At 62.3% G+C, this 55,716-nt stretch carries 55 protein-coding genes and 1 tRNA gene (1 of these 56 only partly in view); 15 read left to right on the forward strand and 41 right to left on the reverse strand.

All coding sequences use genetic code 11. The features are described from left to right. Positions 1 to 631 precede the first annotated feature (631 nt). From AKG11_RS26800 to AKG11_RS26825, 6 genes are all read right to left on the reverse strand, one after another. Positions 632 to 1,195, reverse strand: a complete 564-nt coding sequence (locus AKG11_RS26800; RefSeq protein WP_050746172.1) for a recombinase family protein — start codon at positions 1,193 to 1,195, stop codon at positions 632 to 634. A gap of 479 nt (positions 1,196 to 1,674) precedes the next feature. Further along, positions 1,675 to 3,135 carry a PIN-like domain-containing protein gene (locus AKG11_RS26805; RefSeq protein WP_156334141.1) on the reverse strand — a complete coding sequence of 487 codons (1,461 nt, stop codon included), beginning with the start codon at positions 3,133 to 3,135 and terminating at the stop codon, positions 1,675 to 1,677. Between the two features lie 680 nt (positions 3,136 to 3,815). Beyond that, on the reverse strand, positions 3,816 to 5,711 hold the full coding sequence (locus AKG11_RS26810) for a site-specific integrase (RefSeq protein ID WP_157255841.1): 1,896 nt from the start codon (positions 5,709 to 5,711) through the stop codon (positions 3,816 to 3,818). Positions 5,712 to 5,812: 101 nt separating this feature from the next. Next, positions 5,813 to 5,889, reverse strand: a tRNA-Met gene (locus AKG11_RS26815). A 132-nt stretch (positions 5,890 to 6,021) separates the two neighbouring features. Beyond that, the gene (gene mnmA, locus AKG11_RS26820) at positions 6,022 to 7,218 is read right to left on the reverse strand and encodes a tRNA 2-thiouridine(34) synthase MnmA (RefSeq protein WP_023514316.1); all 1,197 of its coding nucleotides are present in this window, start codon (positions 7,216 to 7,218) and stop codon (positions 6,022 to 6,024) included. 225 nt (positions 7,219 to 7,443) lie between these two features. Continuing rightward, positions 7,444 to 8,193, reverse strand: a complete 750-nt coding sequence (locus tag AKG11_RS26825; RefSeq protein ID WP_050746129.1) for a helix-turn-helix transcriptional regulator — start codon at positions 8,191 to 8,193, stop codon at positions 7,444 to 7,446. A 434-nt stretch (positions 8,194 to 8,627) separates the two neighbouring features. Here AKG11_RS26825 and AKG11_RS26830 point away from each other — a divergent pair, with 434 nt between their 5' ends. Beyond that, positions 8,628 to 8,903, forward strand: coding sequence for a CtrA inhibitor SciP (locus AKG11_RS26830; protein WP_050746130.1), 276 nt, complete (start codon positions 8,628 to 8,630; stop codon positions 8,901 to 8,903). Positions 8,904 to 8,968: 65 nt separating this feature from the next. Here AKG11_RS26830 and AKG11_RS26835 read toward each other — a convergent pair whose 3' ends face one another. After that, positions 8,969 to 9,463 (reverse strand): paraquat-inducible protein A, encoded by a 495-nt coding sequence (locus tag AKG11_RS26835; RefSeq protein WP_050746131.1) that lies wholly within the window; start codon positions 9,461 to 9,463, stop codon positions 8,969 to 8,971. A gap of 107 nt (positions 9,464 to 9,570) precedes the next feature. Between AKG11_RS26835 and AKG11_RS26840 the strand changes: the two genes are divergently transcribed. Further along, positions 9,571 to 9,852 (forward strand): GNAT family N-acetyltransferase, encoded by a 282-nt coding sequence (locus tag AKG11_RS26840; protein ID WP_050746132.1) that lies wholly within the window; start codon positions 9,571 to 9,573, stop codon positions 9,850 to 9,852. A gap of 78 nt (positions 9,853 to 9,930) precedes the next feature. Here the strand turns inward: AKG11_RS26840 and AKG11_RS26845 are convergent, their stop codons facing one another. Beyond that, positions 9,931 to 10,281 (reverse strand): hypothetical protein, encoded by a 351-nt coding sequence (locus AKG11_RS26845; protein ID WP_024270823.1) that lies wholly within the window; start codon positions 10,279 to 10,281, stop codon positions 9,931 to 9,933. Positions 10,282 to 10,808: 527 nt separating this feature from the next. On the opposite strand from AKG11_RS26845, the gene ctrA reads away from it, so the two are divergent. Beyond that, positions 10,809 to 11,507 carry a response regulator transcription factor CtrA gene (gene ctrA, locus AKG11_RS26850; RefSeq protein WP_024270822.1) on the forward strand — a complete coding sequence of 233 codons (699 nt, stop codon included), beginning with the start codon at positions 10,809 to 10,811 and terminating at the stop codon, positions 11,505 to 11,507. 156 nt (positions 11,508 to 11,663) lie between these two features. Here ctrA and AKG11_RS26855 read toward each other — a convergent pair whose 3' ends face one another. Together AKG11_RS26855 and chpT are read right to left on the reverse strand one after the other, a co-directional pair. Beyond that, positions 11,664 to 12,026 (reverse strand): response regulator, encoded by a 363-nt coding sequence (locus tag AKG11_RS26855; RefSeq protein WP_024270821.1) that lies wholly within the window; start codon positions 12,024 to 12,026, stop codon positions 11,664 to 11,666. Positions 12,027 to 12,141: 115 nt separating this feature from the next. Further along, positions 12,142 to 12,795 (reverse strand): histidine phosphotransferase ChpT, encoded by a 654-nt coding sequence (chpT, locus tag AKG11_RS26860; RefSeq protein ID WP_023514488.1) that lies wholly within the window; start codon positions 12,793 to 12,795, stop codon positions 12,142 to 12,144. A gap of 243 nt (positions 12,796 to 13,038) precedes the next feature. On the opposite strand from chpT, the gene AKG11_RS26865 reads away from it, so the two are divergent. From AKG11_RS26865 to AKG11_RS26875, 3 genes are all read left to right on the forward strand, one after another. Then, on the forward strand, positions 13,039 to 13,593 hold the full coding sequence (locus AKG11_RS26865) for a DUF1134 domain-containing protein (RefSeq protein ID WP_245290242.1): 555 nt from the start codon (positions 13,039 to 13,041) through the stop codon (positions 13,591 to 13,593). A 137-nt stretch (positions 13,594 to 13,730) separates the two neighbouring features. Continuing rightward, on the forward strand, positions 13,731 to 14,879 hold the full coding sequence (locus tag AKG11_RS26870) for a coiled-coil domain-containing protein (protein ID WP_050746133.1): 1,149 nt from the start codon (positions 13,731 to 13,733) through the stop codon (positions 14,877 to 14,879). A 25-nt stretch (positions 14,880 to 14,904) separates the two neighbouring features. Next, entirely contained in the window at positions 14,905 to 15,288 is a 384-nt protein-coding gene (locus AKG11_RS26875; protein WP_050746134.1) for a hypothetical protein, read from the forward strand. A 37-nt stretch (positions 15,289 to 15,325) separates the two neighbouring features. Here the strand turns inward: AKG11_RS26875 and AKG11_RS26880 are convergent, their stop codons facing one another. Both AKG11_RS26880 and AKG11_RS26885 read right to left on the reverse strand, forming a co-directional pair. Further along, complete coding sequence (locus tag AKG11_RS26880; protein ID WP_050746135.1) at positions 15,326 to 16,156, reverse strand: TrmH family RNA methyltransferase; 831 nt, start codon at positions 16,154 to 16,156, stop codon at positions 15,326 to 15,328. Positions 16,157 to 16,162: 6 nt separating this feature from the next. Beyond that, positions 16,163 to 16,555 (reverse strand): hypothetical protein, encoded by a 393-nt coding sequence (locus tag AKG11_RS26885; protein WP_023514493.1) that lies wholly within the window; start codon positions 16,553 to 16,555, stop codon positions 16,163 to 16,165. 35 nt (positions 16,556 to 16,590) lie between these two features. On the opposite strand from AKG11_RS26885, the gene AKG11_RS26890 reads away from it, so the two are divergent. Beyond that, entirely contained in the window at positions 16,591 to 17,616 is a 1,026-nt protein-coding gene (locus AKG11_RS26890; RefSeq protein WP_050746136.1) for an RluA family pseudouridine synthase, read from the forward strand. Between the two features lie 256 nt (positions 17,617 to 17,872). Then, entirely contained in the window at positions 17,873 to 18,778 is a 906-nt protein-coding gene (gene rpoH, locus AKG11_RS26895; protein ID WP_024270820.1) for an RNA polymerase sigma factor RpoH, read from the forward strand. Between the two features lie 94 nt (positions 18,779 to 18,872). On the opposite strand, the gene AKG11_RS26900 is transcribed toward rpoH, so the two are convergent. The 3 genes from AKG11_RS26900 to AKG11_RS26910 all read right to left on the reverse strand — a co-directional run bounded on the left by AKG11_RS26900 (position 18,873) and on the right by AKG11_RS26910 (position 23,230). After that, positions 18,873 to 19,487, reverse strand: coding sequence for a LysE family translocator (locus tag AKG11_RS26900; protein ID WP_050746137.1), 615 nt, complete (start codon positions 19,485 to 19,487; stop codon positions 18,873 to 18,875). A 191-nt stretch (positions 19,488 to 19,678) separates the two neighbouring features. Further along, positions 19,679 to 21,865, reverse strand: coding sequence for a hypothetical protein (locus AKG11_RS26905; protein ID WP_050746138.1), 2,187 nt, complete (start codon positions 21,863 to 21,865; stop codon positions 19,679 to 19,681). A 69-nt stretch (positions 21,866 to 21,934) separates the two neighbouring features. Further along, entirely contained in the window at positions 21,935 to 23,230 is a 1,296-nt protein-coding gene (locus AKG11_RS26910; RefSeq protein WP_023517014.1) for an adenylosuccinate synthase, read from the reverse strand. Positions 23,231 to 23,453: 223 nt separating this feature from the next. Here AKG11_RS26910 and AKG11_RS26915 point away from each other — a divergent pair, with 223 nt between their 5' ends. After that, positions 23,454 to 24,347 (forward strand): DMT family transporter, encoded by an 894-nt coding sequence (locus AKG11_RS26915; protein WP_050746139.1) that lies wholly within the window; start codon positions 23,454 to 23,456, stop codon positions 24,345 to 24,347. Positions 24,348 to 24,482: 135 nt separating this feature from the next. After that, entirely contained in the window at positions 24,483 to 26,294 is a 1,812-nt protein-coding gene (locus AKG11_RS26920; RefSeq protein ID WP_050746140.1) for a methyl-accepting chemotaxis protein, read from the forward strand. A gap of 78 nt (positions 26,295 to 26,372) precedes the next feature. On the opposite strand, the gene serA is transcribed toward AKG11_RS26920, so the two are convergent. The 20 genes from serA to ruvC form a co-directional block, all read right to left on the reverse strand. Next, positions 26,373 to 27,968 (reverse strand): phosphoglycerate dehydrogenase, encoded by a 1,596-nt coding sequence (serA, locus tag AKG11_RS26925; protein WP_050746141.1) that lies wholly within the window; start codon positions 27,966 to 27,968, stop codon positions 26,373 to 26,375. 80 nt (positions 27,969 to 28,048) lie between these two features. Beyond that, positions 28,049 to 29,230 carry a phosphoserine transaminase gene (locus tag AKG11_RS26930; RefSeq protein WP_050746142.1) on the reverse strand — a complete coding sequence of 394 codons (1,182 nt, stop codon included), beginning with the start codon at positions 29,228 to 29,230 and terminating at the stop codon, positions 28,049 to 28,051. 177 nt (positions 29,231 to 29,407) lie between these two features. Beyond that, positions 29,408 to 30,241 (reverse strand): outer membrane protein, encoded by an 834-nt coding sequence (locus AKG11_RS26935; protein ID WP_050746143.1) that lies wholly within the window; start codon positions 30,239 to 30,241, stop codon positions 29,408 to 29,410. Between the two features lie 206 nt (positions 30,242 to 30,447). Beyond that, positions 30,448 to 31,281, reverse strand: a complete 834-nt coding sequence (locus tag AKG11_RS26940; RefSeq protein ID WP_023513693.1) for an outer membrane protein — start codon at positions 31,279 to 31,281, stop codon at positions 30,448 to 30,450. 262 nt (positions 31,282 to 31,543) lie between these two features. After that, positions 31,544 to 32,896 (reverse strand): phosphoglucosamine mutase, encoded by a 1,353-nt coding sequence (gene glmM / locus AKG11_RS26945; RefSeq protein ID WP_023517025.1) that lies wholly within the window; start codon positions 32,894 to 32,896, stop codon positions 31,544 to 31,546. 340 nt (positions 32,897 to 33,236) lie between these two features. Further along, entirely contained in the window at positions 33,237 to 35,159 is a 1,923-nt protein-coding gene (ftsH, locus tag AKG11_RS26950; RefSeq protein ID WP_023516766.1) for an ATP-dependent zinc metalloprotease FtsH, read from the reverse strand. A gap of 200 nt (positions 35,160 to 35,359) precedes the next feature. Next, positions 35,360 to 36,646 (reverse strand): tRNA lysidine(34) synthetase TilS, encoded by a 1,287-nt coding sequence (tilS, locus tag AKG11_RS26955; protein WP_050746144.1) that lies wholly within the window; start codon positions 36,644 to 36,646, stop codon positions 35,360 to 35,362. A 20-nt stretch (positions 36,647 to 36,666) separates the two neighbouring features. Next, positions 36,667 to 37,680 carry a tol-pal system protein YbgF gene (gene ybgF, locus AKG11_RS26960; protein ID WP_050746145.1) on the reverse strand — a complete coding sequence of 338 codons (1,014 nt, stop codon included), beginning with the start codon at positions 37,678 to 37,680 and terminating at the stop codon, positions 36,667 to 36,669. Between the two features lie 151 nt (positions 37,681 to 37,831). Continuing rightward, the gene (pal, locus tag AKG11_RS26965; RefSeq protein ID WP_023515469.1) at positions 37,832 to 38,368 is read right to left on the reverse strand and encodes a peptidoglycan-associated lipoprotein Pal; all 537 of its coding nucleotides are present in this window, start codon (positions 38,366 to 38,368) and stop codon (positions 37,832 to 37,834) included. A 239-nt stretch (positions 38,369 to 38,607) separates the two neighbouring features. Then, positions 38,608 to 39,912, reverse strand: coding sequence for a Tol-Pal system beta propeller repeat protein TolB (gene tolB / locus AKG11_RS26970; RefSeq protein WP_023514590.1), 1,305 nt, complete (start codon positions 39,910 to 39,912; stop codon positions 38,608 to 38,610). 21 nt (positions 39,913 to 39,933) lie between these two features. Next, positions 39,934 to 41,046: a cell envelope integrity TolA family protein gene (locus AKG11_RS26975; RefSeq protein WP_023514591.1), complete on the reverse strand. Its 1,113-nt coding sequence runs from the start codon at positions 41,044 to 41,046 to the stop codon at positions 39,934 to 39,936. 9 nt (positions 41,047 to 41,055) lie between these two features. After that, a complete protein-coding gene (tolR, locus tag AKG11_RS26980; protein ID WP_023514592.1) occupies positions 41,056 to 41,508 on the reverse strand; it encodes a protein TolR in 453 nt (150 codons plus the stop codon). A gap of 29 nt (positions 41,509 to 41,537) precedes the next feature. After that, on the reverse strand, positions 41,538 to 42,254 hold the full coding sequence (gene tolQ, locus AKG11_RS26985) for a protein TolQ (protein WP_023514593.1): 717 nt from the start codon (positions 42,252 to 42,254) through the stop codon (positions 41,538 to 41,540). A gap of 310 nt (positions 42,255 to 42,564) precedes the next feature. Further along, a complete protein-coding gene (ybgC, locus tag AKG11_RS26990; RefSeq protein WP_023512180.1) occupies positions 42,565 to 43,041 on the reverse strand; it encodes a tol-pal system-associated acyl-CoA thioesterase in 477 nt (158 codons plus the stop codon). A 46-nt stretch (positions 43,042 to 43,087) separates the two neighbouring features. Then, complete coding sequence (locus tag AKG11_RS26995; RefSeq protein WP_050746146.1) at positions 43,088 to 43,990, reverse strand: metallophosphoesterase; 903 nt, start codon at positions 43,988 to 43,990, stop codon at positions 43,088 to 43,090. Continuing rightward, positions 43,991 to 45,031 carry a Holliday junction branch migration DNA helicase RuvB gene (gene ruvB, locus AKG11_RS27000; RefSeq protein ID WP_023512182.1) on the reverse strand — a complete coding sequence of 347 codons (1,041 nt, stop codon included), beginning with the start codon at positions 45,029 to 45,031 and terminating at the stop codon, positions 43,991 to 43,993. A 40-nt stretch (positions 45,032 to 45,071) separates the two neighbouring features. Next, positions 45,072 to 45,689, reverse strand: a complete 618-nt coding sequence (gene ruvA / locus AKG11_RS27005) for a Holliday junction branch migration protein RuvA (RefSeq protein ID WP_050746147.1) — start codon at positions 45,687 to 45,689, stop codon at positions 45,072 to 45,074. Between the two features lie 11 nt (positions 45,690 to 45,700). Beyond that, positions 45,701 to 46,117: a type II toxin-antitoxin system VapC family toxin gene (locus AKG11_RS27010; protein ID WP_050746148.1), complete on the reverse strand. Its 417-nt coding sequence runs from the start codon at positions 46,115 to 46,117 to the stop codon at positions 45,701 to 45,703. After that, on the reverse strand, positions 46,098 to 46,358 hold the full coding sequence (locus AKG11_RS27015; protein WP_023512185.1) for an AbrB/MazE/SpoVT family DNA-binding domain-containing protein: 261 nt from the start codon (positions 46,356 to 46,358) through the stop codon (positions 46,098 to 46,100). Before AKG11_RS27015 ends, AKG11_RS27010 begins: the two co-directional genes overlap by 20 nt. A 55-nt stretch (positions 46,359 to 46,413) precedes the next feature. Then, positions 46,414 to 46,926: a crossover junction endodeoxyribonuclease RuvC gene (gene ruvC / locus AKG11_RS27020; protein WP_050746149.1), complete on the reverse strand. Its 513-nt coding sequence runs from the start codon at positions 46,924 to 46,926 to the stop codon at positions 46,414 to 46,416. A 171-nt stretch (positions 46,927 to 47,097) separates the two neighbouring features. Between ruvC and AKG11_RS27025 the strand changes: the two genes are divergently transcribed. After that, entirely contained in the window at positions 47,098 to 48,099 is a 1,002-nt protein-coding gene (locus AKG11_RS27025) for an LLM class flavin-dependent oxidoreductase (protein ID WP_023512187.1), read from the forward strand. A 178-nt stretch (positions 48,100 to 48,277) separates the two neighbouring features. Here the strand turns inward: AKG11_RS27025 and AKG11_RS27030 are convergent, their stop codons facing one another. From AKG11_RS27030 to AKG11_RS27040, 3 genes are all read right to left on the reverse strand, one after another. Then, entirely contained in the window at positions 48,278 to 49,024 is a 747-nt protein-coding gene (locus tag AKG11_RS27030; RefSeq protein ID WP_023512188.1) for a YebC/PmpR family DNA-binding transcriptional regulator, read from the reverse strand. Between the two features lie 169 nt (positions 49,025 to 49,193). Continuing rightward, positions 49,194 to 49,688 (reverse strand): hypothetical protein, encoded by a 495-nt coding sequence (locus AKG11_RS27035; RefSeq protein ID WP_023512189.1) that lies wholly within the window; start codon positions 49,686 to 49,688, stop codon positions 49,194 to 49,196. A gap of 15 nt (positions 49,689 to 49,703) precedes the next feature. Further along, positions 49,704 to 50,540 (reverse strand): MBL fold metallo-hydrolase, encoded by an 837-nt coding sequence (locus AKG11_RS27040; protein ID WP_050746150.1) that lies wholly within the window; start codon positions 50,538 to 50,540, stop codon positions 49,704 to 49,706. Between the two features lie 165 nt (positions 50,541 to 50,705). Between AKG11_RS27040 and AKG11_RS27045 the strand changes: the two genes are divergently transcribed. Further along, on the forward strand, positions 50,706 to 51,242 hold the full coding sequence (locus AKG11_RS27045) for a pyridoxamine 5'-phosphate oxidase family protein (RefSeq protein ID WP_050746151.1): 537 nt from the start codon (positions 50,706 to 50,708) through the stop codon (positions 51,240 to 51,242). A 20-nt stretch (positions 51,243 to 51,262) separates the two neighbouring features. On the opposite strand, the gene AKG11_RS35175 is transcribed toward AKG11_RS27045, so the two are convergent. Both AKG11_RS35175 and AKG11_RS35180 read right to left on the reverse strand, forming a co-directional pair. After that, positions 51,263 to 52,087, reverse strand: a complete 825-nt coding sequence (locus tag AKG11_RS35175; RefSeq protein WP_050746152.1) for a TIGR00282 family metallophosphoesterase — start codon at positions 52,085 to 52,087, stop codon at positions 51,263 to 51,265. A gap of 9 nt (positions 52,088 to 52,096) precedes the next feature. Then, on the reverse strand, positions 52,097 to 52,681 hold the full coding sequence (locus tag AKG11_RS35180) for a 5-formyltetrahydrofolate cyclo-ligase (RefSeq protein WP_050746153.1): 585 nt from the start codon (positions 52,679 to 52,681) through the stop codon (positions 52,097 to 52,099). Positions 52,682 to 52,874: 193 nt separating this feature from the next. On the opposite strand from AKG11_RS35180, the gene AKG11_RS27060 reads away from it, so the two are divergent. After that, positions 52,875 to 53,096 carry a helix-turn-helix domain-containing protein gene (locus tag AKG11_RS27060; protein WP_023512194.1) on the forward strand — a complete coding sequence of 74 codons (222 nt, stop codon included), beginning with the start codon at positions 52,875 to 52,877 and terminating at the stop codon, positions 53,094 to 53,096. Positions 53,097 to 53,149: 53 nt separating this feature from the next. On the opposite strand, the gene AKG11_RS27065 is transcribed toward AKG11_RS27060, so the two are convergent. Beyond that, entirely contained in the window at positions 53,150 to 54,136 is a 987-nt protein-coding gene (locus AKG11_RS27065) for a sugar-binding transcriptional regulator (protein ID WP_023512195.1), read from the reverse strand. A 289-nt stretch (positions 54,137 to 54,425) separates the two neighbouring features. On the opposite strand from AKG11_RS27065, the gene tal reads away from it, so the two are divergent. After that, a complete protein-coding gene (gene tal / locus AKG11_RS27070) occupies positions 54,426 to 55,388 on the forward strand; it encodes a transaldolase (protein WP_023512196.1) in 963 nt (320 codons plus the stop codon). A 150-nt stretch (positions 55,389 to 55,538) separates the two neighbouring features. Continuing rightward, positions 55,539 to 55,716 carry the beginning of a hypothetical protein gene (locus AKG11_RS27075; protein WP_050746154.1) on the forward strand. 224 nt of this gene lie beyond the right edge of the window, so only the first 178 of its 402 coding nucleotides appear in the window; its start codon is at positions 55,539 to 55,541; its stop codon lies beyond the right edge, outside the window.

Here is a 55,716-nt window from a genome sequence, read left to right on the forward strand (position 1 = left end):
GTAAGCAACCAAATCCTACGTCATTTCAACGGCTTGAACCACATCCGCCAACCCCTCATGAATTATTCGGGCTAGGACCACGTTATCGCCCCCATCGAGCACAATTTCGTCAGCGGTACGGATCGCTGGCGAACGTCGCCTCAATTCATTCTCCGGATAGCTGGTGACGGAGGCGCCTGATCGGATCTCGGGATGAAGGCGTTGATGGTTTAGCGAGCGGCTTGGATTTAGGGCCATTTGGAAGAACAGTCGGTAGATTGACTGACCGTATTCATCCGAACGTGTGCGCATGCACCTTAGTAAGCCCCCGAAAAGAGGGCCTCCAGGTGCTAGCTGTGCTTGCCTTCTAAATGCTAGCTTGCAGTTGTAGGATGGCCCCTGCCGAGTGTTAAATAATCTCTGTCTTTCAGGACCAGATGAACCCAGGGGATATATTGCGTTAGCCAGGTCGAACAGCAGCAACGACAGATCGGCATCGTCACCCATAAAAACCCAATCACCTATCTCAAGCTTGATCCGGTCTTGCTTGGCTTCAGAAGCGGATACAACAAGCCCACGCTCAAAGTAGGGCAGAGTTCTATAACTCATGGTATTCCATGGTACAGGATAAACCCAATAAATCTAAAGAATGTTATTGTGAAGTTGCTGCGAGCACTCGATAGACTGATGCTCGACCGATACCAAGCTGCTTCGCAATCTCTGAAGGACCGATGCGCTGACTGTGAAGCGACAAGATCGCTTGCGCCTTCGCCATGACTGTTGGCTTCCGGCCTTTGTATTTACCCTCTTGCTTCGCCTTTGCAATCCCCTCTCGCTGCCGTTCCAACATCATTTCCCGCTCAAATTGCGCCATTGCCCCAAACATAGTCAACATTAGTCGTCCGGTCGGCGACTTTGTATCCACTGAAGCACCACCAAAATCGATTACACGTAAAGCAACGTTCTTACTTTCAAGGCACTCTAGGATTTTAAGAAGGTGTCCGGTCGAACGTGCAAGGCGGTCAAGCTTTGTAACGACCAACACATCGCCACTGCGGACAAATTTTAGCACCTCATCCAGTTTTGCTCTTTGCGCTACCGAAGAAACCTGCTCAGCGAAAAGTTCTTCAACTCCTGAAGCCTTCAGGTCCCTTTCTTGCGCCTCAAGTCCAGCAATCTGGTCAACCGTAGATGTGCGGGCATATCCAACCAACATAATCGAAATCCGTCTCATTGAACTCTAAGAGATATTACACTTCCCGTCTCAAAATACAAATCTAACCCTAATGAGACGCCCAACGTCTCAGACCTTCCGCCTCGCTAAGGCCCGCCCTATAGAGACACACTGCATGCCCATGGGTGTCTATACTCACACGACCTCCAACGGGCAGGGTGCCAGCCACGTTCACGCGTTTCGATTGGAGTTGACCGATGAAGCTAGCCTCTCCTTGCGCAACACCACATTTTCCTGAAAGCGACTGATCAACCCACATCCGAGTTGTTGCCCCGAAAAGCAAACGCCGACACTTCAGAGGCGACGCTCGTCAGCACATGACACATTGGAGGAAACCATCGGCTCAAACGTCAGCTTAACATCCGCTTCTATCGGTTCAGCGCCATGATAGCAGTCGGGTCGTGGGGACACAGGAGGCATCCGACATCTGGGGTCTAGATAAGTACAAGAAGCTAATGGCCTCAAGGAATAACCACCTGAGAGCCAGATGGGTTGATTGTATAGAAGAATCGAACCTCGTCGCGATCCGAGCCCCGGGTGTCGTCTTGAATACCTGAGATACGGCCAGCCAGAACTGCTCCCTCGTCATTCTCGACCAGAAAGCTTTCGTTTAATTGGATCGTGTAGTGGCTCGACGTGGTGTCGATCAAGTTCATATTCACGATCTGGCCGAGTTGGGCATTTTTGACCCTACCAATTCGTCGGGTAGCGCCGCGCTTTATCAGGTGTATGGACGTATCACTGCTCTTGGAGAACGCGACATCAAAAGCTTGCCCAGCGTGTTCGATGCGTACATTCCCGTCATGGGTTGAGTAATCGAAGACCTTCGCGCCTGCCGGAACGTCTGGCCCGCGACCATATAAACGAAGCTCGCTCGATCGCCGCGACGTGCGCATGGTATCAGCGAAAGGCTGGTTTACTGCCGCCGCTGCTTGGATTGCATTATTGGCGCTGGCCTCCGCGATCTCCACGTCATCCACAAGGGTTTCAGGGGCTTCCATGTCGCGCAGAAAGTCGTGGAGGCTCGATAACCTCAGTGATCGACCGGCAGAGGCGCGACGGTAGGCGTCAACCAACTCGGGCCTCGGATAGAGCGGCTGCTTGCCGGCTCTGACAAACCAATCGGCCTTCTGCTCTCCGGTAACGAAAACCAGATCCTTACCCAATGTCTTGCCGAGGTCGAGCAGGGACAGCCAGACAAGGACATCTCCTATGCCCTGATCGTCCTTCGAGGCGTCCTTGTAGCCCGGCGGCACCTGGTGGAGCAGGCCATAGTGCATTTCCTCGATGACCTTTTCATTCGCCATCCCGGGGCCAATCAGATGCTCTTTACCGAAGGTTGCGGCGTAGATGGCTGAAACAGGATCGTTTCCACGCCAGGCCTTCATCTGTTTCACCAGAGCCCGGAGCTGGCTAAGGTGCGCATTAGCGGCCTTCTCATGATCGGCGGCGGCCTTAGTCAGAGCTTCTCGATCCGCAAACCCTTCGAGCAGCAGTGGGCTAACATTGATGTCCCAGCCAGAGAACCGCGAAATGCGATCCTCGTAAGCTTGGACCATGTCAGCGAGCCTGCGATCCCGGTTCTTGATGAACTCCCTCGCAACCTGCTCGGGCAGGAAGAGGCGGCGTTCGTTGGCGAGTTTGGCATACACTGTCGCCAAACCATCGAGATTACTCTTGCCGAGCTGATAGGGCAGCAGCAGCGCATTAGTGTCCAGCGCAACAATGACGTCAGCGCAAGATGGATCGACCGTGGCAGTGGGCTTAAAGACGTCGTGAGGCTCTGGATATAGCCGGTCCAGAATGAAGTGATCAAAGTCCCTTGTCGGTGATTTGGCCAAGACCTTCTTTCGATCCTTTCCGTTTTCAGATGGATTGGGTGTCTCTGGTGGTGAAGGCGCTTCTGTCGAGTTCTTGTCCAAGGGCGGGCCCCATTTTATGAATCGTTTCTGTGCACGATAAGATCATTATTAGCCCCGCGCCAGCACCGCCGTTGCAGGGCCGATGGTTCCTTTGGCTAGAGCGAAAACGACGACGTTGGACACTATCGCGGCCAACGAAGGCCCGCTTAATCAAACGCGCCAAATGTCTGAGAATGACGCACTCTGATCTCTGACGCAGCAGCAGTCACTAAGTGACGAAAACAGCGCGTATCCAGGGGTGACGGGTTAAAACTGAAAATACTTGAAGCTTGGACGCGGTGCCGTTCAAGCCGGAGGCCGACCGAAAACGCGGCCAAAGGCTTCGTACTGAACACGAAGATCGTTTGCATTTGGCGATTGTTTTAGTGCCGACTGGAAATTCCTGTCTAAAGCGTCCCATGCGGCGTTGAGGGAACGATTGGTTCTGTTCCTTGGCTCTGCCGAACGAGGGTGGACTGTCCAATCGTCAACGCGCCATTTTTTTTCTCGAACAATATTGTGAACTGTCGTCGCACTCACGCCAAACTCCTTTGCGAGAACACGGCAGTTCGCGTTTCGGGAGTGATGGCGATAACGACGACGGATTTCATCAACCGCATCGAGTGTCAGTTTTTCCTCTCGCCTCAGCCCCGAAATTCGATGATCGGGATATGCTGGATTACTCGCCCGCCTCATCGGCCCTACCCTTCGATCCATGAGGTTAGGTGAGATAGATCAAGTCCGCCGTATTCTACCTTTGAGACTTCCTCATGTAAGCGTCGGAGCGTGTGGCCATCTCCGTAACGACTATCCATTCGCTTGTAATCGACCCAGCCCATAATCTGGTCGCGAAGATCACGCTCGACCCGTGCCTCTCTCAGAGCGTCGTTGAATGTGTTGCGGAAACTATGGAAGACCTTACGCCGAGCAACCGATATGCCTGTCGGCTTCATGAACGTCTTAAATTTTTTTGAGAAGCCATCCGATAGCTTGTCAGACCCGACAAACGCACTCTCAGGGAACAACCATTCGCGTTCAGAACGAGCAACAAATTGAAGGAAGCCGATCCTGACCAGTTCCGGGTGAATTGGCACTTGCCGAAGCGCATTTTTCGTTTTCAGGCGCTTGCTGTACTCACCCGCAACATAATCCGATCCAACAGCCTTGTCGTTGACGCTGATGTAATAGATACCATCCACCTCACGAACATCGCTGCGTTCGAGTTGCAGGATTTCCTGCATCCGCATGCCCGAGAAAAGCGAAATCAAAGGCAACCAGAAGCGGCTTCGACGCGGACGACTTGGCCCCTGCCGATTGATGCCGTGTTCGTCGTCGTTGCACCCCGTATATAGCGGGGTAGCAAATATGACTTTCAGTTCTGACACGGTGAAGGGCTCGTAACCCTCTTCCTGCTCCGAGTAGCTCGCCGGGCGCACCGGTTTGACGATCTTAACCCGCTGTACGGGGCTCCGATCAATCCATTCCTGATCAACGGCATAGTCGAAGATTTCCCGCAAGACCAACAAATGCTTATCCGCCTCGGAATGCCGTTGCGCGCGCATGCCGTGTTTGCTTTCGTATTCGTCCGCAGCCTTGCGCAGCGTCCGCCCTTTGTAGTGACGAGCAGCATATGCCGGGATATTGACGAACAGATCGGCGATAGACTGGCACTGCTTCCTCGTGACCCTGGAAACGGCGAGGCCCCGGCCAAACTCCTCCTGAAGCGCCCGCGTCGCTATCATCAACTGCTGATAGCGCGAAGGCCCCACTTCCTGCTTCCGCTTGGCAAGGTACTTGTCGATAAGCTCGCCAATCCTGACTTGCTTGCTCGGGATAATATCGGCGCCGGGTTGGAGGGCTGGCGCAAACAGCGGATTGTCCAGAACCGGGTGCCGGTTCTCGCTGTTTGCCTGAAGGCGTCGGCGCGCAATCTCAGCATTCGCCTGTGCAAGCTTATTAGCCAACCTTTGAAATTGCGGGCTACCGGTCACGTCATCCGTCAGCCGCAGACGAACAACCATTCGCCCTTTCTGCCGCCCCTCTCCCGGCACGATCTCCTCCACCTCTTGCCGGTCCACAAACTGATATTTGATTAGTTGCTCAATGGCAGTCCGGTAAGAAGCCGATGCGACGCTCTTGTCTGAATAACGAGCGGCCCGGCCTTCATCGCCCACAGCCAAGGCATCCGCTTCATCGTAGTCTTGGCCAAGGTCAACGAGAACTTCGCGTCTGTTTTCCTCGTTGACACCGTAACGGTATCCACCTGACCGCTGAATATCAGTCTCCAATTCGAAGAAGTAGGCAATCGCGATTTGATCGATCTCGTGATCCGTGAGGTCGAATTTGACCCCGGGTTCATCAGCATCGTGCTTCGCAAGCCCACGCGAAAGGTGCTCAATTATTCTCGATAGCCGCTTGATTTCGTCATCGGTTTTCACACCGAACCGATTGGCTCGTTCGCGAGCTTGCTGAAACGTCAATCCGGACAGGCGTTCCACCCATTGCGTTACGCCAGCGACCTTTTGAAGCCTATCAGGCACGCGCCGGCGCAACTTCCAGCCCTTGTTATCTCGGCTCAGATATTGCTGCTTAGGCATGTCTTGCATGCCTCGTGTGTACCACGGATGTGTACCACTTTTCAACAAAAAGCCATATAGAACAAAGGGCTTCCAGTGATATCAACCATTTATAGGGTGACTGGTAGCGGAGGAGGGATTCGAACCCCCGACACAAGGATTATGATTCCTCTGCTCTAACCTACTGAGCTACTCCGCCGCCCGAAAAGAGGAACAGAACGATGTCTGTTTCCGTCCGGTGCGCGGCTTATAAGGCGCTGTTCCCGCGGGTGTCAAGCGACGTTCGCACAAAAATCACTTTGTTCACGAAGGCCTTGGCAAATGCGGGGGTTCAGGCCGCGGCCGGGGTGGACAGAATGCGCCGGAGTGCGTCTTCGGCCGCCGGCTCCCGCTCGGAGCGCAGGATGAAACCGCCGCCGTGGATACGGGCATCCTCGCCTTCGCCGGAATAGAGCGCGCAGGCCTGGCCGGGCGCCACGCCCGGTTCCCCTTCGGCAAGCTCCACATAAAGGCCACCGGGGCCAGACAGAAGGCGGGCAGGACGCGGCGGGCGCGTCGAGCGCACCTTGGCATAACAATCGAAGCCGGCAGCCGCCACGGCTTCCACGTCGCTGTCGCCGATCCAGTTGATGTCGCGCAGATAAAGCCGGCGCGTTTCCAGCGCTTCCTTCGGCCCCACGATGACACGTCGCGAGCGCGCGTCGAGATAGACGACATAGAGCGGCTCGCCCGTTGCGATCCCGATGCCGCGCCGCTGGCCGATCGTATAGTGCAGGATGCCGTCATGACGGCCGAGCACGCGGCCGTCGATATGCACGATGTCGCCGGCAAGCGCCGCATTGGGCTTCAGCTTGTTGACGATGTCGGAATACTTGCCCTGCGGCACGAAACAGATGTCCTGACTGTCGGCCTTCTTGGCGACGACGAGGCCCATCTCCTCGGCAAGCGCCCGCGTTTCGGCCTTCGAGAGATGGCCAAGCGGAAAGCGCAGATAGTCGATCTGCTCCTGGGTCGTGGCAAACAGGAAGTAGCTCTGGTCGCGCTCGGCGTCGACCGGGCGGTAGAGCGCACGGCGCTGCGGCGCGTCAGGCGTCGGGTTCGGCCGGGAGCGGATGTAATGGCCGGTCGCGAGCGCATCGGCGCCAAGTTCCTTGGCGGTGATGAGGAGATCGGCGAACTTGACGGTCTGGTTGCAGGCGACGCAGGGGATCGGCGTTTCACCGGCAATATAGCTTTCAGCGAACGGATTGATCACCGTCTCGCGGAAGCGCTTTTCATAATCGAGCACATAGTGCGGAATGCCGAGCGTTTCGCAGACACGGCGCGCATCGTCGATGTCCTGACCCGCGCAGCAGGAGCCCGCGCGGTGCACGGCGGCACCGTGATCGTAGAGCTGCAGCGTGATGCCGAGCACGTCATAGCCTTCACGTTTCAGGATGCCGGCCACGACGGAGCTGTCCACGCCGCCCGACATGGCGACGACGACACGGGTATCTTCCGGCTTGCGATCGAAATCGAGACTGTTCACGCGGGGTCCGTTCCGGTACTGCAGCGCCAGGAGGCTTGCCGCAGGTCACCTTTCACTGGGGTTTGCTTGACGCAAGGGCGACGCCCCGCGACCGGCGCGGCGTCTTTCGGGCGACATATAGAAACTTGCCGCACCGAGGGCAAGAGAAGGCCGGAAACCTCGTCGTCCCGGCCGCACACCGGCCCTGCCTTTCCGGCCCGCCGGCAGGCGCGTGTGCGCAGGATATCAGATGAGGCGCAGGCGCAGGGCGATGGCGATCGCCTGCATGCGGTTGACCGCCTTGAGCTTGCGCGTCGCGCTCTTGAAGTAGCTGCTCACCGTATAGGCCGAGATGCCGAGGATGATCGCAATCTCGTCGCTGCTCTTGCCGGCGGCCGCCCAGCGCAGGCACTCGACCTCGCGGCTCGACAGCTTCTCCCGACTCGCCGTTGCCGCCACGAAGGTCTTTTCAAGGCATTCGAAAAGCTGGAGGGCGGCGAAATGCAGGTCCGTCAACGCCCGGCGGGCGAGCGGGACCTGCGTGCCCGAAAAGGCCATCAGATAGGGGTCGGATGTCGTGGAATGCAGGAGAAAGGCTGTCGAGGCGGCAAGACCATGGCTTTCGGCCAGCGCGATCGCCTCACCCACCTGGCCGTTCTCCCAGTCCGATGGGGCGAGCAGCGAGCTGTCGCCCTGCACGGGCAACTTCGTCATGCCCGTCTCGATCGCCAGCCGGCTCAGATGGAAGAGGTTCATCGCATCGTATTTGCGCACGAGATCGGCCGGCCAGTTGCTGACAAGCAGCCGTTCGGCAAAGCGCTGCTGCTCGTTGGCAGGAAAGCGCGACACCAGGAAATGACTGAAGCCGAAATGGTTGGCGCACTGGCGCATGAGGTGCAGCACCTCATATTCGGTCTGCACGGATTCGAGATTGGCCGTGGACAAGAATTCAGGCGACCAGTCCTGCTGCAGGAGCATGTTGTCTGGGTCTTTCATTTTCCGTTTCCAACAGCCGGCGCGAACGCCGGGAGCGTGTGCATTCTCGGTTCGGAAAACTTCAGGCGCACCCCTTCAGAAAAGCGGCGACGAAAAACGCCGCGGAAGCCATATCCCGGGGGGAACAGCTTGCGGAGGGAATTCATGATGATGCAGCCTAGGGCTTCCGGTGGCATCCATCGACGCCGCCCTTAAATTTGGGGGCGTATTAGCAGTGTTTGAATAAAAGGGAAATGAAATATTTGCATGGCTCCCATGCGGATGCCGCGCAGGCCCGGCTCGGTGAACGTAAGGGAAGTCAGTACTTACGGCCCGGAATACAACAGGCGAAGCCGCTCAAAAGATTAGAAAATTGTTAGCATGCGCTTAGGCAAATCTTAAATGTGGCGGGCTACAGTCCCGGCATATGGTCTTGAGTTTATGTAGAGAGTCCAATGACCGATCTGATACGACCCCGCGTTAAATACGTCATCGGCCCCGATGGCAGCCCCCTGACGATCGCCGATCTGCCGCCGGCCAACACGCGGCGCTGGGTGATTCGCCGGAAGGCAGAAGTCGTCGCCGCCGTACGTGGCGGGCTTTTGAGCCTCGAAGAAGCCTGTGAGCGCTATACGCTGACCGTCGAAGAGTTCCTTTCCTGGCAGTCCTCCATCAACGATCACGGCCTGGCCGGCCTGCGCACCCCGCGCATCCAGCAGTACCGCCACTAGACCGTTTCATTTTCGATCAAGACCCTCTACGGCTGCGCCCTGCGCGGCCGTAGTTTCGTTTCCGGTCAAGGCCGCGCTCCATGCGGCCGCAGCTTCATCTGCAGCAGGCCGGTCATGATCGCCGAGGCGGCGTAGAACCAGAGACCCGGCTGAGTGAAGGCCGAGGCCATGCCGCTCGTCTTCGCCGCGACGATGACCAGCGCGACCAGCATCACATCCATCATCGACCATTTGCCGAGGATCGGCAGCAGCCGGGTAAGCCAGCTCGCCTTGCCCGCGGGCGGCGCCGGCGCGGTCGCCTCCAGCGCGATCGCAAAAAGTTTGACCACCGGGAAGACAATGGAGAAAAGCGCGACGAGCACTGCAAGGCCTCCGCTCTCCTGCGCCCAGAGCGAGACGACGATATCGATCAGCGAGGGGGTCTCGTCAAAGAAGTAGAGCTTTTCAAAACGCACGAGCGGCAGGACGAGACCGAAGGCGAGGAACAGCGCAGAGAGCACGAGAAGGACGGGAACGACGAGGATCATGGCAGGCCAACGCTGGTTTCGATGCCCCTGCATAGCACCGCGGCGGCGCGGACGCAGCACGGTCTGTTCACATCCCGTGCGCTTGCGGGAGGGCGCCAGACAGGAAAGGATGGCACCAGACAACAAGAGCGAGGAGCACCATGGATATCAGGAACGCGGAAACCGGCTCGAAAGGCCGCTACTCGACCACCGTCGAGGGCCATGAGGCGGAGGTGACCTATTCACGCGCCTCGCCGCAGCTCGTCATCGTTGACCACACCGGCGTACCGGATGCGCTGCGCGGCAAGGGGGTCGGTCAGGCCCTGGCGGCCCTTGCCGTGGAAGAGGCGCGCAAGGGCGGTTGGAAGATCATGCCGCTCTGCCCCTTCTTCCGCGCCCAGGCCATGCGCCACAAGGAATGGCACGACGTCGTCAATCTGTGACGGAACCTTAAACAACGCGAAGAGCCCTCGTGAGCGGTCTTGCGGCCGCTCGCGAGGGTTCTTCAAAACCGGACCGGGTCAGGCGCGTAGCCGGACCGCGTTGTCGCGCTCTTCGAGCGCCGAAGCCTTGGCGAACTCCGCCTCCGCCTCTTCCAGCGCCAGTTCGGCCGCATCCTGCTGCACCTTCAGTTCCCGGATCGAGACCTGGAGGTTGTCGGAACGCTGGCGCGCCGCCTTGGCGAAGGTGGGGTAAGCGAAGTGGTTGGGATCGTTGATCCCGGATTTCTTTTCTTCGATGGCGATCTGGCTTTCCAGTTCCTTCGACATCCGTTCGAATTCGGACATCATCAACTGAAGCTGGGCCAGTTGCCGTCTCTTCTCTTTCACCTGAAATTCCTTCAGGCGAACTAGGCTCTCACGCGACTTCATACGCAATACTCCCGTGGATAGCGAGACCCCGGCATTGGAGCGAACGGCCGCCAAAACGCGACACCCGTTCACCCGGCATTCCAAATCAGTGCCCGAAGCACGGCTTTTAACCGCACGCCGGAGACCGGCACTCCGCCCGAAACCCGGAAAAACGCACCGGGTCTTAAAAAAAATTCAGCGATATTAATAAAACCCTACCGCTGGTAACCTTTCGTTTACGGGCATCGTTAATCATAGGTCCGATGATTTAAGGCTCAGTAAATGCGGTTCGCTAAAAAACGGGTTCGCCACATTGATGAGTCGAAAGAGTCGGTTAACCGTGGTTCTTAAAGAGACAGTTTAAGAGACACATTTCTGATTCATCCATGAAATCAGGGAGCTGCCTAAAATAATTAACAGATCGATACACCTTGCCAAAGGGAATCAGGATTTGTTAACCAATTCGTGGCAGCCTCCAAATCAGGCAACGACTGGATCCGTATCGCGTAGGGGGCCAGGTACCTTGAGCGGCGGAAAAGGGGACAGATATGCGGGTTCTACTCATTGAGGACGACAGCGCGACGGCGCAGAGCATCGAGCTGATGCTGAAGTCCGAAAGTTTTAATGTGTATACCACCGACCTCGGCGAGGAAGGTGTCGATCTGGGCAAGTTGTATGATTACGACATCATCCTGCTCGATCTGAACCTGCCCGACATGTCGGGTTACGAGGTTCTGCGCACGCTGCGCCTGTCCAAGGTCAAGACGCCGATCCTCATCCTCTCCGGCATGGCCGGCATCGAGGACAAGGTGCGCGGCCTCGGCTTCGGCGCCGACGACTACATGACGAAGCCGTTCCACAAGGACGAACTCGTCGCCCGTATCCACGCCATCGTGCGTCGTTCCAAGGGCCATGCCCAGTCGGTCATCTCGACCGGCGAGCTCATCGTCAATCTCGACGCCAAGACGGTCGAGGTCGGTGGCCAGCGCGTCCACCTGACGGGCAAGGAATACCAGATGCTCGAGCTGCTCTCGCTGCGCAAGGGCACGACGCTCACCAAGGAAATGTTCCTGAACCACCTCTATGGCGGCATGGACGAGCCGGAACTGAAGATCATCGACGTCTTCATCTGCAAGCTGCGCAAGAAGCTGGCCAACGCCGCCGGGGGCGCGAACTATATCGAGACGGTCTGGGGCCGCGGCTATGTGCTGCGCGAGCCCGATGGCGACTTCGCCGAAAGCGCCTGATCGGCTCTCCCCTCGCCGCTTGAGATTTCGACCCGCCGCTTGCCGGCGGGTTTTCCTTTTGTGCGAAAGTTTTTACCTTGCAAAGCTCAGACAAAAACGCGGCCGGCTCCTGGCGAGCGGCCGCGTCCACAAAAATCAACCAGATGGTGGGGCGTTTCAGGCGGCGGCCGACAGGCTGCCGAATACCTGCGTCAGGATCTTGCGGTCGAAAGGCTTGAGCAGGAAGTCGTCCGCACCGGCGCGCTTGCCCATCATCATCTTCTTGAGATCGGCCTCGACGACGCAGTAATAGATGCGCACCGACTTGCCCTGCGGCAGGTTGCGGATATTGCCGATGAGTTCGAGAGCCCCGTCCATCGTCGAATCGACAATGAGGATATTGGGCAGTTCCGCCTCGCAGCGCACGAGAGCTTCCAGCGAACTCGATGCTTCCAGAACGAGGAAATCGAAGCCGGAGAGAATACGCTTGCCGACCTTCCGGACGACGTCGGAACCATCGGCGATCATCAACCGCTGCATTCGCTGCTCCTAGGTCTCCCGCCCGTTGGACGGGAACAATACAGGATGCAACTCTACCGGCGACTGGCAAACAAAGCGTTAGCGGCCATGGTTAACGAACCATGGCCGCCATCGATTATTCCGAGGCCGGAACGACCCGTGCCGAAAAGACGATCTCTTCCGGGCTGACGGCGACGTCGAGCTCCATACCTGCCTCGTCGGCAAGCAGCACCGTGTAATAAGGCTGGATGGAATGGGCATCGACGGCCTCTTCCGGCGTGCCGGAGAGGATTTCCATGAACTTCGGCGGCACGCGCAGCATGCGGCCCCGGGCCGCGAGCTTGAAGGTCGCGTCGAATTCCGGATTGTCGAGCGTCACGTCGATCGAGCCGCCGCGCGGAATGGCACCGTAGGCCACGAGGAACAGATTGAGCAGCAGCTTGACCCGGTTCTTCGCAACGATGGCGCGCGGTCCGGTCCAGGTGATCTCGGTCTTCTTTTCGGCGGCAGCGAAATCACGCGCGGCCTTTTCCGCCTCGCCCGTGTCGATGGAGGCGCCGACCGAGCCGGAGGCGCCGAAAGCGAGCCGCGCGAACTTCAGCCGGACCGAGGCATTGAGCGCGCTGGTGCGGATGAGATCCATCGCATCGGCATCGGCGCCGCCCTCGTCGAGCAGTTCCAGCCCGTTGTTGATCGCGCCGACAGGCGAGATGACGTCATGGCAGACACGGCTGCACAGAAGCGCTGCCAGGTCGGGACCGGTCAGCGTAAGGTTCGGATTTTTCGCCATAAATTTCTCCCAGATCCACGCATCACTTCACGCGGACGGCCCTAGCATAGGCACATTCGCGGGCATCCTGCGCGACGCATAGCACGCCGGAATTGCGCGAGGCGTGCCCGATTTGAAGACAGCCATAATGACACCACATTTGGTAAACCGATTGTTAAGACGATCGGATCAAATTGCAGCATGGAACGGGGCCGGTACATGAAGAAAGGCGAACGGGACATGGGTGTTTCAAATCTGGTCAGGATGGCGTGCAGGATCGCAACAGCAACGGTCCTGGCGCTTCTCACGGTTCTGCCGGCGCAGGCGCAGCAGAACGGCCAATATTCCATGCAGGAAATCGTCGATGCCGGCCACGGCTTCTTCGGCTCGACCTCGGGCGGCCTTGCCAAGGTGGTCGAGCGCGCCTTCGAGGCTCACGGCCTGCCGAACGGCTATATCCTTGGGCAGGAAGGCTCCGGCGCCTTCGTCGCGGGCCTCACCTATGGAGAGGGCACGCTCAACACCAAGAATGCCGGCCAGCATCCGGTCTTCTGGCAGGGTCCCTCGCTCGGCCTCGACTGGGGCGGCCAGGGCAGCCGGACGATGATGCTCGTCTACAATCTGCCCGACGTTAACTCGCTCTACGAGCGCTACGGCGGCGTCTCCGGCTCGGCCTATGTGATCGCCGGCGTCGGCATGCAGGTCAATGTCAACCGAGACGTCGTGCTCGTGCCGATCCGCACCGGCGTCGGCGCCCGCCTCGGCATCAATGCCGGCTATCTCAAGCTAACCCGCGAGCCGACCTGGAATCCCTTCTGAGAATGAAACGGCCCCCTCGTCCGTCAGGTTAACCGAGAGTTGATTTCTGAGGGAAAGCCCCTCCCGCAAGGCCGAACGAGCCGCTATAGTGGGCTCGTTCGAACCCGTTTTGGGCCAGTTTTGAAACGAGTGGACCCGTGATCGAGTATGCCCTTCTCTTCGCGCTCGGCTTTCTCGCCGCCACGCTGACCGGCCTGCTCGTCGCGCCGGCCATCCAGAAGCGCATCGTCAAATTCACCGAGGACCGCATGCGCGCCACCATGCCGCTGAGCCCGCAGGAGGTGCGCGCGCAGAAGGACATGGCCCGCGCCGCCTATGCCGCGGAAAACGCCCGCCTGTCGGAAGAGGTGCGCCGCGAGCGCGAAAAGCACACTCTGGAAATGGTGCGCAACGAGAAGCTGCTGGCCCAGGCCGCGGCGATCGGTACGGAAAATGCCGAGCTGCATGCCCAGATCGCCGACATGAACATAGAGGCCGGGGACATGCGCTCGGCGCTGCGGCGCGAGGAAATGAAGACCGAACAGCTAAAGTCGGCGCTCGCGACGGCCGACCGCGAAATCCGCGGCAAGGTCGCCGACATCGAGACGCTGCACAGTCGCATCAACCATCTCGAAGCCGATCTCGACACGATGAAGATCGATCTTGCGACCCGCGATACGACGATGGAGAACCTGAAAAGCCGTATCGGCAATCTCAAGGACGAGCGCGACAAGCTGCGCGAGGATATCAAGACGGCGAGCCAGAGTGCCAAGGCACTAGAAGTGCGCCTGTCGCGCGAGGAAGGCCGCGTGCGCCAGCTCGAAACACGGCTGACGCGCGAGCTTGCCGGCAGCGCCGACAAGGACAATGCGATCGAACGGCGCATCGCGGAAATCAGCCGCCTGCGCGACAAGGTGAAGACGTTGACAACGGAAAACAAGGAAGCCGTGAAGGCCGTGCGTTCCACCGGGCTTGCCCGCACTATTGCCGCGAGCCGGCTCGCCCCGCGCCGCAGCGACAAGGTGGCCTCGCCACCGATCGACATTGCGGCACTGGAAGAGGACGTACGCAATCAGGGAACGGCTCTTTCCGAACGGCTGATGGCGGCGAAGACCGGCGAGAACGACGCGGCCCTGCGCGAGGAGATGGCCGACCTTGCCAGCAAGATGATCGTGCTGACGGCCACCCGGGAGGGGGCCGGCTCACCGGTGCACGATCTCATCGCCACGATCGACCCCGCTCTCGACGGCGATGAGCGCAGCCTCGCCCAGCGTGTGCGCGGGCAGATCAACCGCGACGAGGCATAGCGCCACTGCGGCGCGGGAGTGTGGAATGAAGATTGCCATCCTGGCCCTGATCATCGGCGTGACCGGCGCGACAGCTCCCTCGCCCAAGCAAGCAGCCGGTATCGACGGACGCTATTGTGGCCGGCTTTGGAGCAACGGTGTCCTCGTCGAGGCGGTCACGGTGCTGAAGCTTGCCGGCGACGGTCGGCTGAGCGGCACCTATGAATTCGCCGACGGCGACGGTCGAACCCCGGGAACGCTGGCCGAGAGCCCGCCCGGCAACGGCCTTGCCCGCACGCTCGACTGGCAGGACATGTACGGCAGCGGCAAGCTTTCCATCACCTTCCAGCCGGATTTCAGCAGCTTCACCGGCACCTGGCAGGACCAGACCGGCACGCCGAACGAACTGTGGGATGGCGTGCGCTGCTGATAGGTATCGTGCGGAACAAGGGCCGGACCAGGAGCGTCTAGGCGACACGTTCCATGGCAAGGGCGATCTGGTAGAGCGCAATGCCGCTCGCCGTCGCGACATTGAGGCTGTCGAGCCCCGGCCGCTGCGGAATGCGCGCCGTCCGGAAGGAAGAGAGAATGCTGTCAGGCAGCCCCTCGCCTTCCGTGCCGAGTACGAGCGCGATGCGTCGCGCCGCCGGGATGTCCGCCACAGGCACCGCACCACGTGGTGAAAGCCCCCAGATCTCGAACCCTGCTTGCGCAAGGCCGTCAAGCATGGCTTCGGCCCCGAGGTCACGGGAAAACGGCACGCTCAGCACCGAGCCGACGGAGACACGGATCGCCTTGCGGTAGAGCGGATCGCAGGACGTCTCATCAAGGAACACCGCATCCGCGCCGAAGGCCGCGGCATTGCGGAAGATCGAGCCGACATTGTCGTGGTTCGAGAGGCCGCATCCTGCGAGAACAAGGCTCGTTTCCGGCAGACGGCCCAGAAGCGTGGCCCCCTGTTCCACCGGCGGCTTGCTGCCGAGCGCCAGCACGCCGCGGTGCATGTTGAAGCCGGCGACCGCATCGAAGACCGCGGACGAGGCAATATAAACCGGCACCGTCTCCGGGAAGGAAGCCAGCACATCCGCAACACCCGCGAGGCGGTTTTCGAGCAGCAGGATAGCCTCGGCGGCAAAACCGTTCTCGCGGGCCGTGGGCGCTCCGAGCATGCGCAGCACCACCGTGCCTTCGGCGACGAACAGGCCGTCCCGGCCTGTCAGGTCACGCTCACGAATCGACACGAACCCCGCAATGCGCGGATCGGCAGGATCGTCGATCCGAACCGGTTGCGCCGCCATGCCGGATCAGTTGCCAGCGACCGCGACCTCGGCGACGATGCGCCCGGCCGCGATGTCGAACAGGAACGCCTTGCGCGCGCCGTCGGCCATCACGCCATAGAACAGAATCTGCCCGCCGGAATTGGAGACTGCAGAGACGGCGAAACCATCGGGCAGCGTCGCGGTCGCCTTGAGCGGCGCATCACTCGGCACGGCGAGGGCCTCACCGGACGAGGCCACAGCTTCCGGCTTGCCATCCCGCGTGTTGATCTTATAGACAATGGCCGCAAGCACCGCCATGAACATCAAGAGCATGATGCCGCCCGAGACCAGCTGCAGGCGCATCATCTTGCGACGAACGTTTTCCATGACAGGGTCGAGCGGCTTGTCTTCCTGATCGTTGTTTTCGATGTTGGACATGGCAGGCGCCCTTCCGGCAATGAGTGTAGTGAACGATGACCGACCCCTTTAAAGAAGCCGACGCCACAAGAAAAGTCCTGACGGTACCGGAAGAGGCCGAAGGGCGTATCGACGCCTGGCTCGCCGCAACGCTTGCCGGCGATTTCTCGCGCAGCCGCATCAAGGCGCTGATTGAGGAAGGCGCCGTGCTCGTCAACGGAGCGGCCATCGGGGAACCGAAGCGCAAGATCCATCCCGGCGATCGCGTCGAGATCGCTCTGCCGGAGCCGCGCGATCCCGAGCCGAAGGCCGAGGATATCCCGCTCGACGTGCTCTACGAGGACGACGACCTGATCGTCATCTGCAAACCGGCCGGCCTCGTAGTCCATCCTGGCGCCGGCAACTGGACCGGCACGCTGGTCAATGCGCTCATCCATCACTGTGGAGCGAGCCTTTCCGGCATCGGCGGCGTGCGGCGCCCTGGCATCGTGCACCGGCTCGACAAGGAGACCAGCGGGGTCATGGTCGCCGCCAAGAACGACGCCGCGCACCGCCACCTCTCCGACCAGTTCGCCGACCACGGCCGCACCGGTCCGCTGGAGCGCGCCTACCAGGCCGTCGTCTGGGGCCGCCCCCGCCAGCTCAAGGGCACGATCGACGCCCCGCTCGGCCGCGGCGCCGACCGCACGAAACGCGCGGTAAAGCGCGAGGACGCCGACGATGCCCGCGAGGCGATCACCCACTACGAAGTGGTGGAGCGTTACGGCGAGACCGAGGACGGCACCAGCCTTGCCTCTCTCGTCGAGTGCCATCTCGAAACCGGCCGTACGCACCAGATCCGCGTGCACATGGCCCATATCGGTCATCCCCTGATCGGCGACCCGGAATATGGCGGCGCGTTCAAGACCAAGGCCAACCGGCTGCCGGACGACGCGCGCCAGGTCGTGAACGCCTTCCACCGCCAGGCGCTGCATGCCTTCCTGCTGCAGTTCGAGCATCCCGCAACGGGCGAAACCATGCATTTCGAAGCCCCTCCGCCGGAAGACCTGGAGCTGCTGCTCGAAGCGCTGCGGGCGGTCTGAATGCCTGCCAGGCCTTGATTCTCAGGCGCGGGACCCCATTTTGAGGCTGTGTCGTACAATCTGTCCCGCCCCTCCGCCTTCACGCAGCCGTGAAGCCTGCGGCGCCTTGAACCATTGTTTTGCCATACCTATCTATAGGATCGTGGGATCGCCATGACCCACAGGGAGCATGGTTGCTGACGGGGATCCGGTTTTCAGGATCAAGCTCCATACCAAGGCTTGCCGGAATGGAAGCCGTCTCAGAAAGGGGTGCTGAATGGCCCGCAATACGCTGCCGTCGATCACGGCTGGAGAAGGTGGTCTCAACCGCTATCTCGATGAAATCCGCAAGTTTCCGATGCTTGAGCCGCAGCAGGAATATATGCTCGCCAAGCGTTACCAGGAGCACGGCGACCGTACTGCCGCCCATGAGCTCGTCACGAGCCATCTTCGTCTCGTGGCCAAGATCGCCATGGGTTATCGCGGCTACGGCCTGCCGATCGGCGAAGTCGTCTCGGAGGGCAATGTCGGCCTGATGCAGGCCGTCAAGAAATTCGATCCGGAACGCGGCTTCCGCCTTGCGACCTATGCCATGTGGTGGATCAAGGCCTCGATCCAGGAGTACATCCTGCGCTCGTGGTCGCTGGTCAAGATGGGCACGACCGCCAACCAGAAGCGTCTCTTCTTCAACCTGCGCCGCATGAAGAGCAAGATCCAGGCGATCGACGACGGCGATCTGAAGCCCGACCAGGTGAAGGAAATCGCCACCAAGCTGAAGGTCTCGGAAGAGGAAGTCGTTTCGATGAACCGTCGCCTCACCGGCGATGCTTCGCTGAACGCGCCGATCAAGGCCGGCGAAGGCGAATCCGGCCAGTGGCAGGATTGGCTCGTCGACGACCACGACAGCCAGGAGCAGACGCTCATCGAGCAGGACGAACTGGATACCCGCCGCGCCATGCTGGCGCGCGCCATGGGCGTCCTCAACGAGCGCGAACGCCGCATCTTCGAGGCTCGCCGCCTCGCCGAGGATCCGGTGACGCTGGAAGAACTCTCCACCGAGTTCGACATCAGCCGCGAGCGCGTCCGCCAGATCGAGGTCCGCGCCTTCGAGAAGGTACAGGAAGCCGTGCAGAAGTATGCGGCCGAGCAGGCCCGCGCAGTCCGCGTGATCGAAGACGCCTGAAGGTAACGCATCCTGGATATTGGAGGGGGCCGGCATCGTTGCCGGCCCCTTTGTCTTTGCGCTATCGCCATCGCCTGCGCCCTGGCATCGGTGGCTACCGTGCCGCGACAACCGCCACCCCGGCCCCCACCATGACACCGCCCGCCGCGCGGTTCATGCGGCGGACAACGGCAGGCGTCCGGAGCAGCTTGCGGGCACGGCCGGCAAGGATCACATGTCCGCCGATCACCACGGCCTCGACCACAAGGATCACCGCCATCAGCACAAGGAGATGGCCGGGGGGCAGCGACGCCCCGACGACATTCGGCAGGAGTGCCACGTAGAACAACGGCATCTTCGGATTGCCCAGGTTGAGCGCAATGCCGGTCGCGAAGATCTTCAGCAGGCCACGCCGTTCGGCCACCGGTTGCAGCACCGGCACGACGGGCGTCGCCGTCCACAGTTTCACCCCCATCCAGACCAGATAGGCCGCTCCGGCGTAGCGCAGGATCGTCATGACGACACTCATCTCGGCAGCAATGACGGAAAGACCGAATGCGGCCAATGTCAGGAAGATGAGAATGCCGGCAACCGTACCGGCCCCATAGGCGATGCCCGAGGCCGCCCCGTGCGAGATCGTGCGGGCGACGATCGTCATGTTGTCAGGTCCCGGGCTCGCGGCGAACACGAAAAAGGCCGCAGCAAAGGCAAGCAAGGTCGAGAAATCCATGGAACCTCCGAAAGTCATGAGTCGCTTCCGGAGGTGTAGAATAGCCCAGTCCCGCCGATGGGAAAGTGGAAATCGTGGCAACGCGCAGGATCGGCAGCGGCGCCCGCCGCGCGGCGCTTTCGGAACGGGTCCCATAACGAAGAAAGGGCCGGCATTGCTGCCGGCCCTTTCTCGATCAGAGGTCCGCGCCCTTATTGGCTGCCCGGCGCACCCAGCGTCGCCCAGGCCTTCATCACCTTGTCAAAGGCTTCCGCGCCCGCGGTGCCCTTGTCGAGCGTAATCAGCGCGCGGCGGCCATTGCGATAGGTGATCGGAATGTCGATCCAGCTGCGGGTGCGCAGGAGGTCGATGTTCTTGGCGATCGCCTCAGGGAAGTCGTTGAGCGCGATCATGTGGAAGTCGTCGGTGATCTTTGCCGGCACGGCGATCAGCGCATCGCCGCGGTCCTGCTCCGTGCGCTTCATCGCCACGCGCTGCACGCTTTCGATGCCGCCGCCTTCGAAGTTCTCCGGCAGCGAAAAGACGAGTTCCACCAGATGGCTCGCCGGCAGCGAACGGTCGCCATTGCGGCGGAAGGTGATCAGTGCCGTCAAACCTTTCGAGGGCACATTGACCTGCGCGCGCACCACAGGTTCGGGCTTGGCATCGCCACCCGGCGACTCTTCCGCACTCGACCATGCCACCGTGCCTTCGATCGCCGTCGGCGCCGTCTGGCCGAGGCGCTCCTCATAGAGGAACATCTTCTGCGTCACACCGAGCGCCGGCTGCTCACCGGTCGCAGCGGGCGTGCCGCCCTCGGTCGTCGTGGCGCCACCGGTACCGGCAGGGGTCTGCGCCGCGCCGTCGGTGGTGCCCGGGGTCGCTTCACCCGTCGTCGTGCCGCCGGCAGCGGCTGCACCACCTTCCGTCGTCACGCCAGCCGTTTCCGGCGTCTGGGCGGCAACCGACTTGCCTTCCTCCGACGTCGCACCGTCAAGCGCGGCCGCCGGACCTTCATCTACCTCGGTGCCGTCCGTCAGGAGGCGTTGGGTGAACTTGCCGTTGGCGCTCGGGGTCGCCGCGGCGACCTCGGTGTTCGTCGTCGTGCCGCCGGCTCCGTCCGGCGTCTGGGCAGTCTCGCCCGACGTGGTGCTCGCCGGCAGATTGCGGCCGCCTTCGGCGGTTTCGTTCGTCTTCTGGGTTTCCGCCGGCGTCTCGGTGGAGGGAGCGGTGAACGCTGCAATGCGCTCGTTGACCCAGCCGTTCACCGTTTCGCGGTTGAACCAGTAGGCAGCACCCGCCCCGCCGACAATGGCGACCAGCGCCACCACGGCTGCAAGCGCCGCGACATTGATACGCGACTTGCGCGGCTCGGCGCGGAAGGAACGCTGCGGCGCCCGCGCCGTCTCCACGACGGGCGTGGACGGCGTCGCATCGGCAAACCCGGCCTCCGCCGCGACGGCCGCACCTGCTGCGGCCGCACCAGCCTTCGGGCTGTGGCCGAGGAGCTCGTCAAGATCGCCCCAATCACGGGAAGACGTTGCCTGTCCCTGAACTGCCGCCGGCTGGGCAGCCTTCTCCTCCGGCCAGTCCCAGGCGAGCGGGTCGACAGGGGTCTCGGCCGGCTGAGCACGGTTCTCGGCGCTCACATCGGCAGCGCTCGCCTCGTTCCAGTTCCACTGGGCTTCGGCCGCGGGCATGCGAGCATCCGCCACCGGTTCGGCTTCGGGCGCATGCTCGTCATGCACCGGATAGGTCTGCGCCTGCGGCTCGACGGCCGCGGCCGTCTCCTCCGCATCGGTCTTGCGTGCAGATTCCTGCTCCGGCTCCTGCCAGGAGGGAACATAGTCGTCGGCCGGTGCAGCCTCGACATGCCAGGACGGCTCGTTGTGCGCCTCGACGGCGGCCGGCTCCGCTTCCTCTTCGGCACGGTCTTCCGCAACGGGCTCGACAGGCTGGGATTCGGCATAGGCAGCCGGCATTTCTTCCGCCGGCGCCTCGGCGGCGGGCTCGTCCTCGTTGGGTTGTCCAACGGGCTCGGCGACAGGGTCTTCGTGATGCTCCGGCTCCGGCTCAGCCTCGGCAACGGCCTCCTCAAGCTCGGCAACGGCGGCGGTTTCTTCCGCCACCGGCTCCGGCTGCAACACCTCTTCGACGGGTTCGGGCGCGACGTCGTCAGCCGGCAACGCCTCGGCGTGGTCCAGCTCGACGCTATCGATCGCCGCCTCAAGCTTGTCGAGCTGGCGTTTCACAAGGTCATCGGAAGGGCGCGGGTTCATGGATTCGAGCTGCCGGCGGACGGCACCGCGAGCCTTCTCGTAAACCTTCTGCCGCATCTCGGCATTGTTGTCCGAGAGGCCATCCACGGCCCTTCGAATGACTGCTACAAAATCCGCCATCAGAACTTTCCGTCGTGTCCGCTCGCTATCTCATTGGAATACGTCACGGAACTGGTGTTGAGCTTGAGATTAGTCCTCAAACGGGTCAGTCACAAGTATGGTGTCATCCCGCTCCGGACTGGTCGAAAGCAGGGCGACCGGGGCGCCGATCAGCTCTTCGACCTGACGTACATATTTGATCGCCTGGGCCGGCAGATCCGCCCAGCTGCGCGCGCCGACCGTCGACTGCTTCCAGCCTTCGAGTGTGATATAGACCGGCTCGACACGGGCCTGTGCTGCCTGGTTGGCCGGCAGATAGTCGATCTCCTGGCCATCGAGCTTGTAGGCGACGCAAATCTTCAGCTCATCGAGGCCGTCGAGAACGTCGAGCTTGGTGAGCGCGATGCCGGTGATACCAGAGGTCTTCACGGTCTGGCGGACGAGAACCGAATCGAACCAGCCGCAGCGGCGCGGACGTCCGGTATTGACGCCGACCTCGCGACCGACGGTCGAAAGATGCTTGCCAATCTCGTCATCGAGTTCGCAGGGGAACGGCCCCTCGCCGACACGGGTCGTGTAGGCCTTGGTGATGCCGAGCACGTAGCCGATCGCCGTCGGGCCGAGGCCGGAACCGGCGGCGGCTTGGCCCGCGACCGTGTTCGACGAGGTCACGAAGGGATAGGTGCCGTGGTCGTTGTCGAGCAGCGCGCCCTGCGCCCCTTCGAAAAGGATGCGGGAACCGGCCTTGCGGTGGTCGTCGAGAATGCGCCAGACCTGATCGACATAGGGCAGCACGCGGTCGGCGACGTCCGTGAGTTCCTTCTCGATCGATTCCACCGAGATTTCCGGCAGGCCGAGACCACGCCGCAGCGCATTGTGATGGGTCAGCAGCCGGTCGATCTTCGCCGGCAGCGCGTCCTTGTCGGCCAGATCAATGGCGCGGATGGCGCGGCGGCCGACCTTGTCCTCATAGGCGGGGCCGATGCCGCGGCGCGTCGTGCCGATCTTCGTGCCGCTGTTGGAGGCGGCATCTTCACGGAAGCCGTCCAGATCGCGGTGAAGGGACAGGATGAGCGGGGCGTTGTCGGCGATGCGCAGGATCTCCGGCGTGATGTTCACGCCCTGGCCGCGCAGCTTCTCGATTTCCGCCACGAAGTGGTGGGGATCGACGACGACGCCGTTGCCGATGACGCTGAGCTTGCCGCGCACGAGGCCGGACGGCAGCAGCGCCAGCTTGTAGCTGACACCATCGATAACAAGCGTATGACCTGCATTGTGGCCGCCCTGATAGCGGACGATGACATCCGCGCGTTCGGAAAGCCAGTCGACAATCTTGCCCTTGCCTTCGTCACCCCATTGAGATCCGACCACCACGACGTTCGTCATTTCATCTTTCCCGTTTTCGCGCGCGAGCGCTTTACTGTTACGCACACATGCGCGCGCGCCTGACACAAACCCGCGCATCTATACTGTGTTGTCTTTGGGAATGCGACCCTGTTATGACGGCCACAATCCGCTTTTTGCATGACATCTCGTGCTTTTTCACCTTATGTGAGGCGCCAGCCGGCCCGCCCTGCATGCATCCTTCCACCCACCGGACCCAGTTGCCTTGAACAGCAGAGCCTATTTCTACCTGTGCATCACCTCGCTTTTCTGGGGCGCGAACTCGGTGGCCGGCAAGCTTGCCGTCGGCCATGTCAGTCCGATGGTGCTGACCACCTTCCGCTGGATCGTCGCACTGAGCATCATCCTGATCCTCATGCTGCCGCAGGTGAAACGTGACTGGCCGGCGATCCGCAGGCACTGGCTACAGCTGCTGCTCTACGGTGCCCTGGGCTTCACCGCCTTCAACGCTCTGCTCTATACGGCGCTCGGTTATACCAGCGCCATCAATGCCGTCATCGAGCAGGCCGGCATCCCCATGCTGATCTTCGTCTTCAACTTCGCGCTCTTCCGCATCCAGGCCTCGATCGCGCAGGTCCTCGGCTTCACCGTCACGCTGGTCGGCGTTCTGGTAACAGCCTCTCATGGCGATTTCTCGACTTTGGCGGAACTCGAATTCAACTTCGGCGATGCATTGATGCTCGGTGCCTGCATCGTCTACGCCGCCTATACGGTCTCGCTGCGCTGGAAACCGGAGATGCACTGGCAGAGCTTCATCGCCGCCCCGGCCTTCGGCGCGCTGCTCAGTGCCATTCCACTCTTCTTCTGGGAAGTATCGCGCGGCGCCGCCATCTTCCCGGATACGACCGGCTGGGCCATCGTGCTCTATGCCGGCATCTTTCCTTCCCTGCTCTCGCAGGTGCTCTATGTACGCGGCGTGGAGATGATCGGCGCCAACCGGGCCGGCCTCTTCATCAATGCCATCCCGGTCTTCGGCACGATTCTGTCCGTGGCCCTTGTCGGCGAAACCATGCACATGTTCCATGTCGTCGCACTTCTTCTCGTGCTCGGCGGAATCGCGATAGCCGAATGGGGGCGACCGAAAGAGAAGAAGACCTGACAGACGCTAGAAATGACCTGTAAGAACCTGTAATCGCAGGACGTTCATCCCTAAAACTGGGGCCGTCACTTAAATCTTGTTTAGATTTTTAATGTTGCACTCACCGTCAACATGGATCTATTCGAGTTTTAAGTCGTGAAAAACATCCGCATTTCCACCCGCATCTATCTACTCACCGCCATGGCGCTGTTCTTCATGGCTACCGCCATGATCTACAAGACACAGGCCGCCAACGAGGAGGTGAACGACGAGCGCCGCCAGATGCTGCGCAACGTCACGGAATCCGCCATCTCCGTCATCGCCTCCTATGAGAAGCTCGCCAAGGACGGCGCGCTTTCCGAAGAGGAAGCCAAGACGCGCGCCATCGCCGATGTCATGGCCATGCGCTTCGGCGAAGGCGGCTATTTCTTCATCAACTCCTTCGACGGCATGATGGTGGCGCATCCGCTGAACGCCAAGCTGATCGGCACGGATGTGCGCGGGCTGAAGGACACGCACGGCAAGGCCTTCAACATCGAGTTGATCCAGCTTGCCCAGAACCCCGGCAGCGGCTTCGTCGACTACTATTGGGACAAGCCGGGCCAGAGTGAACCGGTCGAGAAGTTCTCCTATATCCAGGGCTTCAAGCCCTGGGGCTGGGGTATCGGCACCGGCGTCTATGCCGACGACCTTGCCGCGAAGTATTCTGCGTCGCTGACGACGACGATCGCCATCACGTTGCTTGCCGGCGCTGCAACGCTTCTCGCCGCACTCGCCATCGGCCGCTCGATCAGCCGTCCAATCAACCGCCTGAAGGACGTGATGCTCGAAGTCTCGCGCAATCAAACGCACTCCACCGTGCCGGATACCGACCGCAAGGACGAGATCGGCAACATGGCCGATGCACTCGTGCTGCTGCGCAACTCCGTCATCGAGCGCAACGAGCTGGAAATCCGCCAGCGCGAGCAGCAGGGTCTGCTCGACGGTGAGCGCAGTGCTAACGAGGAGCACCAGGCGGCCGTCGCCCGCAGCCAGTCGCGTGTCGTCGAAACCATCGGCTCCGCACTGGAACGCCTCGCCCAAGGTGATCTCACCGTCGATGTGCCGGACCTTGGCCGCGACTATGAGAAGCTCCGCCGTGACTTCAACGGTGCCACCGATGCCCTGAAATCGACCATCGCGGCCATCGCGGAATCCACAGCCGTGGTAAACGGCAGTGCGGGCGAGATCAGCCGCGCAGCCAACGACCTGTCACAGCGCACCGAACAGCAGGCCGCCTCGCTGGAGGAGACCGCCGCCGCACTCGACGAGATCACCGCCGCCGTGCAGAACTCCACCGCGCGCGCAGAGGAAGCCAAGCGCATGGTTTCCGAAGCCCGCGCCGGCGCCGCAAAGTCGAGCGAAGTCGTGCGCAACGCGATCGACGCGATGGGCCGCATCGAGCACTCTTCTTCCAAGATCGGCGAGATCATCGGGGTCATCGACGACATTGCCTTCCAGACGAATCTGCTCGCGCTCAACGCCGGCGTGGAAGCGGCCCGTGCGGGCGAAGCCGGCAAGGGCTTTGCCGTCGTCGCCCAGGAAGTGCGCGAGCTCGCCCAGCGTTCAGCCAATGCAGCCAAGGAGATCAAGACGCTGATCAACGCCTCCACGACGGAGGTCTCGGCCGGCGTCAACCTCGTCGAGGAAACCGGCAGTTCGCTCGCCGATATCGAACGCCGTGTCAACGATATCAACGAGCGCATCGTCGCCATCGCGACCGCCGCGCAGGAACAGGCCGTCGGCCTTCGGGAAATCAACACCGCCGTCAACCAGATGGACCAGATGACCCAGCAAAACGCTGCGATGGTTGAAGAAACCTCGGCCGCCAGCCAGACGCTGGCGCAGGAAAGCGGCCAGCTCGCCAGCCGCATCGCCCACTTCCAGCTGGTCGGCTCCGGCCGCGGCGAGATGCGCCGCGCTGCCTGACCGCCGCAGCACACCTCAACGAAAAGGCCCGCCGGAGACATCCGGCGGGCCTTTCTGTTCGTCTTGGGAGGACGACGATCAGTCGACGTTGAAGACCAGCGACTTGACCTGGCGGATCGCCGGGTTGGCGCGAAGCTTGTTCATCACGTCTTCGGAAACGGCGGCATCGACATAGAGCAGCGCGATGGCGTCACCGCCCTGCTTGTCACGGCCGAGCTGGAAGTTGGCGATGTTGACGCCGCCTTCGCCCAGCGTGGTGCCGATGAAGCCGATCATGCCGGGAACGTCGGTGTTGGTGATGTAGACCATGTGGTTGCCCACATCGGCGTCGAGGTTGATGCCCTTGATCTGAATGAAGCGCGGCTTGCCGTCGGAGAAGACCGTGCCGGCGATCGAGCGGGTCTGGTTGGCCGTCGTCACCGTCAGACGGATATAACCGTCGAAAACGCCCGACTTGTCGCGCTTGACCTCGGAGAGGATGATGCCCTTTTCCTTGATCATGATCGGCGCGGAGACCATGTTGACGTCGGCGACCTGCGAGCGGATGAGACCGGCAAGCACCGCGCTGGTCAGCGCCTTGGTGTTCATCGAAGCCGTCGCGCCGTCGTAGAGGATCTCGATTTCCTTGATCGCGCTTTCCGTGACCTGGCCGACGAAAGCGCCGAGCACGTCGGCAAGCCGGATGAACGGCTTCAGGATCGGTGCTTCCTCAGCGGTGATCGACGGCATGTTGATGGCGTTGGAGACAGCACCGCGCACCAGGTAATCCGACATCTGCTCGGCGACCTGCAGGGCGACGTTCTCCTGCGCTTCCGTGGTGGAAGCGCCGAGATGCGGCGTGCAGACGACGTTCGGCAGGCCGAAGAGCGGGCTTTCCTTGGCAGGCTCGACCTCGAAGACGTCGAAGCCGGCGCCGGCGACCTTGCCGGACTTTAGCGCTTCGGCAAGATCAGCCTCTACGACGAGGCCGCCGCGGGCGCAGTTCACGATGCGCACGCCATCCTTCATCTTGGCGATCGCCGCCGCGTCGATGATGTTGCGGGTCTTGTCCGTCAGCGGCACGTGCATGGTGATGAAATCGGCTTCGGCGAAGAGCTCGTCGAGCTCGACCTTCTTCACACCCATCTCCTCGGCGCGCTCCTTGGAGAGGAACGGGTCATAGGCGATGACGTGCATCTTGAGGCCGATGGCGCGCGAGCAGACGATCGAGCCGATATTGCCGGCACCGATGACGCCGAGCGTCTTGCCGGTGATCTCGACACCCATGAACTTCGACTTCTCCCACTTGCCGGCCTGCGTGGAGGCGTCGGCGGCGGGAAGCTGGCGGGCCACGGCGAACATCAGGGCGATCGCGTGTTCCGCCGTGGTGATCGAGTTGCCGAAGGGCGTGTTCATGACGATGATGCCGCGGCGCGAGGCGGCCGGGATATCGACATTGTCGACGCCGATGCCGGCGCGGCCGATGACCTTGAGGTTGGCAGCAGCAGCGATCAGCTTTTCCGTCGCCTTGGTGGCGGAGCGGATGGCGAGGCCGTCATAGTTGCCGATGATTTCGGCGAGCTTGTCCTTGTCCTTGCCGAGCTGCGGCTGGAAATCGACGTCTACGCCGCGATCGCGAAAGATCTGGACGGCGGTTTCCGACAGTTCGTCGGATACGAGTACGCGAGGTGCCATGAGAGGCCTCCTTCAATTGAGTCTAGGGAGATGAGATCAAAGGTGGCTTCGCCCAGGGGACGAAGCCGGTCGCGAAAAAATCAGGCCGCAGCCTTGGCCAGCGTCGCCTTCTGGGTCTCGAAAGCCCAGGTCAACCAGGGCATCAGCGCCGCAAGGTCAGCCGTGTCGATGGTCGCACCGGTCCAGATTCGCAGTCCCGACGGAGCGTCGCGGTAGGCGCCGATGTCGTAGGCGACACCTTCCTTGTCGAGTAGGGCGACGAAACCCTTGGCGAAAGCGGCCTGTGCATCAGCGTCGAGCGCCAGCACGTCCTTGTCGGCAATCGTCAGGCAGACCGAGGTGTTGGAGCGCGTCGCCGGTTCCTTGGCGAGGTTGGCGATCCAGTCGTTCTTCTCGACGAAGTCGAAGATGACCTTGGCATTGGCGTCGGCGCGGGCCATCAGGCCCTTGAGTCCGCCGACCTGCTTTGCCCAGAGGAGCGCATCGATATAGTCCTCGACGCAGAGCATGGAGGGCGTGTTGATCGTCTCGCCCTGGAAGATGCCCTCGATGATCTTGCCGCCCTTGGTCATGCGGAAGATCTTCGGCATCGGCCAGGCCGGCGTGTAGCTTTCGAGACGCTCGACAGCGCGGGGCGACAGGATGATGACGCCATGCGCGCCCTCGCCGCCCAGAACCTTCTGCCAGGAGAAGGTGACGACGTCGAGCTTCGCAAAGTCGAGGTTCTGCGCGAAGGCGGCCGAGGTCGCGTCGCAAATGGTGAGGCCCTGGCGATCGGCCGGGATGAAGTCGGCGTTCGGGACGCGGACGCCCGAGGTGGTGCCGTTCCAGGTAAAGACCACGTCACGGTCGAAATCGATCGTGGAAAGGTCGGGAAGCAAGCCGTAGTCGGCCGTAATCTTGCGCGTGTCGGGAAGCTTCAGCTCCTTCGCGACATCCGAGACCCAGCCCGAACCGAAGCTTTCCCAGGCGACCATGTCAACGCCGCGCGGGCCGAGCAGCGACCACAGCGCCATCTCGACGGCGCCGGTATCGGAGGCCGGCACGATGCCGATGCGATAATCATCAGGCACTTCCAGGATTTCACGGGTAAGGTCGATGGCCTGCTTGAGCTTGGTCTTGCCGATCTTGGCGCGGTGCGAACGACCGAGCGGAGCATCGGAAAGCGCGTCGAGCGACCAGTTGGGGCGCTTCGAGCAAGGGCCAGAAGAGAAATGGGTATTGTTCGGACGCACGTCCGGCGGTGTGACGGTCTTCGTCATGATCGCTATCCTTCCAGATAGATAGCCCTTCGTTGGGGAAGGGTGTCCCGCCGCCGTGAATATGGAAGAGCCGCTCTCAAGTCAAGCGGAATATGTCGGAAACGAAAAATGATCCGGCGCAAAGGAAACGGCGCGCCGGTTTCTCGACGCGCCGTTGCACAAGACAGAAGAGGTCGCTTACCAGGTGGAGACGCGGATACCGGCACGGAATTCGTGCTTCTGGAACCCCTCGTCACGTCCCTTGACGCTGACGGTGCCGACACCGGGCACGTCAGCACTGCCGCCGAAGGCCTTGCCGCCCGCCATGTCGGAGAAGCGGTAACCGAGATCCAGCTTGACGCGTTCGGTGAGATCGATGGCGGCGCCCGCCATCAGCGCATAGGTGAAGCGCCAGCTGTCGTCGCCCTTCACGCGGATCTCGTCGAAGGTTGCGCCCGCGCAGGATCCCGTGTCGTTCCGGCAGTTCGCGTTGGTCCGGAAGCTGTCCCATTTCATGTAGGTCACGCCCGCACCCGCGCCGACATAGGGCGTTATGCCGGCATAGGTTCCGAGATCCACATAGCCGTTGGCGAGGAAGTTGGCCGCGCTGTAATCCGCCTTCTGGCCGAGACGGCAGGTCGTGCCCGCCGGGGCGGTGATGCAGGGCGAATCGAGGCTCGAGCTGCCGCGCAGCGAGCCGTTGAAGAAATCCGTCGTCAGGTCGGCGCGCAGGAAGTTGTTGAACTGGTAACCCATGCCCACGCCATAGGACACGGGCTTCGAGAAGCGGGCATTGTCGAAATCGCCTTCCGCGAAGGCCGCACCGAAGGCGTCGATCCGGTAGTTCGGCTTGTCGTGCTTGACCCAGCCGGAATAACCGAGGTCGCCGCGGATGTACCAGCCCTCGGCCACCGTGCTGCCGGAAACATCGATTTCCGGCGCATTGATGATGTCGAGATCGCTCGCTGCCGCACTCGTCGCGACGAGGCCGGCAAGAACGGCAATACCAAGCGGTGCAATGCGGCGGAACATGGTCTCGATCCCTCAAGGCCGGACAGGCCGGCGGTTGCGTGATGGGCGCACGACCACGCATCCTTAGGAGATCGCTGCCCTACACCGTTGGTTAACCATAAATCTTAAGGCATGAAGAAACGGTTAAGTACCGGGATCCACAGCACGTTCCGAAATGCGAAAGGCCGCCCGGAGGGCGGCCTTGCAGGGCAGTCGAAAGAACGGGTTTACTTGTAAACCGGCTGTTCGATCGGGATTTCGACCGGCGGGATATAGGCCTGCTGGTCGCAACCGTTGAAGGAGTAGCGCAGACCCGCACGCGCTTCGTGGCTGTAGAAGCCCTTGTCGTAGCCCGGGCCGCCGCCGGCATTGAAGCCGAACATGTCGCCCTTGGTGACGTGGCGGAAGCGGTAGCCGACGTCTGCCTTCAGGTTGCAGGTGACATCGACGGATGCGCCGGCCATCAGCGCGTAGGTGAAGCGCCAGCTCTTCCGGCCACGGTGATCGAAGCTCGGGTCGCAGTTGGTCGGGTCGCCCGTTTCGCACGAGGTGTTCTTGAGGCCCTTCCAGTTCACATAGGTGCCGCCGATACCCGCGCCGACATAGGGCGTCACGATACCGTAGGTGCCGATGTCGACATAGGCGTTGGCGAGGAGGCTGAGGGCCGTCAGCGAGGAGACGTCGGTCGAGGTGCAGTTCACCGCAACGCCGCAACCGCCCGTCGTCGAGCCCTTGAACTTGGACTTGAACATGTAGTCGAGCGTCACGTCCGTGCGGAAGTGGTCGTTGATCTGGTAACCGACACCACCGCCTATGGTAAAGCCGCTCTTCAGGCGCGTGGAATCGAAGCTGCGATAGGTATCGTTCGAGCCCTGATAGAAGTTGGCCCCGCGCATCTTGTTGTAGGACCAGCCCATATCACCGCGCAGATACCAGCCGCCCGTCTCGATGACGGTTTCCTGCACCGGCGCTTCGATGACCTCCGGCTGGTAGATGTCGGCCGCATAACCCGACGTGCCCGTCAGCAGGACGGCAACCACGCCACTCAAAACTTTCCTCATGGCCTTGCTCCAATAGGCTTTGCTTGGGTTGGCCGGCGCGCCGGATTCCAAGTCCCTCGATCAGGCATGGATAATGGCGAGGAAAGGTTAAGGGGCGATTAACTACAAACATTTACCGTATTTGTTAATGGCCGTTCATGAATTCGGTAAACAACAAATAAAAATCGAAGGATTTTCGCAGGAACCGCCCCCATGACTTACCGGAAAAAGAAAAGGCCGAAGCAATGCTTCGGCCCATTCAAGAAATGCGCGGCGGAGCGGCTCAGGCAGCGTTGCGTACCGCGCCGATCACGTCCACCAGCTCGTCGACGATGCGCTCCACCTGCGCCCGGTCGTCACCTTCCGCCATCACGCGGATCAGCGGCTCGGTGCCGGAGGGGCGGATGAGGAGGCGGCCATTGCGGGCAAGTTCGCTTTCTGCGTCAGCGATCGCCTGGCGAACGGTGGCGTCCTCCAGCGGCTGACCGGCCTTGATCCGCACGTTTTTCAGCACCTGCGGCACCGGCTCGAAGCGGTTGCACACCTCGCTGACCGTCTTGCCGCTGCGCTTGACGCAGGCGAGCACCTGGAGGGCGGCGACGAGGCCGTCGCCCGTCGTACCGAAATCCGACAGCACGATGTGGCCGGACTGTTCGCCGCCGACATTGTAGTCGTGCTGGCGCATGTGCTCGACGACATAGCGGTCGCCGACCTTGGTGCGCTGGAGGCTGAGGCCCTGGCCGGTGAGGAAACGTTCGAGGCCGAGATTGGACATGACGGTCGCGACAATGCCGCCACCACGCAACATGCCGTCCGCCGCCCAGCTTTCGGCAATAGCGGCCATCAGCTGGTCGCCGTCGATGATCTTGCCGTTCTCGTCGATGACCTGCACGCGGTCGGCATCGCCGTCGAGCGCGATGCCGATATCGGCGCGCACCTCGTGCACCTTGCGCTGCAGGGTTTCGGGATGGGTGGAGCCGCAGTCGAGATTGATGTTGAGGCCGTCGGGCTCATTGCCGATCGTCACGACGTCGGCGCCGAGTTCCCAGAGGGCAGCTGGCGCAACGCGGTAGGCGGCGCCGTTGGCGCAGTCGATCGCAACGCGCAGGCCCTTCAACGTCGTGTCGCGCGGCAGCGTGCGCTTGGCATGCTCGATGTAGCGGTCATGCACACCATCGATACGCTTTGCCCGGCCGATCTCGGCGGATTTGGCGAGCTGCGCCGTGATGTCCTTGTCGAGCAGCTCCTCGATCTCCATCTCGATCTCGTCGGAGAGCTTGTAGCCGTCGGGACCGAAGAGCTTGATGCCGTTGTCGTAGAACGGGTTGTGCGAGGCGGAGATCATCACGCCGATATCGGCGCGCAGCGAGCGCGTGAGCATGGCAACGGCAGGCGTCGGGATCGGGCCGAGGATGAAGGCATCGATACCGGCGGCGGTGAAGCCGGCGACCATGGCGTTTTCCAGCATGTAGCCGGAAAGGCGCGTGTCCTTGCCGATCACCACCCGGTGGCGATGCGCGCCGCGGCGAAAGATCGTGCCAACGGCGATGCCGACCCGCATGGCAAGGTCGGGCGTCATCGGGAAGATGTTGGATTGTCCCCGGATACCGTCCGTGCCGAAATAACGACGTTTCATGTTCACTCCTGAAATCGCCGGCCTGGGCGGCGCTTTGCGCTACGCCCTGCTCTGGCTTTTTGTCTCTACGCAATTCCGGACACAAAACCGCTGCGCACGTTTTCCGGAACGGCTTTCGCATTCAATCTGCCGCACCCGCACACCCATTTCAGGGCAGAAGGTAACGATAAATCCGCGCGGTAATCCAATCCTTAAAACGGCGTAGAGCTATCACCTTTCTTTGCCACAAAAGCCGGCAAAGGACAGCCACCCGAATATCAGAATTCATTACAGTCCGTTACCAAAGGAAAACGGCCGGGATAGACTTCCCGGCCGTTTTCAACTCCGTTGGGCGCTGTCTTTATTGCGGCTGCGGTTCAAGCCCGCCTTCCGCCTCGCCGCCCTTCTTGTGGCCGGCCTTCGGTACGGCGGAGCCACGGTGCGGCGGCGTGTCGTCGCCAAGATCGCGCGCCGGCTTCTCGCCGCGGATAAGCGCCTTGATCTCGTCACCCGTCAGCGTCTCGTATTCGAGCAGGCCTTCGGCCAGCGCCACGAATTCGTGGTTCTGCTCGGTGATGATGCGCTTGGCCTCGGTGTAGGCCTCGTCGATCAGGCGGCGGATCTCGTTGTCGATCTTCTGCGCCGTCGCCTCGGAGACGTTCTTCTGCTGCGCAACCGAATGACCGAGGAAGACCTCCTGCTGGTTCTCGCCATAGGCGACCTGGCCGAGCTGGTCGGAGAAGCCCCACTGGGTGACCATCGCGCGGGCCAGCTTCGTCGCCTGCTCGATATCCGAAGAAGCACCAGAGGTGATGTTATCCTTGCCGAAGGTGATTTCTTCGGCAACCCGGCCGCCCATCATGATGGCAAGGCGCGAGACCATCCACTTGTAGCTCATCGAGTAGCGATCGCCCTCGGGAAGCTGCATGACCATGCCGAGCGCACGGCCGCGCGGAATGATCGTCGCCTTGTGCAGGGGATCGGCGAGCGGCACCTTGAGCGCGACGATGGCGTGGCCGGCCTCGTGGTAGGCGGTGAGCTTCTTTTCCGCCTCGGTCATCGCCGAAGAGCGGCGCTCGGCGCCCATCATGATCTTGTCCTTGGCGTCCTCGAACTCCTGCATGGTGACGAGGCGCTTGTTGCGGCGCGCGGCCATCAGGGCAGCTTCGTTGACGAGGTTCATGAGGTCGGCACCGGAGAAGCCGGGCGTACCACGGGCGAGAACCTTGAGATCGACATTCGGGGCGAGTGGCACGTTGCGCACATGCACCTTCAGGATGCGCTCGCGGCCGACGATATCAGGGTTCGGCACCACGACCTGACGGTCGAAACGGCCGGGACGCAGCAGCGCCGGGTCGAGAACGTCGGGACGGTTGGTCGCGGCGATCAGGATGATGCCTTCATTGGCCTCGAAGCCGTCCATCTCGACCAGGAGCTGGTTCAGCGTCTGCTCGCGTTCGTCATTGCCGCCGCCGAGACCCGCGCCACGGTGACGACCGACAGCGTCAATTTCGTCGATGAAGATGATGCAGGGCGCGTTCTTCTTGGCCTGCTCGAACATGTCGCGCACGCGGCTTGCGCCGACGCCGACGAACATCTCGACGAAGTCCGAACCGGAAATGGTGAAGAACGGCACATTGGCCTCACCCGCGACGGAGCGCGCCAGCAGCGTCTTGCCGGTGCCGGGCGGGCCGACGAGCAGCACGCCGCGCGGAATGCGGCCGCCAAGGCGCTGGAACTTCTGCGGATCGCGCAGGAATTCGACGATTTCCTCAAGATCCTGCTTGGCTTCGTCGACGCCGGCGACGTCAGCGAAGGTGACGCGGCCGTGCGCTTCGGTCAGAAGCTTCGCCTTGGACTTGCCGAAACCCATCGCGCCGCGCGAGCCGCCCTGCATCTGGCGCATGAAGAACAGCCAGACGCCGAGGATCAGCAACATGGGCAGCAGCGTGCCGATATAGCTGAGGAACCCGGACGAACCGTCCGTTTCCGGCCGTGCGCTGACGACGACGTTCTTCGCTTCAAGTCGCTGGACGAGCGAGTTGTCGCCGGTCGGCGCATAGGTCTGGAAGGTCGCGCCAGTCTCGACATAGCTGCCGACGATCTTTTCACCGGTGATGACGACTTCCTTCACCCGGCTCGAGTCCACCTCTTTGAGGAACTGCGAATAGGGGATTTCCCGCGAGCCGGTCTGCGCCGGGCTCGTCTGGAACATGCTGAACAGCGCGATCAGCAAAAGGGCGATAATCGCCCACAGGGCGAAGTTGCGGAAATTGGGATTCATCGAACGTTCCGGGCACTTTCCCGGCCGGAGTTTCCCGGCCGCTTCTCTGTCGCCTAACATAGGGTCGCCTTGCGGCCTTGCCAAGGCAAAGCGCACAGGGTCAGGGCTTTTCTCTCAATATCGTCAACGACGCGCACGGCCCTACAGCCGGCCGCCATCGACATTGCCTCTATCTTACCACAACGCTTTCGTGCGCGCCTTCATTCGTTCGGCGGAGACGAAAACGGCACAGACCCGAGAATTCCTGCCAATGCATTGGCAAGCGGAAGGTCGAAACGCGGCAGGAAACGGACATGGGGCGCGACCAGCGGCCCCAGAATGGCGAGATCCGCCGGCACGCGCGCTCCGTCCTCGAATTTCAGGCGCGGCGCGGCGCGGCTGGCGCGCAGGGCAGCGCCGGTCAATCCCGCATCATCCCCTCGACCTGCCCCGCTGCCGAAAGCCGACACGGTGATCGCCCGGCTGGCGCGGTTGACGACACGGTATCGCCCATCCCAGACGGCCGTCGCTCCCGCCGGAAGGACAAGGGTCTCGATGCCCCGGCATTCGCGATAGAGGAAAAGACCATCGCGCCGGCGATCGAAGACAACGCGGCCGGCGGTCAGCCGCGACAGTGTGCCGCTGGCAAGGAAGCTTCGCAGGCGCTCGGCCGATGCCGTTTCAAGAGTATGAACCCGCCCACCCGCCACTGCCGCCAACAGCAGGAGGCCGCGCCAGGCGCCCGCATCGGTGAGGAGCGTGCCGATCGCCGCCGATTCCAGCACAAAAGCGGCGCCTTCCGCCCGGGCGTTTCCGGTGAGGAAGATTGCGGCCTGCCGGGAAAGCAGCGCCCTGTCCTTGCCCGCGTGATCGGGCAGAACGCCGCGCGCCCGGATACGGACGCGCTCGAAACGAGGATTGTCGTTGCTCGGATCGTCACGCCAGCTTTCGCCGCGCGCCGCAAGGAAAGCACGGACGGCCGCCCGGTCGAGGGCGAGGAACGGCCGCAGCAGCCAGACCGCACCGTTCAACAGAACGGCATCCGCCATCCCGGAAAGGCCGATCCCCTCCGCAGATCGCGCGGCACGCATCGCCACGGTCTCGCTCTGATCGTCGCGCGTGTGCGCCGCAAGGATGGCATCGGCTCCCATGTCCACGGCAGCAGCAGCAAGAAGGTCGTAGCGCTTGGCGCGGGCCGCAGCCTGCAAGCCAGAATGCGGCTTTCCTCCCTCCCAACGGCGAACGCTGTGCCCAATACCGTAGCGCGCGCAGAGTGCGCCGACCCAAGCAGCCTCCTCAGCCGAGCCGGGGCGCAGGTCGTGGTCGATCGTGCAGGCGGAAAGGGTGATGCCGGGAAAGCGCCCGGTCGCGCAAAGCGTGGCGAGGGCCACGAGCAATCCGGTTGAATCGCTGCCACCGGATATGGCGACGAGCAGATGCGCAGGGCGTTTGAAACTGTTCAGAAAACGGCTGGCTACCTCGACGACGGGATCGTCCGCGCGGGCCATGGCGTTTCTTCCGTCCGCAGTCAGCAGGACAGGCGGCTCTGTTCGGAGGAGACCTTGGTCTTCACGGCCTTGGAAGCGTCGGGATAACGCTTGTTCACCTCGCGCAGCGTGGCGCAGGCGGTTTCACGGTTGTCGAGCGCGGCAAGCGACATGCCGAGCTTCAGCAGCATTTCCGGCGCCTTCTTCGACTTGCTGAACGTCTGGTGCGCGTTGAGGAAAGTCTTGGCGGCGTCGTTGAAATTGCCTTGCGAATATTGCGCCTCGCCCAGCCAGAAATTGGCGTCGGCCGCCTTCTCGCCTTTCGGGAAGATGTCGAGATAGTCGCGGAATTCGCGTTCGGCGAGCTGGTAGTCGCCGGAAAGCACATGGCCGTAAGCCACCTGGTAGAGGTCGTCGGGATTGTCGAGCGAGGCGGACGACGACTGCGAGGCCTGCGGCAGGCCGTCCTCGACGCCCGGCAGCGTGTTGTCGTTGCCGATCGAGGCGCTCTGGTTGTTGAGGTCCGGATTGGTCTCGGCACCGATCGGGTTGCCGTTCTCGTCGAAACGGATGGACCCCAGTTCCTGCGGCTGCGCGCCACCGCCCGTGTTCTGGTTGCCCGCGGTCTGGCTCCGCGTGTCGGTTCCGGCGGGATCATCCGCCGGCACCCTGTTCGAGGCGATCTGCTGGTCGGCCGTGCCGCCATTCACCGGCTTTTCAAGGGCGCCGCTCTTGCCGGAGCCACTCTTGCCGCTTTCGAGATCCTGGAAGCGATATTCGTTGTCTTCCTGCGCCTTGCGAATCTGCTCCTGCATCTGGAGGAGCTGGTAGCTCATTTCCTCGATCCGGCCATTGAGGCTGCGGATCTGTTCCTCGAGCTGCCCGACGCGCGGATCCATGGCCTGCGCGAGGATAACCTCACCCGTTTCCATCCGTTCGTTCTTTGCCGGCAGAAAACCGTTGGCAAGCGGGAAAAGCGGCGATGCGCTGATCGGCCCGACCATGCCTGCTACCGCTGCCAGACTGAGAACGCCTGCCGCGACAAGTTTCTTCATCTATCTTCGTCCTGTTGGTCCCATTGTACGCCGAAGCGCTGCCGAAGAGTTTTCCAAATACTCCCAAAAAGCAACGGAGTTCGGCCAAAGTGTGTTGAAAAAAGAAAGGCGGCCTCTCGGCCGCCTCTCCCGCATCCTTCCGAAGAAGGAATTACATGCCGGCGCCACCAAGAACGGTCACGGCGCGGCGGTTCTGCGACCAGCAGGAAATATCGTCGCACACGGCGACCGGCTTTTCCTTGCCGTAGGAGATCGTCTTGATACGGTTTGCCGGGATACCGCGCGACGCGAGGTACTGGCGGGTCGAAGCTGCACGGCGTGCGCCGAGCGCCAGGTTGTATTCACGCGTGCCGCGTTCGTCAGCATGGCCTTCGACCGTGATCCCGTAGTTCGGGTACTTCTGCAGCCACTGGGCCTGACGGTCGAGCGTCGCTGCGGCGTCGGCACGAATCGAAGTCGAGTCCGTGTCGAAGAAGATGCGGTCGCCGACATTGACGGTGAAGTCCTGCTGCGAGCCCGGCGTCGCGGCACCAGCGCCGCCATTGAGGCCGAGGTCACCGGCATTGTTCGGCATGTTCTTCTTGGAAGCGCAGCCAGCAAGTGCCAGGCTCATGAACAGGGCGATCATTGCCGGATTGCGGGCGATGGTCTGCATGCGGCCAGCGGCCGGGGAATGAATGCGGCTCATGAGCCGGTCTCCTTGCATCAGTTCTTGCGTCAAGTTCGTTGAAGCGTCGGTTTCAATCAGGGTTGCCAGACTGTAACCGCGGTCGGTTAATCCGCGTTCAACGTTTATGGTTAACGATTGCTTGTAAGACCGTCCCCGGCCCCCGCGCATCAAATGGAGACGGGCCTGCCGCGTCTCGCTGCCGCCTGATTTACAGGACTTTGCGGCAAGAACGCGGCAGGCCCGCCTCATATGTGTTGCTATTCCAGAAGCGGCGACCAGGCCGGGTCGGAAGCAAAGCCCTTGGTCTGCACGGCCTGTTCGTTGTAGCCGGAAAGGTCGATCGAATAGATCTGCGGGCCCCCAGCGCCGGCCGGCTGGCGGAAGAACATCAGCACGCGGCCGTTCGGCGCCCAGGTCGGGCCTTCATTGTGGAAGCCCGATGTCAGGATGCGCTCGCCCGAACCATCCGTCTTCATCACGCCGATCGAGAACTTGCCGCCCGACTGCTTGGTGAAGGCGATGAGATCGCCGCGCGGAGACCAGACCGGCGTGGAGTAGGAACCGTCACCGAACGAAACGCGGCGCTGGTTGGAGCCGTCGGCCCCCATCACATAGAGCTGCGGCCTGCCGCCCCGGTCGCTTTCGAACACGATCTGCGTGCCGTCAGGCGAATAGGAGGGTGCGGTATCGATCGCCGCCGTCGAGGTGAGACGCGTCGTCGTGCGCGAGCGCAGGTCCATCGTATAGATGTTGGCATTGCCTTCCTGCTGCAGGCTCATGATGACCTTCTGGCCATCCGGCGAGAAGCGCGGCGAGAAGGTCATGCCCGGGAAATTGCCGACCACTTCGCGCTGTCCCGTCTCCAGCTGGAGCAGGTAGACGCGCGGCTGGTTGCCCTCGAAGGACATGTAGGTGATTTCCTGGCGGCTCGGCGAGAAGCGCGGCGTCAAGACCAGCTCGTTGGAATTGGTAAGGGCCCGGGCGTTGAAGCCGTCCTGGTCCATGATGGCGAGCTGGCGCTTGCGGGCGTTCTTCGGGCCGCTTTCGGCGACATAGACGATGCGGGTGTCGAAGTAGCCCTTTTCGCCTGTCAGGCTCTCATAGATCGCATCGGCGATGATATGCGCCACACGGCGCCAGTTTTCCGGCTGGGTATAGAACTGCTGGCCGGTGATCTGCTTGCCGGCGAAGGTGTCCCAGAGACGGAATTCGGCGCGCAGGCGGCCATCGCCTTCCTGCGTCACGCGGCCCGTGACGAGGGCCTGCGCATTGATGACCTTCCAGTCGTCGAAGCGCGGTGCCTGGTCCGGGTTGGCGATCTTCTCGATGAAGGCCTGTTTGTTGACCGGCGCGAAGAGGCCGGACCGCTTCAGGTCCGCCGCGATCACGTCGGTGATGCGCTGGCCGAGATCGCCGCCGGCGATGAAGTCGGTAACGGCGATCGGCAACGGCTCGACATTGCCCTTGTTGATGTTGATTTCCACGAGCGCCCAGGCCTGCGGCAGGGAGGCCGCAAGGCCGGTCAGCACGACCAGCAAACGGAGAAGAGTGCGTCTGAACATAAATCTAGGCCTTCCTAGTTCTTACATCATCTGGCTGGGGTCGAAGTTCACGACGACTTCGCTCCAGGCGTCATATTTTTCTGGTGGCAGGCCCTTGAAGGGCCGCGATTTCATGATGGCGCGGCGGGCACCGCCGGCCAGCGCCCGGCGCGCGGAATCCGAACCGCCCGTCGCCACCACTTCCGGCTCGCCGATGATGTCGCCGTTCTGGTCGAGCTGCATCTTGACCTGGATGCGCACGTCGGCGGAGTCGGCAAGGCCGGGAATGATCGACCAGTTGTTCTGGATCTGGCCGCGCAGGGCGTCCATTTCGCTCAGCGACAGTTTCGTGCCGCTCGTCGTCTTCTTGCCGCCGAGCGCGGCCTGCTCCTGCGAGCGTTTCGCGCCGCCGCCGGCCGCTTTTTCCTTGTTGAGAAGCGCAGCGATCTCGTCCGAGTTGAAATCGCTTTCGTTCAGCGAGCTCGCCTTTTCCTGCTTCTTCTTCTGGTCCTTCTTGCGGTCGGGCGTCTTGGCGGTCTCGGCCTTCGCCGTCTCCACCTTCTTCTCGGCCGGCTTTTCCGCGGTCTCGGTCTTCTTCGTCTCGACCTTCGGCTTCATTTCGGGAAGCGGGATCTTGTCCGGCAGCGCCTCGGCGTCCTCGACTTCGGCTGGCTTTTCCTCGGACGGCGTCGCCTCGGGCTTCGGGTCCGGCTTGACCTCCTGCTTGGTCTCGGGAAGCGCGGCGACCTCGGTCGAGGGCTCGCTGGCAGTCTCTTCCTGCTTCACGTCCTCGACAGGCTTGGTGTCCGGCGTCTGCACGACCTTTTCGGCCTTTTCCGGCGCGGCAGCGGTCTCGATATCGCGCGGCTTTTCCTCCGGCGTCGGCAGGTTCTTCAGGTCGACATCGTTTTCGCCGGCGTTTTCCGCATTCTCGACCGGCGTCTGCTTCTTGGTCGGAACAGGCGCGGCCTTTTCCTTCAGCTCGGCTTTCTTGTCGCCCTGCTGGATCTGCGTCAGCTCCTCGATCGACACGATATCGACCGGCATCGCCTCGACATTGGCGACGTCGAAACTTTCAGGACTGCCGAGCGAAACCAGCGCCCAGGTGAGAACCAGGGAGTGGATGACGGCGGATGTGGCGAGACTGCCCTTCATGGCGTGCGATCACGTGTCCGGTTTCTGCTCGGTGACGAGGCCGATATTGGTGAATCCGCCCGCCTGGATGCGCGACATCACGTCGGCGATGACGCCGTACGGCGCCGTGCCGTCGCCCCGCACGAAGACGCGCTCGGTATAGCCCGTCGTCGCTACGGCCTGGAGCTTGGCGGCGATCTCGTCGACAGGGATCGGCGTTTCCTGCAGGTAGACCTGGCCGTCCGCCTTGACGGAAACGGTGATCGGCTGCGTATCGGCGTTCAGGGCCTTGGCCTGCGTCTTCGGCAGGTCGAGCGGCACGCCGACAGTCATCAGCGGCGCGGCCACCATGAAGATGATGAGCAGCACGAGCATGACGTCGACGAACGGCGTCACGTTGATCTCGCTCATCGGGGCCTTCTTGCCTCCGCCGCGACGGCGGCGGCCACCGCCCGCATTTTTCGCTCCGACTGACATGCCCATGGGGTCGTCTCCGTCTTTCTAAAGGCCGGTCACTGCGCCGCGGCGCGCGGCTGCAGCTTTTCATCGATCTGGCGCGACAGGATGGCGGAGAACTCGTCCGCGAACCCTTCCATGCGCGCCGTCAGCTTGCCGGCATCGGCAGAGAACTTGTTGTAGGCAATAACCGCCGGAATTGCGGCAAGGAGGCCGATGGCGGTGGCGAGAAGCGCTTCGGCGATGCCGGGTGCCACAACCGCAAGGCTCGTCTGCTTGGATCCGGCAATCGCCTGGAACGAGGTCATGATGCCGACAACCGTACCGAAGAGGCCGACGAAGGGTGCCGCCGAACCGATGGTGGCGAGCGAGCCGAGGCGCGCTTCCAGCGTTTCGGATTCGCGTGACAACGTCACGTCCATGGCCCGGTCGATACGCATCTGCAGGCCGATCGGCGATCGCGCCCCGCGCTCGAAGCTCTTTTTCCATTCGCGCATCGCTGCGACGAAGATGGCGCTCATGCCCGACGTCTGGCGGTCGGAGAGCGTACGATAAAGCTCTTCCAGCGACTGCCCGGACCAGAAGACCTGCTCGAAGCTGTCGAGCTGGCGACGCGCCTTTCCGTAGCTCACCGTCTTGTCGACGACGATGGCCCAGGTCCAGACGGACGCGGCGATGAGGCCGAGCATGACCAGCTTCACGACGAACCCGGCCTGCATGAAGAGACCCCACAGGGTCACATTATGCGCCGCTTCCAAACCCACTTGTTCCATAGACCTATGTCCCCGAATCCAAACACCCGGCACGGGCCCTTGCGGCTCGAACCGGGTAACATTCACGCCTTCGCGGTCTCCTGGGAGGTGGATCTCGCATCGGCATTCACAAACAAGACGTTGCCAGGAGGATTAGATCCGCACCCGCTCCGCATGTCCGTCAAGAATGTCCGGTTGATGCCGCCGGCCGCCATGCCGGTCAAACGCTTACAACCTGCCTTCTTCACGGCAATTTTGGTTAAAGGATGACGTGCAGTGCACAAAACCATCCTCATGGAGCGAGTAAGACATCATTATGGTTAAGGGAGTGTTACTGCCGATGTATCCCGGCCACGTCCTGCGCTTTCGCAAGGAACCGCGCCGCAAGCCCCTCCGGCAGGCGCCGCGGCCGGCCCGCGGAATTGATGACCGCGATGATGACGCGGGCGGCGATCAGAAGCTGCTCGCCGCGACGGATCTCCTGGTTGAGGATCATCTTCGCCCCGCCGGCCTTTTCCGTCGAGGTGAGGATGGTCAGGATGTCGTCCATGCGCGCCGGCGCCTTGAAGTCGATCTCCATGCGGTGCACGACAAAGACCAGACCCTCGCGGTCCTCTTCCAGAATGAGGCTGCCCTGTTCGACACCGAGCAGGCGGAGGTAATCCGTACGCCCGCGTTCCAGAAAATGCAGGTAGCGGGCGTGATAGACGACGCCGGAAAAATCCGTGTCCTCATAGTAGACCCGCTGTGCAAGCCGGTGTCCGGCGTGCGTGAGCTCGCCCGAGAGATGGTGATTGTAATCCGTCATGGCGCTTCTCTTCCGCAAAGCGCCCGCAATTGCAAGGTTTTCGCGCTCACCCGAGCTCGACAACCATGATTTCCGGCGGCGAACCGAAACGAACCGGCGCAATCGAGCAGCCAAGTCCGCCGGAAACGCAAAGATGCCGCCCGCCCTCGACGACATGGCCATAGGCGTAGCGGTTGCCGTATCGCGACGGCACCACGGGCGAGTAACCAAGAAGGCGAACCTGCCCGCCATGGGTATGGCCCGACAGCGTCACCGCCACACGATCCGGCACATCCGGAAAAATATCGGGCTCATGCGCCAGAAGGATCACTGGCGCATCATCGGTCACCTGGGCGAGCGTACCGGGCAGATCGTGGACGCCGACGAAGCTTCGCCGCCCGAAAGCCGTGCCCGGCCGAAGCGCCAATTGATCCCCAAGTCCGGCCAGCCAGAACACGTGGCCGTCCTTTTCGAGCCGAACGGCCTGATTGACATAGACAGGAATGCCAACCGCCTTAAGCGCTTTTTCTCCAAATGTCTCAATCACCGGATTCCGCTGAAAGGTAAGGTCCTCCCAGTAGTCGTGATTGCCGAGGATGGCGTGAACCCCGAGCGGCGCAGAGAGGCCGGACATGGCCTCGGCCCATTCGCTTGAATGGACATAGTCCGTCACCAGATTCATACCGCTGACGTAGTCGCCGAGCAGGACGATCAGGTCGGCGTCTAGTGCATTCGCTCGTTTGCAGATAGCCTTGATGCGGCTAGCCGTCATCCAGGGCTTGCAGGCATGGACATCCGCCAGCGCCGCTATCCTAAGCCTCAAACCCTCAGGCCAGCCGGGCGGCGTCAGCCGATAGGTCGTGGTGCGCAGCCGCAGCATCGGCTCGACGCCGACCGCATAGGCCGAAGAGGCGAAGCCCGCGGCGATGAAGCCTCCAAAAGCCTTCAGCAAACCGCGGCGTGTGATCACTCAATCGTCCTCGGAAAACAGCCTGAACTGCGTCGCCTCCAGATCTTTCGGTGGCGTCAGTCCCATATGTTTCCAGGCATTTACGGTCAAAACACGGCCGCGCGGCGTGCGCTGGATAAAACCCTGCTGGATCATGTAGGGCTCGATGATGTCCTCGATCGCATCGCGCGGCTCGGAAAGCCCCGCTGCGATCGTCTCGATGCCGACAGGCCCGCCGCCGAAATTGTGCGCGATCATCGAGAGATAGCGCCGGTCGAGCTGGTCGAGACCCATATTGTCGACGAGAAGCCGCGTCAGCGCCTCGTCGGCAATCTTTTGCGTCACCGCCTCGGCCCTTGCCACTTCGGCGAAATCGCGCACGCGGCGCAGAAGGCGGCCGGCAATGCGCGGCGTGCCCCGCGCCCGGCGGGCGATTTCGCGCGCACCCTCGTCCGTCATACCGAGGCCCATCAGCCGCGCACCACGGCGCACGATCAGTTCCAGTTCCTCGGCCGTATAAAAATTGAGCCGTACCGGAATGCCGAACCGGTCGCGCAGCGGCGTCGTCAGGAGGCCGAGGCGCGTGGTGGCAGCGACCAGGGTGAACTTCGACAGGTCGATCTTCACCGAACGCGCCGCCGGGCCTTCGCCGATGATCAGGTCGAGCTGAAAATCCTCCATGGCCGGATAGAGGATTTCCTCCACGGCCGGGTTGAGGCGGTGGATTTCGTCGATGAAGAGGACGTCGCGCTCTTCAAGGTTGGTCAAAAGCGCCGCAAGGTCGCCGGCTTTCGCGATGACGGGGCCGGACGTCGAGCGGAAATTGACGCCGAGCTCCTTGGCCATGATCTGCGCTAGTGTCGTCTTGCCGAGGCCGGGCGGGCCGACGAACAGCACATGGTCGAGCGCCTCGCCGCGGTTCTTCGCCGCCTCGATGAAGATCTTGAGGTTCGCCCGCGCCTCCGCCTGGCCGGTGAAATCGTCCAGCGTCTGCGGCCGCAAGGCCGTATCGATGTCCTCGCCGCGCTTTTCCGGCGAAAGCAGTCTGTTCTCGTCGCTCATCGCGCCCTAATCCCATTGTCCACGGCGGAAGGCAACCACGTCACCGCGACAACTCCTTGAGGCCGAGGCGGATGAGCTTGGCGCTGTCGGCCCCCTCCCCGCCGATCTTCAGCGCCGCAGCGACGGCGTTGGCCGCCTGGTCGCGCGAATAGCCGAGATTGGTGAGCGCCGAGACGGCATCGGAAACCGGCGCGGAGGCCACGCCTTCACCCAGCTCCTGCTTGAGCCCGATCGAGGCGGACGCCTCCCCGGCAAAGGCCGGCGCCTTGTTGCGCAGTTCCGTCATGATGCGCACCGCGACCTTCGGTCCGACGCCCGGCGCGCGCGACACCGCCGTCTTGTCCTGAAGCGCGATGGCGTTCGCCAGTTCCCCCGGTGTCAGTGTCGACAGCACGGCCAGCGCCACCTTGGAGCCGACGCCCTGCACGCTCTGCAACAGCCGGAACCATTCCCGCTCCAGTGCCGTCAGGAAGCCGAACAGCTTGAGCTGGTCTTCCCGCACATAGGTCTCGATGAACAGCACCGCCGCCTCGCCGCTTGAACCGAGCTTGCCGAGCGTACGTGCCGAACAAAAAGCGACGTAACCAACGCCGTGCACGTCGAGCACCACATAGTCCTCGCCGATCTCGTCGATTGTGCCCTTGAGTTTGCCGATCATGAAAGAATCCGTCAGGGATGGGTTTCGGGGGAGATGATGTCGAGCGCGGGAAAATAGCTGCGATAGCGCGCGGCGTCGCGGGTGAGCAGGCGATGGGAACGCGCCGCAGCATGGGCGCCGACGAGAAAGTCCGGAAGCGTTCGCTCGCGCAGCCCGCCGGCCCGGCGATAGGCATAGTGCGCCTTGCCGGCGGCGAAGGCCGCTTCATAGGATAAAGCCTCGCGCCGCATGCGCAGCCAGCCGAAGGCGAGATTCAGTTCCAGTTCACTCAGCGACGAGGTCGCAAGCTCCGACCATACGACAGGATTGAGAACCAGTTCCCCCTGCTCCAGGCATCGCTTCAGGGCGGCGAAGGACCAGCGCCGCTGCGGCCGGTCCGGCCCCAACATGTCGATAAGGACGTTGGTATCAACGACGGTCGAGGTCATCACGCGGTCCTCGCAGCCATTCGAAATATTCGTCCGGCGTCATGCCATCCAGATTCCACGTTCCCTGAACGCTGGCCGCCCAGGCATCGAAATCATCGAAGTCCGGCTTGCCGTCGCCCACCTTGACGAGCATTACGCCCTCATCGGACACGACGAAATCCACCTCCGAACCGGGCTCAATGGCGAGCCGATCACGGATTGGCTTGGGGATCGTCACCTGGCCTTTTTCCGTCACGCGCATGGTAATACCTCTGCGGTATTACTTATTGGCCAAACTGGAACAAGTCAAGAACAAATCAGCCGGCGAGCTTGGCGAGGCGGCCGGAGAGGCCCTGGCGGTTGTGGGCGTGGCAGATGGCGATGGCGAGGGCATCAGCAGCGTCGTTGCCGGTGAAGGTCGCTTTCGGCATCAGCACCTTCAGCATCATGTGGATCTGCTGCTTTTCGCCGTGGCCGACGCCGATGACAGCCTTCTTCACCGCATTCGGCGCATATTCGGCAACGCGCAAGCCGGCGCGGGCCGGCACGAGCATGGCGATGCCGCGCGCCTGGCCGAGCTTCAGCGTCGCAGTCGCGTCCTTGTTGACGAAGGTCTGCTCCACGGCGGCCTCGTGCGGCTGATAGCTGTGCACCACCGCGCTGAGACCGTCGTGCAACTGGCAGAGGCGGGAGGCGAGATCCATGTCTCCATCGGAGGTGACGGTGCCGGACGCGACGAAGCACAACGAATTGCCGAGCGTCTCGATGACACCCCAGCCGGTGCGGCGAAGCCCCGGATCGATGCCGATGATGCGAATCGTTTCCTGCATGACGAAACCCTAATGCCCACGGGCGGACCCTGCCAGCGAAATGTGAACAAAACAAAAACAGAGCGGCAATTCCACGCGACACTGCGAAAACCCCGAACCCATCGCTTGGATTTCACGAAACTGAACCTACATGGGAGCACAATCAAATCTGCTCACAAAGAGGCCGCGGCCATGGTGCCCTTCTCCATCCTCGATCTTTCCCCGGTCATCGAAGGCGGCACCGTCGCCCAGTCGCTCGAAAATTCCCGGCGCCTTGCGCAGGAAGCCGAGGCACTCGGTTACAAGCGCTTCTGGCTCGCCGAACACCACGGCATGCGTGGCATTGCCAGCGCCGCCACCTCGCTCGTCATCCAGCACGTCGCGGCGGGCACGGAGAAAATCCGCGTCGGCTCCGGCGGCATCATGCTGCCGAACCATTCACCGCTCGTCATCGCCGAGCAGTTCGGCACGCTTGCCGCGCTTTTTCCCGACCGGATCGATCTCGGCCTCGGCCGCGCGCCGGGCACCGACATGCGCACCGCGCAGGCGCTGCGCCGCAATCTCGACAGCGCCGCCAACAATTTCCCGCAGGACGTCGTCGAACTGATGCAGCTGATGGGGCCTGTCAGCCCCGAGCAGAAGATCATCGCCATTCCTGGTGCGGGAAGCAACGTGCCGGTCTGGCTGCTTGGCTCCAGCCACTACTCGGCGCATCTCGCAGGCATGCTGGGCCTGCCCTTCGCCTTCGCCTCGCATTTCGCACCGGACATGCTGCTGACGGCGCTGGAAATCTATCGCGACCGCTTCGAGCCTTCGCAGTACTTGGACAAACCCCATGCCATGGTGGGCGTGATGGGTGCTGCGGCCGATACGGATGCGGAGGCGGACTATCTCTTCACCTCGATGCAGCAGTCCTTCGTGCGCCTGCGCCGCGGCACGCCCGGCGCCTTCCCGGCACCGGTCGACGACATGGATCCGCACTGGAGCGAGAACGAGCGCATCAATGTCGAGCACACGCTGCAATATGCCGTCGTCGGCGGACCGGAAAAGATCAAGCGCCGCATCGCCGACTTCCTGTCGATCACCAAGGCCGACGAACTGATCGTCTCGATGCCGATCCATGACATGGAGGCCCGGCTGAATTCCGTGCGGCTGTTTGCCCGGGCACAACAGGCGCTGGCGGAAGCGGCATAGCGGAAAAAGCCACCTTGAAGCGCCCCGGCCTTCAGGCTGCCGGCAAATCCGCCCCGTCTCTTCCGCATCATGGCTCCTCGGCCCAAAACCGAGAGTGACAAAGGCGGGCGGGCAGGTTTACCGACAAACAAAAAGCCGGGCCCCTGCGGCGCCCGGCCTTTTTCACTGGCGTCGTCGATCAGGCCGAAAGCTTGGCCATCACTTCGTCGGAAACCTCGAAGTTCGAATAGACGTTCTGCACGTCGTCATCGTCTTCCAGCGTGTCGATCAGCTTCATCAGCGACTGCGCCTTTTCCTCATCGACCGGCACGGTGTTCTGGGCCTTCCAGATCGCCTTGACCGTCTCGGCTTCGCCGAGCTTGTCTTCCAGCGCCTTGGAAACGTCGCCGATATCCTCGAAACCGCAGATGATCGTGTGGCCGTCCTCGTCGGTCGTCACATCCTCGGCTCCGGCCTCGATGGCAGCTTCCATGACGGCGTCGGCATCGCCGACCGAGAGCTTGTAGGTGATCTCACCGACGCGGTCGAAAGAGAAGGAGACCGAACCGGTTTCGCCGAGCGCCCCGCCGGCCTTGGAAAAGGTCGAACGGACGGAGGAAGCGGTGCGGTTGCGGTTGTCGGTCAGCGCCTCGACGATGACGGCAACGCCGCCCGGGCCGTAACCCTCGTAGCGGACTTCCTCGTAGTTCTCGCTATCCGCGCCGGAGGCCTTCTTGACGGCGCGCTCGATATTGTCCTTCGGCATGGACTGCGCCTTGGCGTTCTGGATCGCCAGGCGCAGGCGGGCGTTCATCGACGGGTCAGGCAGACCCGTCTTTGCCGCGACCGTGATTTCACGGGCAAGCTTGGAGAACATTTTCGACCGCACGGCATCCTGCCGACCCTTGCGGTGCATGATATTCTTGAACTGTGAATGGCCAGCCATGGCACCCCTGTCTCATCTGTTCGGCGCCCGTTTCTTTGGTCGCCGGCGGTGTGCGGGGCGTGTCGCCGCGGTAAAGCGTCGCCCTGCCGCCCCGATTTTCGGAATGCCGCCTTATAATTTCATTGCTGGCGCACGTCCAGCAGTCCCGCAAACAAAGCGGTGGCCCGCATCAGTCGGCACGCAGACGTGCCCGGCTCAACAGGAAGGAGTGGCCATCCGTGCGCTCGCAGGTCAGCCCCGTGCGCTCCGAATAGCAGGTAAAGGGGCCGGCCGACCATGTTTCACCATAGGCGATGGTCCTGTCGCCGCCGCAACATCCCTGGTCGCCTACATTGGTAAGCACCACCGCCTTGCCACTTCGACCAAGCGTTGCGCGCACATATTTCGGCTCCACGCGGTCGCAGGAGAGTTCGGGACCGCCATCGGCCGGCTGATAGGTCTCCGTGCCGCCCTCGGGAATGTAGATGCAGCCGATATTGCCTGAGGGCATGACAAAACTTTCGGCGACGCCGAAAGAGCGCGTCGGAAGCTTTTCAACCGGCGGGGTGACGATCTCCCGCGGCTGGCCGGACTCCGCACCGGGGCCACCCGGCGTCGGCGCGCTGCTTGCGAAGGCAAGAGCGGAAGAAAGCAGGACGGCGGGCACGGCAAGAAGGAAACGCATGAAAAGCTCCGGTCATCAGACGCCGGAGAGAATATGAATCGTCGGACGCTTGGGCAAGTTGCGGATCGAAACCGTGATCGTCGCGTCGTCATCGGTCACGGCATCGAAGCCCTCGCCGAACATGGAAAGGAACTGGCTGATCGGCGGCCCACGGCGATGCATCGGCAGGATCAGCGCCGAACGCAGGCGCTGCACGACACGGCTCATGCTCTCGGCCCCCATGGTCAACCCGCCATCGACTGGCACCATCAGCACGTCGAGACGGCCGATTTCGGAATATTGTTTCTCGGTCAATTCGTGGTGCAGGTGGCCGAGATGGCCGATGCACAGGCCCGCCACCTCGAAGATGAAGATGGAATTGCCGTTCGGCTCCATCGCCCCGCCCCAGCCGCGGATATCGGTCGGCACATTGCGGATATAGGTATCTCCCGCCACGACATCATGATCGGCCCCCTTTTCCGAACCATCGAGCCAGCCGCGCAGCACATATTCGATGCCCGGCTCCGGGGTCAGCGTGTAGTGGCTGGAATGGGCCTTGTTCATCGTGACCACGGTCGGCAGCGCCGGCGGCTTGTACCAGCCGTTGTAGTCCGTCGCGATCTTCACGCCGGCCGGCGTCTCGATGAAGAAGGTCGAGTGGCCGACATAGGTGATGCGCACCTCCTCGTTCGCCTTGGCCTGCACCTTGAGGGCCGCGCCGCCCGAAAAGCTGGCAAAGGTGACGGAGGGCAACGAGCGCGCGATCATCTGGCACTGGCTGACCGGCGCTTCCGCCTGCGCGAATGATACCCGCGGAGCGGCAAAAACCGCGGCGGCGACAAGGATCAACGGAATGAGCAGGAGATGCGGCATCGGCGGCTCCGTTCATTGGTTGGCGCGACTATGCGCCCGCGAGGCCGGCGGGTCGAGATTGTGCGGCCGGCCGGCCGATCACAATCCGTTGAGCCATCTCGCGCGGAACCTTGCACGCCGCCTCACGTTCTCCATCCATCAATCCAACGATTGCGAGGAGCAGCCATGTCCAACCTCACCAAGGCACGCGAGAACCCGAAGGAACAGCTTTTCGACGAGATCGACAGGATCCATGCCGGCATGCTGGGCGTCGACGGCAGCCATATGCACATGCAGCCGATGGCCCCGCAGCTCGACCGCCAGAGCGCGACGATCTGGTTCTTCACCAAGACCGACGCCGAGATCGTCGAGGCCATTTCGCCCGGCACGCGCGCCCATTTCTGCGTCGTCGGCAAGGACCACGACTACCATGCCTGCCTTGCAGGCCGGATTTCCGTACGCAAGGATCCCATCAAGATCGACGAATACTGGAGTTCCGTCGTCGAGGCGTGGTTCGACCACGGCAAGAACGATCCGAAACTCACCCTGCTGGCGCTGGAAGTCGAGGACGCGGAAGTCTGGGCCTCGACCGGCAGCAAGCTGAAATTCGGCTGGGAAATCGCCAAGGCCAACTTCAACCCCGACGAGGAACCCGACGTCGGCGTGAAGGCGCATCTCAACTTTTCAAACGGCTCGGCCGATCACCTGCGCCACATGATCTGAGGTTCGGCCGGCGTTCGAGATCAGGCCCAGAAATCCGGCAGCGTTTCGGCAAGGCGCGGGCCGAGGCGAAGCGGGGCGATCTTTTCGGTAAGGCCGGTGCGGTCGGAAATCTCGACCGCCAGGCCGCAGATGGTCGCCGGGCCGGACGCCGCCTCGAAGCGGCCTTTCGGCATTTTGGAGATGAAGCGGTTGAGCGGCTCCTCCTTCTCCATGCCGAGGGAGGAATCGTAGTCGCCGCACATGCCGGCATCCGACATGTAGCCGGTGCCGCCATTGAGGATCTGGCAATCGGCGGTCGGCACATGGGTGTGCGTACCGACGACGACGCTGGCACGACCATCGACGAAGTGGCCGAAGCACTGCTTCTCGCTGGTCGCCTCCGCATGGAAATCGAAGATCACGGCATCGGCCTGCTCGCCGAGCGGGCAGGAGGCGAGGATCGTCTCGCCCGCGGTGAAGGGGTCGTCGAGTTCGGGGTGCATGAAGACCCGGCCCATGATGTTGGCGACCAGCACGCGCGCGCCGTTCCGCGCGATGAAGAGGTTCGCGCCGCGGCCGGGCGTGCCGGCGGGGTAGTTGGCGGGGCGCAGGAACTGGTCTTGCCGGCTGGCGAAGGTCACTGCCTCCTTCTGGTCCCAGACGTGGTTGCCGGTCGTCACGACGTCGGCGCCGGCGTTGATCGTCTCAAGGAAGATATCTTCCGTGATGCCAAAGCCGCCCGCCGCGTTCTCCCCGTTGACGACCACGAAATCCAGCTTGAGATCGCTGATCAGCTCCGGCAGGCGCTGCCAGACGGCCGTCCGCCCGGTCTTGCCCACCATGTCGCCGAGAAAGAGAAAACGCATCGAAGAACCTTACGAAACCTGTTGGAACAAACGAAGGCCGCTTTCGGTGAGGATCGCGTCCAGCGCGACGTCATGCGGCTCCGCGGGTACTGATGCCACTTCCTGGCAATCGAAAGCAATGCCGATCAGTCTCGGCACACGGCCTTTTGCCTTGAGGCGATCAATGGCCCGGTCGTAGTGGCCGGCGCCATAGCCGATGCGGTGGCCTGCCCGATCGAAGGCGGAGAGCGGCACGAGAAGGATATCGGGATCCAGTGCCGCCGCCTCCGGCCCCGGCCCGATCGTACCGAATCCGGTCTTGATGACCGGCGCCCCGACGACCAGCTCCCGGAAGATGATCGTCTCCCGGTCGAGCACGACGGGTAGGCAAAGCCGTGCCCCGCGCGTGCGAAGATGTGCCATCAGCGGCCGGATATCGGCCTCCGAGCGGATCGGCCAGAAGCCCGAGATGACCGTGCCGGGTTCAAATTCGATACGGTCGCCCGCAAGCTCCACCATGGCGAGACTGCCTTCGATACGCGCTTCGGGCGCCATTCCATCGCGCAGCGCCAGTCGCTCGTTGCGGATCGCCGCCTTCTGTTCCTTGGGTGTCACTGTCGTCTCCAGCCGTGCTGCCGTGGCTTATCAGCTAGCAGCGCCGGAAGGCAAATCCTCATCCCGTTACGACGACGGGAGGTCGCAGAATCTGTGCCGCAACGGGACAAAGAGGTAAAAAACCGCCCCGGCCCGTTAAGCATTGGAACAGCTTGTGCTTTCGGCAGCAGGCTTCAGCGGTTAAGCGGGGCGCATGTCCTCGGAAAATGATCTTTCCCCCCTCCCCGAGCTGACCGAAATCGAAAAGCGGTGCCTCGAACTTGCCGCCAACGGCAGGACGCCGGCCGATATCGTGCTCGAAACCGACATCGCCATGGCGCGCGTGACGGACGCCATGCACAGCGCGATCGAAAAGCTCGGCGCCCGCAACATCACGGGCGCGATCACCCGTGCCGCCCGCCTCAGGCTGATCTAGAGCATTTCCGCGTTGTCCGACGCCGAGCCGATCCCGCTTCGGCTGGAAATGCTCTAGGCAGCGGCCGAGGCCTCTGCCAGCCGCAGCATGGCAAGCGCCGCGCCCTCGTCCGTTATCAGCGTGTTGCAGCCGACGCGGCGGATGGTGGCACGGATCGCCGGGGCGCGGTGCGCCCCGCCCGAGACGAGCACGATGTGGCGCGCTTTCTTCACCGTGTCGAGATCGATCGACATGACCCGATGGCGGATCGGATGGTCGATCGTGTGGCCCTCCGCATCGAGGAAATTGCACATCGTATCGCAGACGCAGCCGGCCGCGATCAGCTCTTCCAGCTCGTGCCGGGCAATGAAATCTCGCGAGAGCGAACTGGAACGTGGGCCGATGTCGCCGCAACTGACAACCGCGATATCCATGTTCTCCGCCAGTTCGAACAACGTCTTCAGGCCGCATTTCTCAATGAGGCTGCGCTTGGTTTCCCGCGAATCAACGAGCAGCGGCGCCAGGAACAGGTAGCATTCCGCCCCGAGCTGGCTGGCAAGCCGCCAAGTATATTCGATCGGGTTGATGTGGTGCGCCTCGACGACGCCGCCGAGCAGCGAGACGACCTTCACCCGCTCCCGCCGCACCGGGCGAAAACTGGCGAGCGAGGCGGTGAGCGTGCGCCCCCAGCCGACGCCGACGGTGCAATCATCCGGAATCGCCTCCGTCAGGAACTGGCCGAGCGCAAGACCGACGCCCTTGGCCGTCGCCTCCGCGCTGTCGGCCGCCGGCACCACCACCGCCTCGTCGAGCCCATAGGCCTTCTCCAGCCGCACGGCGAGCTCGACGCAATCGGCAACACCCTCGTTGATCCAGATCTGCACCTCCGAGCGCTTCAGCGCTTCATCCAGCATGCGGATGACCGTGGTGCGGCTGACGCCGATCTTTTCCGCCACATCCTTCTGGGTGAGGCCCTGGTTGTAGTAGAGCCAGGCCGCCCGGAGGCGCAGTGCCGCCGATTCCGAATAGGCCGTGTGTGTGTCGCGCCGGAGCCTTGCCACGTCGCCTCCATCCTTGTCTGCAATGTTTGGGCGCACCATAACACGGGAAACGAAAAATGCGACATATGTTCAGAAGATTGATCAAAAGTGCTTGACTTTTTCCCGAGGAAACGATGATAGTCCGCCTCATATCGGCTGGCGGCACTCCGTCGGCAGATTGGTTGTGCCAGCCCGCGCGGTGACTGAAACAGGAAGCACAGTTGCCGGGCGCGCTTTCACAGGGAACATGGAGGAGGGCCTGGCGTTCGAGCCGAACGCGGCCCAGCAACAACCATTCGGGATATCGGATATGACGTCCAAGCTTGAACAACTCCGCGCGATGACGACCGTCGTGGCAGACACCGGCGACATCGAAGCCGTCCGCCGCCTGAAGCCGGTCGATTGCACCACCAACCCCACGATCGTCCTGAAGGCGCTCGGCACGCCCATGTTTGCCGACACCGTCGCGGAGGCCATCCGCTGGGGCCAGTCGCAGGGCGGCAACCGCGAGGGCGTCGTCTCGGCCGTGGCCGATCGTCTCGCCATCTCCGTCGGTGCAGCCCTTGCCGAACTCGTGCCCGGCCGCGTCTCGACGGAAGTCGACGCCGATCTCTCGTTCGACACCGAAGCCTCCATCGCCAAAGGCCGCGAGATCATCAAGGCCTACGAGGCACGCGGTATCGCCCGCGACCGCATCCTCATCAAGCTCGCCTCCACCTGGGAAGGCATCCGCGCCGCGGAAGTCCTCCAGAAGGACGGTATCGACTGCAACCTGACGCTGCTCTTCAACAAGGCCCAGGCGATCGCCTGCGCCGATGCCGGCGTCTTCCTCATCTCGCCCTTCGTCGGCCGCATCCTCGACTGGCACGTCAAAGCCTCGGGCAAGACCTTCACGGCGGAAGAAGATCCAGGCGTGCTCTCGGTCCGCGCCATCTACGACTACTACAAGTCGAACGGCATCGACACGATCGTCATGGGCGCCTCCTTCCGCAACACCGGCGAGATCGAAGCCCTGGCCGGCTGCGACCGCCTGACGATCAGCCCGGCCCTGCTCGAGGAACTCGATGCGGCCGAAGGCACGCTGGAGCGCAAGCTCTCGCCGGAAAAGGTCGCCAAGGTTTCGCCGATCAAGCTCGACGAAAAGGCCTTCCGCTGGATGCTGAACGAAGACGCCATGGCCACCGAAAAGCTCTCCGAAGGCATCCGCGCCTTCGCCAAGGATCTCGGGAGCCTCCGCGCCATGATCGACAAGGAACTGAAGGCGGCGGCGTAAGCTGTTCGCTCCAAGACCACGAAAGCCGCCCAGTGGGCGGCTTTCTTTTTTGTGCCTTAACCATAGAGCGACAAACGTCCTGGTCGGGCTCGCGGAGCCGCTGCCACACGCCTAGATTACATCGAGGTGAAACGGCGAAAGGATTTTGGCATGAAGCGTTTTCTGGCGGCGACGGCCCTGTTTTGCATGGTGGGATTTGCCGCGTCGGCGGCTGCGCAAGACGCCTTCGATGGCGAATGGCAGCAGGTCGCCTCGAATGCGGGCGAATGCCCGAGCTGCCGCATCACCATTCGCCAGACCGGCACATCGCTGCAAATCATCGCCAACA

The sequence above is a fragment of the Shinella sp. SUS2 genome (genome assembly GCF_001262505.1).
Classification (GTDB): Bacteria; Pseudomonadota; Alphaproteobacteria; order Rhizobiales; family Rhizobiaceae; genus Shinella.

Bases quoted from the DNA above. Each gene is read 5' to 3' on its own strand.
- AKG11_RS26800 (WP_050746172.1), bottom strand. From the start codon at position 1,195: ATGTTGGTTGGATATGCCCGCACATCTACGGTTGACCAGATTGCTGGA.
- AKG11_RS26810 (WP_157255841.1), bottom strand. From the start codon at position 5,711: ATGCCTAAGCAGCAATATCTGAGCCGAGATAACAAGGGCTGGAAGTTG.
- AKG11_RS26825 (WP_050746129.1), bottom strand. From the start codon at position 8,193: ATGAAAGACCCAGACAACATGCTCCTGCAGCAGGACTGGTCGCCTGAA.
- AKG11_RS26830 (WP_050746130.1), top strand. From the start codon at position 8,628: ATGACCGATCTGATACGACCCCGCGTTAAATACGTCATCGGCCCCGAT.
- AKG11_RS26835 (WP_050746131.1), bottom strand. From the start codon at position 9,463: ATGCAGGGGCATCGAAACCAGCGTTGGCCTGCCATGATCCTCGTCGTT.
- AKG11_RS26840 (WP_050746132.1), top strand. From the start codon at position 9,571: ATGGATATCAGGAACGCGGAAACCGGCTCGAAAGGCCGCTACTCGACC.
- AKG11_RS26845 (WP_024270823.1), bottom strand. From the start codon at position 10,281: ATGAAGTCGCGTGAGAGCCTAGTTCGCCTGAAGGAATTTCAGGTGAAA.
- ctrA (WP_024270822.1), top strand. From the start codon at position 10,809: ATGCGGGTTCTACTCATTGAGGACGACAGCGCGACGGCGCAGAGCATC.
- AKG11_RS26855 (WP_024270821.1), bottom strand. From the start codon at position 12,026: ATGCAGCGGTTGATGATCGCCGATGGTTCCGACGTCGTCCGGAAGGTC.
- chpT (WP_023514488.1), bottom strand. From the start codon at position 12,795: ATGGCGAAAAATCCGAACCTTACGCTGACCGGTCCCGACCTGGCAGCG.
- AKG11_RS26865 (WP_245290242.1), top strand. From the start codon at position 13,039: ATGGCGTGCAGGATCGCAACAGCAACGGTCCTGGCGCTTCTCACGGTT.
- AKG11_RS26875 (WP_050746134.1), top strand. From the start codon at position 14,905: ATGAAGATTGCCATCCTGGCCCTGATCATCGGCGTGACCGGCGCGACA.
- AKG11_RS26880 (WP_050746135.1), bottom strand. From the start codon at position 16,156: ATGGCGGCGCAACCGGTTCGGATCGACGATCCTGCCGATCCGCGCATT.
- AKG11_RS26885 (WP_023514493.1), bottom strand. From the start codon at position 16,555: ATGTCCAACATCGAAAACAACGATCAGGAAGACAAGCCGCTCGACCCT.
- AKG11_RS26890 (WP_050746136.1), top strand. From the start codon at position 16,591: ATGACCGACCCCTTTAAAGAAGCCGACGCCACAAGAAAAGTCCTGACG.
- rpoH (WP_024270820.1), top strand. From the start codon at position 17,873: ATGGCCCGCAATACGCTGCCGTCGATCACGGCTGGAGAAGGTGGTCTC.
- AKG11_RS26900 (WP_050746137.1), bottom strand. From the start codon at position 19,487: ATGGATTTCTCGACCTTGCTTGCCTTTGCTGCGGCCTTTTTCGTGTTC.
- AKG11_RS26905 (WP_050746138.1), bottom strand. From the start codon at position 21,865: ATGGCGGATTTTGTAGCAGTCATTCGAAGGGCCGTGGATGGCCTCTCG.
- AKG11_RS26910 (WP_023517014.1), bottom strand. From the start codon at position 23,230: ATGACGAACGTCGTGGTGGTCGGATCTCAATGGGGTGACGAAGGCAAG.
- serA (WP_050746141.1), bottom strand. From the start codon at position 27,968: ATGGCACCTCGCGTACTCGTATCCGACGAACTGTCGGAAACCGCCGTC.
- AKG11_RS26930 (WP_050746142.1), bottom strand. From the start codon at position 29,230: ATGACGAAGACCGTCACACCGCCGGACGTGCGTCCGAACAATACCCAT.
- AKG11_RS26935 (WP_050746143.1), bottom strand. From the start codon at position 30,241: ATGTTCCGCCGCATTGCACCGCTTGGTATTGCCGTTCTTGCCGGCCTC.
- AKG11_RS26940 (WP_023513693.1), bottom strand. From the start codon at position 31,281: ATGAGGAAAGTTTTGAGTGGCGTGGTTGCCGTCCTGCTGACGGGCACG.
- glmM (WP_023517025.1), bottom strand. From the start codon at position 32,896: ATGAAACGTCGTTATTTCGGCACGGACGGTATCCGGGGACAATCCAAC.
- ftsH (WP_023516766.1), bottom strand. From the start codon at position 35,159: ATGAATCCCAATTTCCGCAACTTCGCCCTGTGGGCGATTATCGCCCTT.
- tilS (WP_050746144.1), bottom strand. From the start codon at position 36,646: ATGGCCCGCGCGGACGATCCCGTCGTCGAGGTAGCCAGCCGTTTTCTG.
- ybgF (WP_050746145.1), bottom strand. From the start codon at position 37,680: ATGAAGAAACTTGTCGCGGCAGGCGTTCTCAGTCTGGCAGCGGTAGCA.
- pal (WP_023515469.1), bottom strand. From the start codon at position 38,368: ATGAGCCGCATTCATTCCCCGGCCGCTGGCCGCATGCAGACCATCGCC.
- tolB (WP_023514590.1), bottom strand. From the start codon at position 39,912: ATGTTCAGACGCACTCTTCTCCGTTTGCTGGTCGTGCTGACCGGCCTT.
- AKG11_RS26975 (WP_023514591.1), bottom strand. From the start codon at position 41,046: ATGAAGGGCAGTCTCGCCACATCCGCCGTCATCCACTCCCTGGTTCTC.
- tolR (WP_023514592.1), bottom strand. From the start codon at position 41,508: ATGGGCATGTCAGTCGGAGCGAAAAATGCGGGCGGTGGCCGCCGCCGT.
- tolQ (WP_023514593.1), bottom strand. From the start codon at position 42,254: ATGGAACAAGTGGGTTTGGAAGCGGCGCATAATGTGACCCTGTGGGGT.
- ybgC (WP_023512180.1), bottom strand. From the start codon at position 43,041: ATGACGGATTACAATCACCATCTCTCGGGCGAGCTCACGCACGCCGGA.
- ruvB (WP_023512182.1), bottom strand. From the start codon at position 45,031: ATGAGCGACGAGAACAGACTGCTTTCGCCGGAAAAGCGCGGCGAGGAC.
- ruvA (WP_050746147.1), bottom strand. From the start codon at position 45,689: ATGATCGGCAAACTCAAGGGCACAATCGACGAGATCGGCGAGGACTAT.
- AKG11_RS27010 (WP_050746148.1), bottom strand. From the start codon at position 46,117: ATGACCTCGACCGTCGTTGATACCAACGTCCTTATCGACATGTTGGGG.
- AKG11_RS27015 (WP_023512185.1), bottom strand. From the start codon at position 46,358: ATGCGCGTGACGGAAAAAGGCCAGGTGACGATCCCCAAGCCAATCCGT.
- ruvC (WP_050746149.1), bottom strand. From the start codon at position 46,926: ATGCAGGAAACGATTCGCATCATCGGCATCGATCCGGGGCTTCGCCGC.
- AKG11_RS27025 (WP_023512187.1), top strand. From the start codon at position 47,098: ATGGTGCCCTTCTCCATCCTCGATCTTTCCCCGGTCATCGAAGGCGGC.
- AKG11_RS27030 (WP_023512188.1), bottom strand. From the start codon at position 49,024: ATGGCTGGCCATTCACAGTTCAAGAATATCATGCACCGCAAGGGTCGG.
- AKG11_RS27035 (WP_023512189.1), bottom strand. From the start codon at position 49,688: ATGCGTTTCCTTCTTGCCGTGCCCGCCGTCCTGCTTTCTTCCGCTCTT.
- AKG11_RS27040 (WP_050746150.1), bottom strand. From the start codon at position 50,540: ATGCCGCATCTCCTGCTCATTCCGTTGATCCTTGTCGCCGCCGCGGTT.
- AKG11_RS27045 (WP_050746151.1), top strand. From the start codon at position 50,706: ATGTCCAACCTCACCAAGGCACGCGAGAACCCGAAGGAACAGCTTTTC.
- AKG11_RS35175 (WP_050746152.1), bottom strand. From the start codon at position 52,087: ATGCGTTTTCTCTTTCTCGGCGACATGGTGGGCAAGACCGGGCGGACG.
- AKG11_RS27060 (WP_023512194.1), top strand. From the start codon at position 52,875: ATGTCCTCGGAAAATGATCTTTCCCCCCTCCCCGAGCTGACCGAAATC.
- tal (WP_023512196.1), top strand. From the start codon at position 54,426: ATGACGTCCAAGCTTGAACAACTCCGCGCGATGACGACCGTCGTGGCA.